This is a genomic window from Paraburkholderia sp. C35 (assembly GCF_003121405.1).
Taxonomy (GTDB): Bacteria; Pseudomonadota; Gammaproteobacteria; order Burkholderiales; family Burkholderiaceae; genus Paraburkholderia.
Genome location: NZ_QBUY01000057.1, coordinates 1 through 51,252 on the forward strand (window position 1 = coordinate 1; position 51,252 = coordinate 51,252).

Below are 51,252 nucleotides of genomic sequence, written 5' to 3' on the forward strand. Positions count from 1 at the left end.
CCGCCACCGAGACCCTCATGGCAGACACGGACAACGACCTCCCGCAGCACCGCGCGGCAGCAAACCCGGCAGCAAACCCGCCAGCAGGCAAAACCGCAATCGCACCGCAACAATTCTCCCTCGACGTCCTGCAGGAAAAATACGCCAAAGGCAACGAAACAACCGCCGACGACGTCTATCGCCGCGTAGCCAAAGGCGTCGCCATGGCAGAGCCAGAAGCGTTACGCCCCGCAATCGAAGCCCGCTTCGTCGAGAACCTGCAAAACGGCGCACTCGGCGCCGGCCGCATCATGAGCGCCGCCGGCGCAGGCATCGCCGCCACGCTCATCAACTGCTTCGTGCAGCCCGTCGGCGACAGCATCCAGGACACCGACGATCAAGGCCTGCCCGGTATCTATGTGGCATTGCTGCAAGCCGCCGAAACCATGCGTCGCGGCGGCGGCGTCGGCTACAACTTCTCCGCCATCCGGCCCCGCGGCGCACGCGTCAAAACCACCAGTTCGTCAGCGTCCGGACCCTGCAGCTATATCGACGTGTTCGATGCCTCATGCCGCACGGTCGAAAGCGCCGGCTCGCGGCGCGGCGCGCAGATGGCCGTGCTCGATTGCACGCACCCCGATCTGCTCGAGTTCATCGAAGCCAAACACTCGAAAGGCCGCTGGAACAATTTCAACGTGTCCGTTGCCGTCAGCGATGAATTCATGCGCGCGGTCGAAAACGATGACATGTGGCAACTCGTGCATCGCGCCGAGCCGACACCCGCCCTGCGCGCAGCCAATGACATCCACCAGCGCGAAGACGGCATGTGGGTCTACAGCGAACGGCGCGCAAAAGACATCTTCGATCGCATCATGCGCTCGACCTACGATATTGCCGAACCCGGCGTCGTGTTCATCTCGCGCATGAACGACGACAACAATCTGCGCGCCGTCGAAACGATCCGCGCGACTAACCCGTGCGGCGAGCAGCCGCTGCCGCCCTACGGCTGCTGTAATCTCGGCCCGCTGAACCTCACGCGCTTCGTGATCGATCCGTTTGCGCAACGGCATGGCGGCACGCCATCGTTCGATTGGGACGCGCTCGCGCAGCGCACCCGTACCCACGTCCGCTTTCTCGACGACGTGCTCGACGTCACGCTCTGGCCGCTGTCGCAGCAGTACGACGAATCGCGCGCGAAGCGCCGCATCGGCGTCGGCTTCACGGGCCTCGGCGACACGCTCGTCATGATGGGGTTGCGCTACAACTCGCAGGAAGGCCGCGATTTCGCCGTGCGCATCGCGCGCCTGATGCGCGACGAAGCGTATCGCGCATCCGTCGAACTCGCCCGCGAGCGCGGCGCGTTCACGCTCTTCAACGCGAAGCACTACCTCGAAGACGGCACCTTCGCGTCGCGTCTGCCCGACGACATCAAGGACTCCATTCGCAAACACGGCATCCGCAACAGCCATCTGCTCTCGATTGCGCCGACAGGCACGGTCAGCCTCGCCTTCGCCGACAACGCGTCGAACGGCATCGAACCGGCCTTCTCGTGGACCTATACGCGCATGAAAGTGATGGCTGACGGCAGCCGCGAACAGTTTGCCGTCGAAGATCATGCGTATCGCCTGTATCGAGAGCTCGGCGGCGATGTCACGCATTTGCCCGATTACTTCGTCAGCGCGCTGGAAATGTCGGCCCGCGATCATCTCGACATGATGGCCGCGGTGCAGCCGTACGTCGACACGTCGATCTCGAAGACGGTCAACGTGCCCGCCGATTATCCATTCGAGGCCTTTGAAAGCCTCTATTTCGATGCGTGGAAAGGCGGCCTCAAAGGGCTCGCGACCTATCGGCCGAACGAAACGCTCGGCGCGGTGCTGAGCGTCACGCCCGAACCTGCCGCCACAGCCGACGATGCGCTCGCGGAAACGGGCATCGATCCGCTGCGCATTGCCATCGATCACCGGCCCAAAGGCGAATTGCCCGCGATCATCGAGAAGGTCGAGTACCTGACGGCAGCGGGCAAGAAATCGCTGTATCTGGCGGTATCGTTTATCGAGGTGACGGGGCGTGTGGGTGGAGAAGAAGTGACCATCGAGCGGCCTATCGAGTTCTTCATTCCCGCAGGTCAGCGCGACGAGTCGCAGCAATGGATTACGGCGACGATGCGCTCGCTATCGCTCGCAGCGCGCGGCGGATTCGTCGCGCGCAATCTTCAGGATCTGCGCAAGGTGTCGTGGGATCGGGGACAGGTGCGGCTCGGCGAAGTGCAGCGGACAGACGGACATCGCTCGCCGCGCTGGCACGACTCGGAAGTCGCTGCGCTCGCGTATGCATTGCAGCAGATCCTGCATCGGCGCGGCTTCCTCGACGCGGAAGGCAATCAGGTGCCGTCGCGGCTGCTCGCCAGCCTGCCGCGTGGTCAGGCCAATCCCAATGCGTCCACCGCAGATCAAGCGCTGTCTGCAGTCGACGATATCGGGGAGGAACAACGCGGCGCTCAGGAACTGCGCACGATGCATGGCCGCAAGTGCGGCAATTGCGGCGCTAACGCCGTCATCCGGAAGGATGGATGCGATTTTTGCACCGCGTGTGGTGACATCGGTGCGTGCGGATGATCAGTCCGTGAAGCGAGGGATGTGCTTAGCGGAACGGACGGCGATGCGATTCGGCGACGATTTCGCACACTTCCAGATGCACGCGCCATGCGTCAGCGAAGAATGCGCGCACGCGAGCGAAGAAGCTGGGCTTGATAGTGGTCGACGTGGTGGCTGCGTAGCTCATTGCAAACTCCTTTAGGGTTGTCACCTAGGTATTAACCCTATAGTACACTTTTTATGCTGCGTTGCAAAATTAATTGCGTGTACTGGCACTGTTTCTATCAACCTGCCGCAAGCGCCCTGTCAGGCGCTGCCTTGCCCGCCCTTCAGTCTCACCGCCCTTCGGCCGGTTCGCCGCGCAACGTCATCACCGTGCTGGCAACGCTCGCGACGAGCTTGCCGTCTTCGCGCCGGATATCGCACTGGTAGTGGCTGAGCGTGCGTCCGCGATGCACCGACCAGCCATGCGCGCGCAGCCGGGCCTGCCACACGGGCCGCAGAAAGGTCGCCCGTAGATCGATGCTGGTGAATGTTTCGCCCGGTTCCGTCAGCGTCGAATGGGCCGTGCCGATGGCGGCGTCTGCGAGTTCGCACAGCATGCCGCCGTGTACGGTGCCTTGCTGGTTGCCGTGCACGCCGGCATCGGCATCGAACTCCAGAACCGCCGATGCAGCGCCGATTTCAACGAGGCGAAATCCCAGCAGGCTGGAAATCGCAGTCGGATAGCGCATATGGGTAGCGTCGTCGGCGGTCAGCCGTCCTTCGAGTTGACGTTGCAGATAATCCAGCACAGGCAAGTGGCGCGGCGAGTTGTCACGCATGTCGATTCCCTTCGCCGTTCGGACGCCCGAACGACGCATTGTTTCGGTGACGGCAGCGTAGTCCCGTACACTAGGACGATCAAACAATTGTCCTAGGTACAGTCGATGATCCTCTCCCCCGTAGCCGCGCTGACCGAAACGCTGGCTGCTGAAATCCGCAGCGGCAAGCTGGCGCCGGGCGCGGCACTGCCGACGCATCGGCAGCTTGCCGCGCGTCACGGTGTGGCGATCGCTTCCGCGAGCAAGGTCTACGCGCGGCTCAAGTCGATGGGACTGGTGATCGGCGAAACGGGACGCGGCACCTTCGTGCGCGACCGCCCGCAGCAACGCGAGTGGGACAGTGGCGACGAGGCGAGACTCAGCGCCAGCGCCATCGATCTGTCCTTCAACCATCCCACCTTGCCGGGTCAGGCGGGCATGCTGCGTGCGATGCTCCGCGAACTCGCGGCATCCGGCGATCTTGCCGCGTTGATGCATCAGCAGCCGCCCGGCGGCCGGATGCATGAACGGCGCATCGTTGCTGCGTATCTCGCGAAACAGCGCGGGGTGAAGGCCGAGGCCGAGCGCGTGTTCCTCGTCAACGGTGCGCAACAGGGACTCGACATCGCCACGCGCGCGTTGCTGGAACCACACGACGACGTTGCCGTCGATGCGTTGACCTATCCCGGCTTCAGGATGCTGGCCGACATCCAGCGGCTGACGTTGCGCCCGGTGGCCTGTCTCGACGACGGCCCGGACCTGCAGGCGCTCGACGCGCTGTGCCGCCGCCAGCGGATCCGCGCGATCTACACGATGCCGACGCTGCACAATCCGCTCGGCTGGGTGCTGACGTTGAGTCAACGCCGGCAACTCGTCGAAATCGCGCGGCGCCACGATTGCCTGCTGATCGAAGACGCGGCCTATGCATACCTGGCCCCGAAAGCACCGCCCGCACTGGCCGCCCTCGCGCCCGAGCGCACCATTCATGTGTCCAGTCTCTCCAAGAGCCTCGCAAGCGGATTGCGCTTCGGCTACGTGGTCGTACCCGAGCAGTACGCGGGAAAGATCAAGGCCGCAATTCGTGCGAGCTACTGGAGCCTGCCCGGCGTGATGACGGCGATGGCAACGCGCTGGATCGAATGCGGCGCCGTGGCGCGGCAGGAAACGCTGCTGCGACGCGAGGCGCGCGCCCGCCAGGCCATCGCGCGCGAAGCCTTCGAAGGCATGCAACTGGTTGCGCATCCCGGCTCGATGTTTCTCTGGTTGCCGTTGCCTGATGACCTGCGCATGGATGCGATCGCGACCGCGCTGGCGCAGCGAGGCATTGCGGTATCGAAAGCCGAAGCCTATGCGGCGACCCGGCACGTCCCGCATGCGTTACGCCTTGGACTGAGTTCGGTGCCGGTCGCGCAACTCAGATCCGTGCTGCTGCAGGTGCGGGAAACGATCGAGCGCTATCCCATCTGACGCGGTACATCACGCAATCAGGCCCCCGGACAGGGCGGGAACACGGCTTGCGCGCCCTCACTACGCGTTTGCACTGCGTTGTATCAAACAGCAGAAGAACTAAAATGGCGAATTAATGCCTTAATCAATAGGGCTTTGATAAATCAGGGTGACTGGCAGGGTGACTGGATCGATCGTCGACTGGATAACGCTTTTGACGCGCCGCAAGCCGCTTATGTGGATTGCCGGTGCGATATTGCTTCTGGCAAGCACCGCATCGTTTGCTAACGATCACCTGCACGTCACTTCAGAAAAGAATTCCCCTTTTATTCTTTTCTATTCCTACCCCATTGGTACGCCATCGACATACGCGCCACAAAGGCGTGTACACCGCTTTGTCGTGAAAGATCCTGGCGCAATCAGCAATGCCGCTTTCAACCCTTCGGAGAACGAGAATATTGCGCACGGCAAGCGTAAATTCCGCGTGGGCAATGCACCGGGTAATCCCTATCTCGCGCCACTCGATGGCGTGCAGTCCAGTCAGTCGCCAACCCTGCCCTTGTATGGCTTCGGGCTTCCATCCGATCCGCAAGGCCTGCCGCCCACTGCCGCCAGCGATGACGACTGGAGTTTCAGGGCCAATCCGCTATACAACATGAATCACGCACACGAGCGCGGCGCGACGTTTTCGATTCGACACGATTTCTAGTCGCATCAACCAGCAAAAAATGCTGCGTTCCTCGCTAAAGGAAACACAGCATCGTCCAGCACGCGTCACAGGATCAGGGCAAGCGCCGAAGCACGGACCCTGATCGACGTGACGTGGAAGCAGACAAGGAGACTTCGACCTGCTACCTGCCCATTGCGAGCCAGCCCGATACGGGCCGCCCAGCCCGCATCACGCAGCCTTCAGCAATCCATGCGGATCGAGCACGAATTTGCGCGGCGCGCCGCCATCGAACTGGCGATAACCTTCCGGCGCGTTATCCAGCGAAATTACCGTGACGTTGACGATATCCGCGATCGGCAGACGGTCCCACAAAATTGCCTGCATCAGATTGCGGTTGTACTTCATCACGGGCGTCTGGCCCGTGTGGAATGAATGCGACTTGGCCCAGCCGAGACCGAAGCGGATCGACAGACTACCCTTGCGCGCCGCTGCATCGGCAGCGCCCGGATCGTCCGTCACATACAGACCGGGAATGCCGATCGCGCCTGCGACCTTCGTGATGTCCATCAACGAATTGAGCACCGTAGCGGGTGCTTCTTCGCGCGAGCCGCTGCTGCCGTGCCCGTGCGCTTCAAAGCCCACGCAATCCACTGCGCAGTCCACTTCGGGCTTGCCGAGAATCTGCGCGATCTGCTCGCCGAGCGTCGCGTCTTTCGACAGATTGACGGTTTCGAAACCGACCGCACGTGCATGCGCGAGACGCTCTTCATTCATGTCACCGACGATCGTGCACGCCGCGCCCAGCAGCCGCGCCGATGCGGCAGCCGCCATGCCGACAGGCCCCGCGCCCGCGATATACACCGTCGAACCCGGCTTCACGCCCGCCATCACCGCACCGTGATAGCCCGTCGGCAAGATGTCGGACAGGCACGTGAGATCGCGGATCTTTTCCATCGCGCGGTCGCGGTCGGGGAAAGCCAGCAGGTTGAAGTCCGCGTACGGCACCATCACGTATTCGGCCTGGCCGCCGATCCAGCCGCCCATATCGACGTAGCCATACGCACCGCCTGCGCGCGACGGATTCACATTCAGGCACACGCCCGTATGCTGCTCCTTGCAGGTCTGGCAGCGCCCACACGCGACGTTGAACGGCACCGAGACCAGATCGCCTATCTTGAGCGTCTCGACATCGCGGCCCACTTCGATCACTTCACCCGTGATTTCGTGCCCTAAAACAAGGCCGACTTCAGCCGTCGTGCGGCCACGCACCATATGCTGGTCCGAGCCGCAGATATTGGTCGACACGACCTTCAGCACCACGCCATGACCGATCGCGCGCCCACGCGGATCGACCATCTTCGGGTAATCGATTGGCCGCACTTCGACCTTGCCTTGTCCCAGATACTCGACCCCGCGATTGCTGCTCATCGTCTCGTCTCCATGTTGGTCTGAATGCGCAAAAAGGCGCTGATTCGAGGTTAGTCCCTTTGCCCCGTGGGCCAATGTTCAAAACCCGACACGTGTTTTCCCCAAACCGACACAGCCCGTTTCGCCCGTTTTTGTTGATTGATCGTTCAATAAAAAAAGAATAGAGTGACGGCTTTCGGCAGCATTGCGAGCCAACATGCCCAAAGTCGGAATGCGCGAAGTGCGTCGCGCGCAACTCATCGACGCCACGCTGCTCACCATCGACCAGGCCGGTCTGTCGGGCACGACGCTGGCGTCGGTGGCGCAGCGGGCGAACATTTCCACCGGCATCGTCAGCCACTATTTCGGCGATAAAGACGGTCTGCTCGAAGCCACCATGCGCCATATCCTGCGCGATCTGTGGGCGGCCACGACGCGCCGCCGCATCGCAGCGAAGCCGCAGCCGCGTACGCGTTTGCGTGCGATCGTCGCGGCGAATTTCGATGTGTCGCAGGTCAGCGGTCCCGTCATGAAGACCTGGCTCGCGTTCTGGTCCGAGAGCATGCACGAGCCTGCGCTGCGCCGTCTGCAACGCGTCAACACGCGGCGGCTCTATTCGAATCTGTGCGCCGAGTTCGCGAAAGAACTGCCGCGCGCCCAGGCGCGGCGTGCCGCGAGCGGCCTTGCCGCGATGATCGACGGCCTGTGGCTGCGCGGTGCGCTATCCGGCGATCCGTTCGACACCAAAGCGGCCTTGCGCCTCGCCAACGACTACATCGACCTGCTGCTCGCGCAAGGCCGCGCGTAGCACGCTGCGTCAACACCATCTGCATTTCAAGGAGAAACCGTGATGCCCGCATACGGCCTGCAACGTCTTTACATCGGTGGCGAATATGTCGACGCCACCAGCGGCGTGAGCTTCGATACCTTCGATCCCGCCACGGGCGAACGGCTCGCCACCGTGCAGCAAGCGGGCGAAGCCGATATCGAACGCGCCGTGCAGTCCGCGCGCGAAGGCCAGCGCGCATGGGCCGCGCTCACGGCCATGCAGCGTTCGCGTATCCTGCGGCGCGCGGTCGAACTGCTGCGCGAGCGCAACGACGAACTCGCCGAACTCGAAATGCGCGATACGGGTAAACCGATTGCCGAAACGCGCGCCGTCGATATCGTGACGGGCGCAGATGTGATCGAGTACTACGCAGGCCTCGCGACTGCCATCGAAGGTCAGCAGATACCCCTGCGCGCCGAATCGTTCGTCTACACGCGTCGCGAGCCGCTGGGCGTCACGGCGGGCATCGGCGCGTGGAACTATCCGATCCAGATTGCGTGCTGGAAGTCGGCACCCGCGCTTGCCGCGGGCAACGCGATGATCTTCAAGCCCAGCGAAGTCACGCCGCTGTCCGCGTCGAAACTCGCGGAGATCTATCTTGAGGCAGGCGTGCCGCCTGGTGTGTTCAACGTCGTGCAAGGCGATGGCCGCGTCGGCGCAATGTTGAGTGCGCATCCCGGCATCGCGAAGATCTCCTTCACGGGCGGCGTGGAAACGGGCAAGAAAGTGATGTCGATGGCGGGCGGATCGTCGCTGAAAGAAGTGACGATGGAACTCGGCGGCAAGTCGCCTCTGATCGTGTTCGATGATGCCGATCTCGATCGCGCCGCCGATATCGCCGTCACCGCCAACTTCTTCAGTGCAGGCCAGGTGTGCACGAACGGCACGCGCGTATTCGTGCATCAATCGGTGCTGCAGGCCTTCGAAGCGCGCGTGATCGAGCGCGTGAAACGCATCCGTATCGGCAAACCTTCCGACCCGTCAACCAATTTCGGCCCGCTCGCCAGCGCCGCGCAACTGGATAAGGTGCTGGGCTACATCGAAAGCGGCAAGCAGCAAGGCGCGCGTCTGGCGCATGGCGGTGCGCGCATGACTGACGGCGACTACGCGCGCGGCCAATACGTGCTGCCCACCGTGTTCGCCGATTGCCGCGACGACATGAAGATCGTGCGCGAAGAAATCTTCGGCCCGGTGATGAGCATCCTGAGTTTCAACGACGAAGACGAAGTCATCGCACGCGCCAACGACACGATTTACGGCCTCGCCGCTGGTGTCGTCACAGAGAACCTGTCGCGCGCGCATCGCGTGATTCACCGGCTCGAAGCCGGTATCTGCTGGATCAACACGTGGGGCGAATCGCCCGCAGAAATGCCCGTGGGCGGCTACAAACAGTCGGGCGTGGGCCGCGAGAACGGCATCACGACACTCGAACACTACACGCGCATCAAATCCATCCAGGTCGAACTGGGCCAATATCAGCCCGTGTTTTGAGGGAGCGCAGCATGGCAGCGAAAGAGTACGACTACATCATCATCGGTGCGGGATCGGCAGGCAATGTGCTCGCCACGCGCCTGACGGAAGACCGTGACGCGACCGTGCTGCTGCTCGAAGCGGGCGGTCCCGACTACCGTTTCGATTTCCGCACGCAGATGCCTGCCGCCCTCGCCTATCCGCTGCAAGGGCGCCGCTATAACTGGGCCTATGAAACGGACCCGGAACCGTTCATGAACAACCGTCGCATGGAATGCGGGCGCGGCAAAGGTCTTGGCGGTTCGTCGCTGATCAACGGCATGTGCTATATCCGTGGCAACGCGCTCGACTACGACGGTTGGGCCGAACGAAAAGGCCTTGAAAACTGGGCTTATCTGGATTGTCTGCCCTATTTCCGCAAGGCCGAGACGCGCGACATCGGCGCGAACGATTATCACGGCGGCGACGGCCCGGTGCATGTGACGACCAGCAAGCCCGGTGTGAATCCCCTCTTCGAAGCGATGGTCGAAGCAGGCGTGCAGGCAGGCTATCCGCGCACCGATGACCTCAACGGCTATCAGCAGGAAGGCTTCGGGCCGATGGACCGCACCGTGACGGCGAACGGACGTCGCGCGAGCACGGCGCGCGGCTATCTGGATCAGGCGAAGCCGCGCCCCAATCTCACGATCGTCACGCACGCGACCACCGACCGCATTCTGTTTAGTGGCAAACGCGCGCAAGGTGTCGTGTATCTGGACGGCGACGCGCGCATCACCGTGCATGCGCGCCGCGAAGTGCTGCTATGCAGCGGCGCGATTGCCTCGCCGCAGATCCTGCAGCGCTCGGGTGTCGGGCCTGGCGCATGGCTGCGCGAACTCGACATTCCCGTCGTGCTCGATCTGCCGGGTGTCGGCCAGAACCTGCAGGATCATCTCGAGATGTACATGCAGTACGAGTGCAAGGAACCCGTGTCGCTCTACCCTGCACTGCTGCTGCGCAATCAGCCCGCCATCGGCATCGAATGGATGCTGAAGGGCACGGGCATCGGCGCGAGCAATCATTTCGAAGCGGGCGGCTTTATCCGCACACGCGACGACGATCCGTGGCCAAACATCCAGTATCACTTCCTGCCCGTCGCGATCAATTACAACGGCACCAACGCGATCAGGATGCACGGCTTTCAGGCGCACGTCGGCTCGATGCGTTCGCCGAGCCGTGGCCGCGTGAAGCTGCGTTCGCGCGACCCGCGCGAGCATCCGTCGATTCTCTTCAACTACATGTCCGAAGCACTCGACTGGCGCGAGTTCCGCGACGCGATCCGCATTACGCGCGAGATCATTGCGCAACCGGCACTCGACCACTTCCGTGGGCGCGAGCTGAGCCCCGGCGCCGAACTGCAAAGCGACGCACAGATCGACGCCTTCGTGCGTGCACGTGCGGAAACGGCCTACCATCCGTCGTGCTCGTGTGCGATGGGCTACGACGATATGGCCGTCGTCGATGTCGAAGGCCGCGTGCATGGTCTCGAAGGACTGCGCGTAGTCGACGCATCGATCATGCCGCGCATCACCACAGGCAATCTGAACGCGCCGACCATCATGCTGGCGGAGAAAATCGCCGACCGCATTCGCGGGCGCGCGCCGCTCGCGCGTTCTACTGCGCCCTACTATGTGGCGAACGGCGCACCGGCACGCGGCACGAAGGAAGTTGCGCGCGCACCTTCGCAGAGCATGACCGCTCACACGCATTGAGCGGCAGTGTGCGCCATCATGAATGGCGCACACGTTCCATCCCAATGCCGAATCTGTTCTATGTGATGGATTAATGGCGGCGTCTACTGGAACGAGCCGGGCTGCGAAGCACTCGACGCTTCGCGGACACAACCGGTCTCTTCCAACATCCATTCGAGGATGCCATGCCGACCACTGCTACGCCGTCTGCTTCTTCATCCGCCAAACGGCCCAGCGCCGCCGCGCGTCTCGAACGCCTGCCGTTTTCCGGGTATCACCGCACCATTTTCATCATCATCGCGATTGCGTTCTTCTTCGATTCCGTCGATCTCGGCACGATGACCTTCGTGCTCGGTTCGATCAAGACGGAGTTCGGTTTATCGAGCGCAACCACGGGACTCGTCGCGAGCGCGAGTTTCTTCGGCATGGTGCTCGGCGCAGCCGTCGCGGGTCTGTTCGCGGACCGCTTCGGACGTCGCCCCGTGTTTCAGTGGAGCATGGTGTTGTGGGGCGTCGCGTCGTACCTGTGCTCGACGGCGCAAAGCGTCGATGCGCTGATCGTGTATCGCGTGCTGCTCGGCATCGGCATGGGCATGGAGTTCCCCATCGCGCAAACGCTGTTGTCCGAATTCGTGCCGACGTCGTCGCGCGGCCGTCTCGTCGCGTTGATGGACGGCTTCTGGCCGCTCGGCTTCATCGCGGCGGGCGTCGTGTCGTTTGTCGTGCTGCCGCATTTCGGCTGGCGCACGGTGTTCGCGCTGCTCGCGATTCCCGCTGTGTTCGTGCTGATCGTACGCCGCATCGTGCCCGAATCGCCGCGCTGGCTCGAACATCGCGGACATCTGGCACAAGCCGATGCCGTGCTCGACCAGATCGAAGCGAAGGTGATGAAATCGAAAGGTCTGGGTTCGCTGCCCGCTCCGTCGCTGCTCATCGATCAGGCCGCGCCGTCGAAGCACAGCGCGTTCCGCGAGATCTGGAGCACGGCTTACCGGCAACGCACGTTCATGGTGTGGGCGTTGTGGTTCTTCGCGCTGCTCGGTTTCTATGGTCTGACATCGTGGCTCGGCGCCCTGATGCAACAGGCCGGCTTCGCCGTGACGAAATCGGTGCTCTACACCGTGCTGATCTCGCTTGGCGGCATCCCCGGCTTTCTGTGCGCGGCGTGGCTCGTCGAGCGCTGGGGACGCAAGCCGACCTGCATCGCCTCGCTGGTCGGCGGCGGTGTGATGGCGTACACGTACGGTCAGACTGCCTTGCACGCGGACAGTGTGACGCTCCTGATCTGCACGGGCCTCGCGATGCAGTTCTTCCTGTTCGGCATGTGGGCCGTGCTCTATACCTACACGCCGGAACTGTACGGCACGGGCGCACGCGCCACCGGGTCCGGCTTTGCCTCCGCGATTGGCCGCGTCGGCTCGCTGATCGGCCCGTATGCCGTCGGCGTGGTGCTGCCCATCTTCGGACAAGGCGGCGTGTTCACGCTCGGCGCGCTGTCGTTCGGCGTCGCCGCACTGGCCGTGTGGGTGATGGGCATCGAAACGAAAGGTCTGTCGCTCGAAACGCTGGTGTCACAGGTCGACGACGAAGCGCCCGCATGGCGCGTGGCCGCCGACGACGCACGCTGACACGTCACACGCAGCGCGTGCTTTCCAGAACCTGTAACGGGCTTACCCAGGCGTAAGCCTGTTACTGGCAATGCGCTGGACTGATCCGCTCCGATCCACGCTTGCCGCGCGCGCACCGCGTGCGCAGGCGCCTTTCACCACTGTCAAACCTGTAACCGCGTAACGTGGTGAAACACTCCCGTAGTCAAACTGTCGTGCCGTCCGTTTAGCATGTCCGGACTGCTCGCTCACTTGTCCACGGAGGTGTGCCGATGTTGAGCCCTCACGAACTGGCGACGCTCATGCTGTTGAATGGCAGTGAACGCCGTATCGAATCGCTCGACCCTGATGTACTCGCATTGCGCCGTTACGAACTCGTCGAAGTACAGGAGTTACGTGGCGGCATGGCAGCCCTGCAGATCAGCGCACGTGGGCGCGCACTGCTTAAACGGCTGGGAAGGGAAACGGCCGGCTGAACCTGAATACCTGAATGTCAGCGCGTGCCGCCTGCAATTATCGCCGGCGCGTGCCTACGCTCTCCGCGACGGGCTGCCGGTCGCTCACGATGTTGTACAGACTCATGCGCACCGTGATGTGCATGCCGTTCGACGCAAACGACGACAACGGCTCCGGCCTGGGTTTCGATTCGGTGGCAAGACGCGGGTTTTCACTCGCCTCTTCTTTCGTGACGACGGGATTGTCTACGGCAGCAGGCAACTCTGCCAATGCCACGTCGCTTTCGCTGACAGGTGCGTCGGCATGCGCGACACCGTGCGTCGCAGCGGGCATTTCCGCGTCCGCCAGACTGTCGGTCACCAGTGTATCGGTCATCAGCGGCACATCGTCATGCAACGCGCTGGCTGCCATTGCCGGTTCGCGCCACGCGGGTTCCGCTGCCGTGTCGACACGCGGCGACAGATCGATCCATTTCGCCAGATCCGCGAGATCCATCAGCGTGAGCTTTCCGCCATAGACGGCACCCGTATCGATGTTGATCACGTTGTCCTTCGCCGTGACCACGGACACCGGCGTATGCCCGACGATCACCGCCGTGATGTTCTCGATCCGCCCGACTGCATGCGTTTGCGCGCCCACACTGTGGCGCGCCTTGTCGAGCAGGCTGCGCAACGTGTTGCGCGACGGCGCGGGATGCGGCTGATAGGTCTTCCAGCGCGTGCGTGCCCAGATGGCCTTGCGGCGCGTCTTGCCGTCCGGCCGCTCGCGTTCGATATCGGTAACCAGCCGGTTCCAGTCGGACACGGGCGAATCCGCGTGCACGATGCCAACCAGACCATGCTCCGTTTCGATCTCGATCAGATACGGCAGCGACGCCATGTACCTGACGATATCGCTCACCCATTGCCGGTCGTCGGCTCTGTCGAGCAGCCAGTCGCCGCCATTGCCCAGCAGCGACATAGCCTGCTCTTCGCCCGCGTGCCAGCGCACGATGACATCTTCGTGATTACCCTTCACTGATTTAATGCCGTATTGCTCGACGGCGTCCAGCACGGAGTCCGATTGCGGGCCGCGATCGACGAGATCGCCGACGGCGAATAGCCGGTCGCGCTGCGGATCGAAATGGCGCGCTTCCAGTTCCGCACGCAATTGCGCAAAGCAACCGTGCAGGTCGCCCACGACGAAATCACGTCCCGAGTCATTACGCGGATAGCGGTGAACAGCGCGATAAGGCTCTTTCATAGTTGGGGCGATACAAAAAACGGCATTGGACGGAAAAAAATAATCCGCAAAATAATTGCAAATAAATCAGTGAAAAATAAGGGCGGAGTCGGCTGAAAAGCGCGCCGCATCAATGACGGCAAGCATAGCGCGCAGAAATGTGACAAGGTGCTACACAAAAAAGGATTGTGTAACTGTTCGTGAAGCGCATTGCTTTTCAGGTATTGCTACTTGCTAACGGTCGTCTTTTTTCGCGCCTACGCGGAATCCATCCGTAGCGTGCCTGGCGCCGCGCACGGCCTTCTTGCGTCGGATGCCAGCATCCGGGCGAGCAATACCCTGGAGATATGCAGTTCAATGGCGGCCGCGTCGAGCCGCCCGTGATTGCGCGCAACGGCAAGCTCGACAGCCTGCCATTCAGGAATGTCGCCGGTTTCGTCGGACGCGCTCATCAGCGGGATGCTCGCGACAGGATCGAAGCCGAGATCGAGCGCCGTGATCAACGGTCCGTTGCCGGCGACGATGGCATGCCGGATACGATTGATCATCTCCGTCACGTTGCCGGGCCAGGTGTGCGCGTCGAAGGCTTCCCATGCGCAGACGGAAAAACCTTGCACGTCGTGACGCGAGTCGGATCGAAAACTTTTCAGCAGATGCGCGGCCAGCAGACGAATGTCGGGGCCGCGCTCGCGCAGTGCGGGAATCGCAATGCAATCGGGCGCAAGCCAGGCAAAAAGGCGCGCATGCAGACGATGCTCGTCTGCTGCGCGTTGCAAGTCGATATGTGTCGAGCAGATGATGCGCACATTGCGCGCTCCGTTATCGAGCATCTCCGCCAGACGCCGCTGGGTGCCCAGCGGCAATTCGCAGATGCCATCGATATAGAGCGAGCCGCCTTCCGCCATGTCGAGGCGTGGGCGCTGAATGCTCACGTTACCGTCTTCGACTTTGGTCTCCTCGTCGCCAGATTCGCCAAATAGTGCTGCTTCCACACGCTCGGGCGCGTACGCCGCGCAATCGATCGATACGAACGGGCCTTCGCGGCGCGCCGATGCAAGATGGACGGATGACGCCGCCTGCGTCTTGCCGCTGCCCGACTCACCCACGAAGGTCACGGGACGTTCATGTTCCGCTGCGTGGCGTATCGCCGCGCGCACCTCGCCCATTGCCGGACATGCGCCGATCATCGCGAGCGCGCCTGCGTTTGCACTCCGGTGCTCGCCCGGTTCTTCCGCCGACGCCGCATACGCACGATCGAGTGCTTGCGCGACCATCTCGGCAGCAGCAGGCAACCGGATAAAGCTCACGCAGCGCGTGCGCACGATGCGACCGATCTCGGGATCATCCAGATGCGCAGCCGTGACAACAGCCACCCAGCTGATCGCAGGACTCGCGCGCGTCAGCTGATCGACTTCGTTCAGATCGGCGGGAATGCTCAACGACGGAAACTCAATCAGACCTGCCGCGCGATCGTTGGACAATAGCGCTGCGCCTTGCCGCTCACGAATATCGATGCACCGCACGCGCCATTGCAATGAGGGAAGATTGCCATCCAGACACGCGCGCTCAGGATTGCACACGTGATAGAGCCGTTTCAGGTTGAGGTTCATGATGTGATCGGTTGACCCGCCTCGAATAATCGAACAAGGACCGACTGCTTCACGCCCCCGTGAAACGTCCGCGATCGGTATTCCGAAAAGTAGCGGAATCGCGCTCGCATCAATATGAAGGGTTGTTACCGTTTGAAAACGTCTACACGCGATTGCGCATTGGAGTGTTCACACGCCTGACGATGCACGTGATCGCGCGAGCCGCGCTGTGCATCACGATGGAAGCATGGCATACCGCAAGTAAAAGCCTGGCCTGACGTTACGCGAGTAACGTTCCTTTACATTCGATGTGGATGACTGTGGCTAACACAACACATCGGTAAATCGTGGCCATTTGAGGCAGAAGATGTTCCCCATTAGCCGACTATATAACGAGGAAAGTACTGCATGCAGTGGTAGTTGAACGCAATGAGGCGGTAATTCCGATTCGCAACCCTGCTGCATGGAAGGGCTTACCGTATGGCGTGAGTCGTGGGCGTGCATGATAACTCGCCATGCTTAAGCGATGCTGATGGAATCGACGCCGCACGCTATTGCCCCGCAAAACCCAGTCAAACTTGCTACACAGACATGATGAACGGGAAGCAAACAGCAAGAAAGGTATAGCGGGAATATTTGAAAGAGTCAGGTTCCGGTATTGATCACACGCGCGCCTTAACTAGTGGACACGCCTTTGGCCACTCGCCAGGCGAGCCCGGCAAGCGCCCCTACCGCCAGAACGAGCGATCCCCACAAAACATACTTTCGCGACGTACCAGCATCGCTGTCGGCCCGCGCGGCAAATGCATCCTCTGCTGAGACAGGCAAGCCGCCACCAACCGTTGCAGCGCCAACTACAACATCATCACCGACAATCAACTCGCTGCGGCTCAAGCCAGCAGACCGCAACGAAGCATTCCCGACAGCAAGCACGAACGGCGGCGTCCCGCGGGCGACAAACGTCAGCACAGCCGGTCGCCAGCCCACAGCAATACCAGGCTGACCATCTCCCCACCCACCGTTACGCATATCGACGGCAATCCGCCACTCATGATCCGTATCGACCGGCAAGTCGAACGGCGTATTGATCTGCTCGCCCGAAGACCCGCGCAATCGAAATAGCGTGCCCTCATCGACAACCCGCCACGGCGCCTGCGCATTAGCGCGCGAAAATATCGTTGCGCGCGCCACGGTATTGGGTTGCGGCAATTCGAATCGCAAACGATCGACTGGATAGGCGCCGTCTGTCTCGAACAGATACTCCCCTGCCACGCGGCCCGCGCGCACATGGATCGCATCGCGCCATTGCCGCGCGGCATTGGCGCGTTCCGTCGCGCGTGGATCAGTGGCACGTATCTCGACGTCAGCCGATGCGATCTGCGGCGCATTGTCCAGCCAGTCGAGCCGCACATAACGTTCGCGCAGTCCGTCGCGCTCGATGCGCTCCTGCGAAATCGTATTGCCGTCGTGACTCACCTTTAGCAACTGCGTCGCCGTCACAGGCCGCCAGACACGCAGATCGTCGCTCGCCTCGACGCGCACGCGCCCCTGGTAGGCGGCGTTGTCAAGATGAACCAGCAGCGCGTCAGCGTATCCGTCGATGCGGCCCATATCCACGAGATCGCCACTGCGTTCTGCCCGCGCGGGCGCTCCCGTTGTTGCGCGCAATGACCCGTCTGAAGCAATCGACACACCGAGCGGAACGTCGTGCGTCCCTGTATCCGCAACGGGCAGCGCGAACCACTGCACCGCGCGCCGTTGCGGCGGCGGTGGCGCAACTGCCTTTGGCATATCCAGCGAATAAGGAACCGGCTCGCCTGCGCCGTTGTAGACGCGCACGTCGCCGAGATCGCGGCGCAGACTGGCCGCATACACGGCCTGTGGCACGCTGGCCGCGTAGTACGCAGCGTTACCGTTCAGATCGAGTGCAAAACGCTGCGCGAAGTGATCGGCGCTGAAAGCACCGAACGACAGCGCGCTCAATGCGAAACCCGCGAAAAGACGCTTCATCGGCTGCCTTCCATCAGAGCCTGCTCCTTCGGTGGCAACGGCGAGAAATAGCCGATCAGCAGCAACATCACACCAATGCCAATGAACGAAACAATACGTTCGATACCCTGCAGATGCGACAGATCGAACACGAACAGCTTGACCACCGTCACAGCCAGCAGCGCAGCACCAACGAACCAGTAAGGCCGCTTGACGCGCCGCGTTGCCCAGATCATCAGCGCCAGCGCGCAGAGTGTCCAGAACACTGATACCGATGCCTGCACGAGCGTCGAATGCGCCATGTCGTCGAACGTATAGGCAACGCCTGTCCAGTGGTGCAGCGTGCGCAGCAGCATGGCGTTGAGCCAGATAAATGCCGTCGCGCCCACGGCAACCTGCAACATCACGGGGAAATCCGCCACGGGCAAGCCGAGTTCTCGCAGCCGCTGCCACCAGATGAAAACAGCGACGACGATCAGCAATTGCGCGACATCGAGCGGATTCAGGATGGGCAGCCAGAACAACGGCGACGCGTCGCCGTCGCTCTGCACGCTCACGATGCTCCATGCCCACAGCAGCGCAACAAGCGGCGTCGCGCCCCACACCAGATATGCACGCGCAAACCGCGCGACGGGCCAGCGCACGCGCATGCCAACGCCGGACAGCGCAAGCAGGATCAGCCCGAAACCGTATGCCCATGCGCTCCAGCTCCACGCGCCTTCGGGCACGTAGCCGCGCAGGCGCCAGTAGCCTTCGAGCGCGGCGAGGCCGCACAGATTCCAGAAGCTCAGCGTATGCAGCGGCGCAAGCCATCGCTCGTCGATGTCGCGCTGCTGACGCCACAGCAGCAGATAGCCGCCTACAGCAGCCACGGGCCACGCGACGATGCCGAGACCTGTCGACGGTGCCGCCAACAGCCCGAACATCGCAAGCGCAAGCAACGACAGCGCGGGTGCCAGTGCAAGCGCTGCGTGATCGGCGAGGCGCCAGGCGAGCTTGCGGCCCGCAGCATGCGCGAGCCATGCCGTCGCTACGGCGAACAGCACCAGCGCATTGTCGGTGAAACGCGATATCGGCTCGCTCACATGCTGCACCGCATAAGCATGGATCTCGTTGACGCCACCACCGATCCACCACGCCAGTCCCCATGCCGAGGCGGCAAGACCGGCTTCCGGCATCCATGCATGCCACTCACGCGCCTCGTTCCGGCCATGCAGCCACCAGCCGGAGAACAGCCCGGCCAGCGCGATCAGCAAGGTCGCGATGTAGATGCTATTGAGCACGGGAAGCGCATCGCGCACGGGATGCACGACCACGCCGACGCTGAACGCGACGGCCGCCGCGCCCTGCATCAGCACACCGAATGCAAACGGCACGAGACGGCGCTGGCGAACGCTCATCCATACGAGCGCGGCGCCTTCGATCGCCCATGCCGCGCTGGTGGTCGGCCCGCTGAACGCAAGCGGCACGGCAAGCGTCGCGAAGATCACGGCGAGCGCGAGCATCGCTTCGAACATCAGACGCAAACGGTCGCGGCGGCGCGCGAGCCACGCTGCGATCGCGAGATAAAAGCCGGACAGTGCCACCGCGCTCCATGCAAGGCCGAACGGAATGTCGCGCATGAGTGCGGCCTGCAGCCCGATAGCGACGATCGGCGTGCCGAACACGAGCGTCCCGTCCACGTAATGCTTCAATTCAAGTTCGCGATGCACGGCATACAGCAGAGCAATACCGACATACATCAGGAAGAACAGCACGAGAAACGGCTCAGTGCTTTGCAACAGTTCCGGACGATAGGCCGTCACGCCCCATACCGTGCCGATCGTGAAGGTGAACACGAAACCGAGCAGATTGAGCGGCCGCCATGCCTTGAACCATGCGATGGCGAAAATGCCTGCGTTGAGTAACGCGTAGTAGCTGAACAGCACGACATGGCTGCCGCCGCCTGTCGCGAGCAGCACGGGCGCGAGAAAGCCGCCAGCACTGCCCATGAACGCGAGTGGCGATGCATTCTGCCGCACCGCGAGAAAAGCGCTCAGCAGGCAGGTGATCACCATCAGAGGAAACGCAGCGCCCACGGGCAGCAGGTGATAAAGCCGCGTGGCAGCGAACACGGTCAGGTACAGCACGCCGATACCGCCACCCTGCAGCACGAGACCATAGACGCCACGCCGCTGGCCGATACGCCAGCCGAGTGCGATCAGCCCTGTCGCGCCCAACGCCACACCGGCGAGGCGGAACTCGATGGGCATCATGCTGTTGTCGGCGGCATATTTGAGCAGAAACGCGACGCCGAAAAACAGCACGATCATCCCGACCCGCACCACCGTATTGCCACCCAGCAGCCAGTTGCGTGCCGCTTGCCACGCGCGGCTTGCCATGCCCGGCTCACGTGAGACGGCAGGTGTCGGCACTGCGCGCACATCGTGCAGTTGCGCCGGCGCCAAATCCTCGTCGAGGATCAATTCGGGCGGCATCCCGGCCGGAATCGCGATGACGGGCGGTACGGGCGGCGCTGCGGGTTCAGTTGGCGTCACCGTTTCGGAATGCGGAGGTGGCACGGCCGGCGTCGGCGAAACACCTGCCGCCGTCTGTCCGATCCCGCGCGCGAGTTCCGACCTCAGCGTCTGGACTTCCGCTTCCAGACGCTCGACACGTTCGGCCAGTGTGACAGGTGTGCCCAAGGCACCCGAAGGCGATTGCGCAGCATGCGGCGGCGTTTTCGCGGGGGTATCTCGCGGCATCAATCGTCCGATCAGAAAGCCGGCAAATGCGCCGAGCAGCGCACCATTGCTGACCGAGACATCGAACATCAATCCGAAGATACCGCCGAACACAAAACCCGCAGCAACAAGAATCCATGTCCTCACAGTCATGCCCCTCGCCATCGTGATCGTCCGATCAACGAGACATCATTGTTCGCTTCGTTTTATTCGTTCTGGATTCGCGTGAGCGACTCCGGCGTATGGCTATGCAGCGCCGGCGCGAATTGCCCGTCGACGGCCGCTATGAGTGTATGCTCAACCCGGCTGCAAACGTGTTTAGGAAACCTTCTAATCACGGACGTTATGTGGGCTTGCATGCCATGAGTGTGCGCGAACGAACGCATTCGCCGCTCGCACTATAGTAGATACCCGAATGGCTGACGGTCTTCACCGGGTACTTCCTCAACTACGCCCGCACGGATTACGATTACGCCGCCCGCTAACGCGACCGCGCTGCGAAGTACGTTTCAACCCCTGCGGACCAGCGCCCGTCACCCGTTGCGCGTGCGAGCATGTTGGCGCCGACGATGGCGGCAAAGGCCGCCGTCATCTCATCTTCGGACAGTGTCGAAGATGGGTCCGCAAGGGCAACCTGCCTGAACGTCGCGAACAGTTGCTCTACGCCCTCGCGGAACGCGTCGTGTAACGCAGGGCTTGCGTGATGTCGGGCCGCGTCCTGTCCGAGCGCGACTATCAGGCAACTCTGCTCGACCGGCTTCTTCGCGAGGTAGTACGCGACGCGCCGCTTCAGCGCGCCCACTACCGGTTGTCGCTTCGATTGCGCCCTGGCTTTCCAGTTGCGCACGGAACGCGCAAATCCGGACGAGCACGCTTCCGCGATCAACGCATCTTTCGATTCGAAGTGATTGTAGAAGCCACCCTGCGTCATGCCCGCCCGCGCCATGATGTCGGAAATGCTCACGGCTGCGACACCACCGCCGCGCACGGCAGCATCGGCCTGATCGACGATCCGCTGCCGGTTCATGTCAGCCTGCTCGCGATTCGAACGTCCCACGAAATACTCCTGCGACGATAACGGTAAAGAACCTTCCCGCCATTTGCGGCTGGGTCAGACGCTGCGCCTGAAGGTGAGAAGACGGGCAACCGACCGCTGACATAGATCGCCATGCTGGTTTACCGTATCGCTTTGCACTGTGACCATGCCGCGATCCGATCTGGAACGGGACGGCGTGATTTCCATGATCGTGCTCACAACGTGCAGCACGTCGTCAGGACGCGTCGCGCGCGGCCACGTGACTTCGCTGCCCGCGCCTATCACGCCGCCCGCCAGCGGCAGGCTCTCCACAAGCAGTCTCATCGTAATGGCAGCCGTATGCCAGCCGCTTGCCGCCAGTCCGGCAAAGAACGTGTCTTTGGCTGCCTCTTCGCTCAGATGAAATGGCTGCGGATCGAATCGTTGCGCGAATTCGCGTATCTGCCCCGCGTCGAGCGGGTATTCCGAACTCGTGAAAACCATTCCGACCGTGAGATCTTCCAGATAAACAGCTTCTGACTGGCTGCGACTGCTCTCGCTCATGTCTCCTCCTTTCAACGCTTCGATCAGTTTTAGACCTTGCCAGGCGCGCCGGTGCGAACGTAGAATAAATTACGCTCAACATTTATTTTTGGCAAGTGGAGCGAAGCTACGGAATGAAGTACTGAGTACGGTTAAGCCCGCTGGCGAAGCGCCAGCTTCGATATCCAGTTCGAGGAAATCATCATGCCACTCGTACGCATTGATCTCGCCGAAGGCCAGTCCGCCGACTATCGCAGCGCCGTCGCCGATGAAGTCTACAAAGCGATGACCACGACGATGAACGTACCCATCGACGATCGCTTTATGCTGATCAACGAGCACAAGCCAGGTAACTTCTCGCCGATCCGAATTATCTCGGCATCCAGCGGTCGCCTCAGTGCATCATCGTGCAACTCACGTTGAATGCGGGCCGGGACATCACACTCAAAAAAGCCTTCTACAAGGCACTCAGCGAAGGATTGCATGCTCGCGTCGGGTTGCGACGCGAGGATCTGTTCATCAGCCTCGTCGAGGTGCCGAAAGAGAACTGGTCGTTCGGTAACGGTGAGGCACAGTACGCGCAATAAGCCCGCGTTCGGTATGCGCCGCTCTCGCGGCGCACTTCAAAGGGCGACAGGTCTCAGCGTCCGCCCGCATGCCATGCAGTCTTGACTAGCCCCTTCCCTTTCGCATAGGCGACTCGCGTGGGATCAGGATAGTCGTCATTCAGCGTTGCAAGAAAAGCCGCTACGTCGTCGATTTCCTGCTCGCTCCATGCAGGCTGCTCACCCTGCTTGCGCGTCAGTGGTTCATCGATCGTGTCGACATTGACGCGATAGTCGACAGGCAGATCGTCGAACTTGACGACCTTATGGTGCGCGCCTTTCGAGTACCACTTCGCCGGGTCGGTGTCGCGCTGCACATAAAACCGCAGCGCATCCTTTAGCGTGTGGAAACGCCCGTTGTGGAAGAACACGCGGCGCGTGGCGGTATTGCGCAAGGACGGTGTCTTGAAGAGACCGCAGTTTGCCTTTTCCGCAGACTGATCCGTGCGCAATGGACCGCATAAGCCCATATCGTAGTAGCGCGGATCGGCATTCGCTTTCAGTTCGCGATTGCGCGGCACGCCGAGCGCTTCGAAGGTGTAATCCGTAAAGAGAGGATGTGCTCCGTTCACGCCAGGCTGGTCAATATGGCAAGACGCGCAGTTGCCGCGTGCCGGATCGTCGAATAGCTGCTTGCCGCGCATCTCCTGCGCCGTCAGCTTGACCTTGCCGTCGAGGTAGTAGTCGAACTTGCTGTTGTACGGATGAAATGCGGGATCTTCCAGCTGATAGCGTTCGACGGCATACATCGCCTGCGCAAAAGCCTTCCGTGGGTCGACAAAGATGGTGTCGCCGAACACCTGCCTGAAACGTGCAGCGTAGGGCGTGCGTTGCAGTTTCGCGAGCACGTCGGCAGGATCGCGGTTGGCCATCTCGTTCGGATTGAACAGCGGGAACGTCGCCTGATCGTGCAGGGAATTGAAGCGACCATCCCAGCCGAATCCGCCCATCGGCGCGTTGTCGGTTTCGGTCAGACGTTCGGACAGACTCGCGGCCTGTGGATGCGACCAGATCGGCGTCCTGTTCAGCACGTAACGCAAACTCGGCACGGCGCGCGTGCCCTGCGTTTTCATATCGGCGCCACCGAGTTGTGCTGCGAGTCCGTTGGGCGGCCCATACGCATGCGATGGGCTATGGCAGGTCGCGCACGACATCTTGCCGGAGGCCGACAGCGACCGGTCGAAGAAGATCAGCTTGCCGAGCGCGGCCGCGTCGCTGTAAGTGGATGTCGTCGTGTCGGCTAACGCCGCCGGCGTCACACTGAATCCGGCGGCCGCAGCCAGCGCGGTGAACACCGCGCGTCGAGCGTTGAAAAAGGACATCGGCTTAGAGATTCGTGAAGATGTCGTTGCCGAAACCCGTCAATCCCGTCTGCGCGGCATAGCCGAGATGCGAGAGGCCGAAGATGTCCTCGATGCTCTTGAGCATCGAATAATGGTTGTACGCCACCGTCGACACCGTGCCCGGCTTGATGAACTTCGAGATCATCACCGCGCCCGTCTGGTCGCCACCGAAGCTCTGCTTGGTCAGATTGATCGTCATGCCCTTGTAGGTCAGCGACGAGGTCTGCGGGAACGGTGCGAGATTCGGCCCCGGCTGCTGGCTGCAGCAGGTCGTGCCCGCGAAGATAAGATCTTCTTCTGTCGCCGACGGCGTCGAAACGGTTGCGTACCTGCTCTCGTCGAAGTTGATGATGAGCAGGCCGTCCTTCTGGAATGCAGGCGACGCCGTGATCACAGGCACCCACTACTGCAGGAACTGATCGGCACTCGTCAGGCCACCCGGCTGACCATTGACGCACGGTGCATCGTGGCCATCGTCACAGGTGTTCGGCGTGATGAGGTTGAAGTTCGCGGTGGTGTCGATCGACTTCAGATCGTTGGTCAGATTGTTCAGGTTGACGACGTTCTGCGCGCAATCCGGTGAGTCGATGATCGAATGGAAATAGACGAACGGATCGTGGCGTGTCGCGTACTGATCGCCCAGCGGCACGGCGGCGCTCGGTGCTTCCTGTGTGTTGGTCAGGTCGGTTGTGTCCAATGTCGGATGGCCGCAGGTCGCCGCTTCGCGCGCGGGATCGTTGCCCATGTCGCCTTCATAGCCCTTCCACGTGAAACCCGCTGCCTTCAACTGGTCGGGCAAAGTCTTGATGCTCGCCGGATACACGCAGCCGGTGCCGATTGCCTGTCCATCGGCAGTCGTGCCTGTCAGCTTGAAGTCGGAATAGGTCGTGCAGTCGTTGTCGGTATCGACGGTAGGCGCCTGGCCGCTGATCATCGAGATGTAGTTGTCGAGACTCACGTGGCCCGTGCCGTAGTACTGCTGCACAAGTGCGCCCTGCTTCGGAAGTGTTTGCGCGAGATACGGTGCCTTGGTATTCGCGCCGAAAGTTGTCGCGTAGTTCTCGTTCTCGAGCGTGATGATGAATACGTGGCGAATCTGCTGCTGGCCGCTCGCATGCATCGATGAAGAACCACATGCGGCGATGATCACTGCGATGAGCGATGCGAGCACAGCTGCCACTGCAGCGCGCACCCTGTTACTGAAAGACATGGACTTCCCCTGTTGTCGTGCTGCTTTTTGGAAGTCGCAGATATTATTTTTGCTTCGTGTCTCTCATGTGAAACAGTATGCTGGTGCGCGTATTGTCCATATATGTTGAATCAGGCCTCAGTTTATGCAGCCCGGATCAGGTTGCGTGCGCAACCTTGGTCCTCGTGCTCATCGAGACATGATCCACAGCAACTCAGAACGAAGGACGCACCACCGACAACGAGTAGCGGCCCATGTTCATGCCGGTAATCTGATGCGGCAACAACCCCGCACGCTTCGTATCGTTGATAGAGGCTTGCGTCTGGTCGGTCGCGTCGGCATAGGGGTAAGCCGTTTTCTGCTGGGCGAGTTGTGCGCGGATGTCCTCATTGACTGAGGGCGGCGTCGATTGCGCGAAAGCGGACACAGCGGGAATTGCATTAGCGGCGGCGACGATCAACTGAACGATTTTCATGACTTTTCTCCAGAACGTGTTCGGCGCGCGATCCTCTGCGGCTGTGATGACCGGAGTGTAGACCTGCACCTGCGGCGCAGTGAGTAGCGTCAGAGCAATTCATTGTTGTCGGCTTGTGCAACGAAGCACAGACACGATGCCGTGCCGTCAGCGTGGAGCGAACTGCGTGCGGAGCGCTTATCGCGAGTGAAAGTTTAAAAACGTCTGCGCATAGCAAAAGCGGTCCGTCCACCCGACTCACGTCTGGCGAACGGACCGCACAGAGGAACGACGCAGCATCGTGCTTTACTACGCCGAGCGCATTCGAAGCGCCTGGCGGTTTTGCGCGCAGCTGCGTCGGCTCAATCAGGTTGTCGTTACTTGACTGGCGAAGCCGTGCTCGGCCTTGCCAGCGTATTGTTGACGCCGTATGCGCTGGTATCAGCGGGCGCCGCACTATTGCCCGTGCCTTGCGCGCCTGAGTTTGGCGAGCTCTTGGCCATGCCACTATCCGAGTTCGTTCCGCCCGGTGTGCCGTAGTCGCTCGTCGCCGGCTTCGCGGCGGCAGGCGAGACGACGCTCGGCGTCGCAAGCGTGTTGTTCTGCGCATACGCACCGGCCGACACCACGAGTGCGGCAACCGCTGCGAGCAATGTGCTGGTTGTCTTCTTCATCATCTGTCCCTCCTGATTGGACTGAAAATTAGACGCAAAAGGTCTGTTTGTATTTCTTCGTGGCGCTCTCGTTGCATGCCATGGCTGACGGCGACCGCGCGCGAGATCAAGCGTCAACGCTTTCGCAAATGAAAGGCACTTCATTTAGCTGCGCCGTTCCATGCATGCATCAATCACTTCATGCGCCAGGCAAGAAGCCTTCTCGGGTTAATACACTGCGTCGCGGACATTTATTCCCTACGCGCAGCGCGAGATAAAACCCTTGGCAGCCGATATGAAGTTTAAGAACACCGTCGCTGATAATTAAGTGCATTATTCGCAAGGATGAATTTCGATTTTCGAAGCGACGGGCAACGGCCGCGCGTAGGCGTTGCGCCTGTCGATTGGCGTGACATGCATGCAGAAGGCTTAAAAAAGCCCTGCAGTCTGGAGGGAATTAATCCGTGCGCAGTGTCGCGGGCTTTGAAGAATTCAATAGGAACTGGCAGCGTGGCGATTAAAGCGGTCACCGGTTCAGCGCCAGATACTGATGCAACGACTGAACGGCAGCCGCGCCCTCCCCGACAGCGGCAGCAACCCGCTTCACCGAGCCGCTGCGCACATCGCCCACGGCGAAGATACCGGGCCGGCTCGTCTCCAGATAATGCGGCGGACGCTCCGACGACCAATGCGGAATCGCATCGGGACCCGTGAGCACGAAGCCATGTTTGTCGAGCGCGACGCAATCTCCCAGCCAGCCCGTGCTCGGCTGTGCGCCGAGAAACAGGAATACATGGCGAATCGGTTTCTGCTCGATTGAACCCTGACTATCCCACCTGATCGATTCGAGATGCGCTTCGCCGTCGAGTTCGACAATCTGCGTACGCGCATGAACACTGATATTCGCCGCTGCGTCGATCCGCCTGATCAGATAGTTCGACATGCTCGCGCTGAGCGCGTCGCCACGAATCACGATATGAACGTGACGCGCAAATCCCGACAGAAACACTGCAGCCTGCCCCGCGGAATTTCCGCCGCCCACGATAACCAGTTCCTGACTCGTGCAGAAAGCCGCTTCCATGTATGTCGCGCTGTAGTAAACGCCACTGCCTTCAAACTCTTCCAGACGCGGCAGCATCGGCTTCCGATAACGCGCACCCGTCGCAACGACGATCGCTTTTGCAAACACGTGTTCATCATGATTCAGACGCAGGTGGAAGCTGTCCTCTGCCTCGCAGTCGATGCCCAGCACTTCAATAGGCACACCCACTTCCGCACCGAATTTACGGCACTGGGACAGCCCACGGCCCGCGAGTGCCTGCCCGGAGATACCCGTCGGAAAGCCAAAGTAGTTTTCGATCTTCGAGCTTGTGCCCGCCTGGCCGCCTGGCGCTTTGGTATCGAGCACCGCGACACGCAGTCCTTCCGATGCCGCGTACACGGCGGCCGCCAGTCCGCCCGGCCCTGCGCCGACCACCACCACGTCGAAGTGCTCGCCGTTCAGCCGGTCGGGACTCAGGCCGACTGCATCGGCAATGGCTCGGTTGGTTGGTTGCTTGAGGACCGTCCCCTGCTGCGTGATGATCACGGGAATGTCGGCTTCCGTTGCATCGTAGCGATCCAGCAGCGCCTTCGCTTCTTCGTGCTCGGCGATGTCGAAGTAGGCGAACGGCTGCGCATTGCGACTCAGAAAATGGCGGACCACCAGCGTGTTCCACGAAGCCGAGCTGCCGACCACGATCAGACCGCCGTGCAGATCCTGCATGAACGCAACGCGCCGCAGGATAAAAGCGCGCATGATGATTTCGCTCAACGCCGCTTCAGCCACGACGAGTGCGCGCAACGATTCCTCATCGATCACGATGACTTCGCAATCGCTGGTGGCACGCAATGTCGCCACTGCGCCGCGCCCGGCGAGCGTTCCCACTTCGCCCGTGAACACGCCGGGACCGTGTTCGCCCAGCACGTGGTGTTTGGCTCCCAGGCCTCGCGATGCCTCGATCGTGCCCGTCACAATCGTGAACATCGGCACGTGCCGCTCGCCTTCCGAAAACAGAATGTCGCCTGCTTTCAGCCGGCGCCGTTCGCCATATCGTTCCAGCACCGCAAACTGCTTTTCGTTGAGCCGTGGAAAAATCTGATGATGGCGGCTCCCGCCTGCCACCAGGTCTTCGAGACTGGTCGACGATTTATTGCCCATGGTGCATTCCAGGTGAAGGGACACATGCGGTCCGGCGGCCGGGGTGTCTGCGTACGTTGTGCCTGACAGAAAGGCTATCCGTAGAGTAGCCGATGTCCGTCGCTCACGACAGCGAAACGGGCGGCGCTCATAGAATCAGGCAAGAACGAAATACTTCCAGGCTAACGTCATGGATTGGAAAATTGCGGATGAAGCTATGCGCGAGATGGGATCGCACCGCAGTCAGTGCGACGAAACATACAGCGAGTCATTGAACGGTGCCGGGATCGCAAAGCTTTCGCGCATGCGGCGCGCCTCTGCTGCCGGCGTCAGGCCAAAGAGCCGCTTGAACTCCCGGCTGAACTGCGATGCGCTCCAGTAACCCACTGCGTGGCTCGCCGCTTCCGCCGTCAGATCCTGGCGCACCATCAACAGGCGAGCCTGATGCAGGCGCGTCGATTTCACGTACTGCATCGGCGACACCTGTGTGATGGCTCTGAAGTGGCTGTGAAAGCTTGGAACACTCATGCCGGCTTCGTCGGCGAGTTGCGTGACGTCGAGTGGTTCTGCGTAGCTTGCGTGGATCAGCCGCAGCGATCGGCCAATCCTCCCGAATTGACCGCGCATCGCCAGCGCTTCGCGCATCGCGCTTCCCTGCGCGCCGGTCAGCACGCGGAAATACAGCTCTCGTAGCAGACTCGGGCCTAACACAGCCGCTTCGAGCGGCCGATGCAACGCTTCGAGAAAACGCAACACGGACGCCTGCATGGCGTCGTCCATCGGCGTCGACATCATGCTTTGCGGCGCCTGTACGCGCTCCGCTGCGCCTTCGCGGTCGATTTGTTCCGCCAGTTCGGCGGCCACCGTGAAATCGAGGTGCAGATAAAGGGCAAGCAGCGGACGCTCTTCGGTGGCATCGGTCTCCATGCTGAACGGCACGGGCACGGACACGGCCAGATAGTGCCGCTCGTCGTAGAGATAAAGCTGTTCGCCGAAATACCCCCGCTTGCGGCCCTGACAGACGATCACGATGCCGGGGTCGTACAGCACGGGAGTACGCGACAACGCCCGATTCGAACGCAGGATGCGCACGCTGGGCAATGCCGTCAGGTTGTAGCCTTCCTCGGGCGCCAATGCGTGCAGCAGCGAAATCATGCGCTTCTGGGTACGTGAGTGCGGCTCGGGAGAATGCTTCGTGCGCATAGTTTTAGGCAATATCTCGGGTAACAGCCAGCTTACCCTGAAATGCCCAGACACATTCCGCAAGAAGACATGTCGCCCCGACGCACCCGTGTCACACCACTCGATGGACTGCCTGCTCAGCGAGCCTCTGCAGCCCACGCTTGCGCATCGGCGCCCGCCGGGATACGCATGGGGGACGACGCATCCGTCGCAGCGCGCCACACAGCCTCGGCGACATCCTGTGCGTGCGTGACCGGCGAAGACGTGTCCATCATTCCGGACACCACTTTCGCAGCCAGATCGGCGTAGGCCGCGTGATCGAAGCCCTGCATGCGGCTGCGCGCATTGTCTCCAAAACGTGTGTCGGGCGCGCGGCCCGGCAACACCAGCCGCGCTCGCACGCCAAACTGTTCGAGCTCCAGTGCCATCGATTCGGTAAATGCATTGACCGCCGCCTTGCTCGCGCGGTAAGCCGCGATCAGCGGAATCGCCCGCAACGTGACGCTCGACGTGACGTTGACGACCACGCCGCTCCGGCGCTCGCGGAACTGGGGCAACACCGCCTGCGTCACGGCAATCGTGCCGAAGGTATTGGTCTCGAACAGTTCGCGCACAGTCGCGAGCGAGACGATCTCGGCCGGCGACGCCGCGCCGAATCCTGCGTTGTTCACCAGCACGTCGATCGGACCAGCGGCTTCGACAGCCTTGCGGATGCTGTCGGGGTCGGTGACGTCGAGCGCCAGCACGCGCAGATGCGGTGACGGTGGCAGAACGTCGGCGCGTGGCGTGCGCATCGTGGCGACGACTTGCCAGTCGCGCGCCAAAAAGTAGCGGGCGGTCTCAAGACCGAATCCGGACGAACATCCTGTGATCAGCACGGTTTTCATGGGAGGAACCTTGTATGAGGTGGTTTGCACAGGCCATACGATAGACCCGGCGAACCATACTCTCTACAATCAAAGATCCGAATTTCATTTGCCAGAGTCCGGATATGATCGATCCACTCGCTGAAGTCGTGACACTGCTGCAGCCGGGCGCCCGCTTCTCGAAACTGGTGCTGGGCGCCAGCCCATGGCGCGTCAGCCGCTCCGATACCGGCCAGCCGTTTTATTGCGTCATTCTGGAAGGCGCCTGCCGTCTCATGATCGATGGACGCGAGCCCATCGACCTCGCGTCGGGAGATTTCGTGCTGATTCCCGCGGCCTACGGCGTGACGATGACCAGCTTCGTGCCGCCACCGCCCGATGTTCAGACACCAGCGCCGAGTGCGCTTGGCAACAATGAATTCAGGCTCGGCGAGCCGAACAACCCCGTCGATTCCCGCATGATGATCGGCCACTGCAGCTTCGGTTCACCCGATGCCACGCTGCTGCTCTCGTTGCTGCCGGAACTGGTGCACGTGCGCGGCGAAGCGCGGCTCGCGACCCTCGTGCAACTGGTTCGCGATGAATCACGCGAGCAGCGGCCAGCGCGCGAGGTCGTGCTGTCGCGATTGCTCGAAGTGTTGCTGATCGAAGCGCTACGGTCCGCGGCGGAAACGACGGCATCGCCGGGACTGGTGCGCGGCTTGTCCGATTCCCGCCTCGCAGCCGCGATCCGCGGCATGCACGAACATCCCACGCGCGCATGGACGGTCGCCGATCTCGCGAAGGAATCCGCGCTGTCGCGCTCCACCTTTTTCGAACGCTTCAACCGTGCGCTCGGCCAGGCACCGATGGAATATCTGCTCACGTGGCGCATGGCGCTTGCGAAGGACCTGCTGCGGCGTAACGAGGGCCGCGTCGCCGAAGTGGCACAGCGAGTCGGCTACAGTTCGGCCAGCACGTTCAGCGTGGCGTTCACGCGGCATGTCGGACGGCCGCCTTCGCAGTACGCGCGCGAGCATGCAGTCCACGCCTTTGCAGAGGCGGCGTTCGGCGACATCGAGCCTACGCCGACGACAAATCGAACATAGCGCCGCCGCTTCAGCCACATGCACGTCAACATCACTCTTCCATCAGCTGTCGCACGCGCGCAGCGAACGCTTCCAGCGCGAACGGCTTGGTCATCACCTGCATGCCAGGTTCCAGGCGAGCGTTGCCGATTACGGAATTCTCCGCGTACCCCGTGATGAACAGCACCTTCAGATCGGGCCGGACCTGCCGGCCGGCATCGGCCATCTGACGTCCGTTCATCCCGCCAGGAAGACCCACGTCGCTGACCAGCAGATCGATTCTGACGTTCGACTGCAGGAGCTTCAGCCCTGCACCGCTGTCGGCTGCCTCGATCACGGTGTAGCCGATCTCTTCCAGCACATCGGTGATCAGCATGCGCACGCTCGGCTCGTCGTCGACCACGAGAACGGTTTCGCCCGCATCCGTGCCCGACATCGATCCATCACCCTGATCTGCCGCCTCACCATCTACGTTGCCGTAATAGCGCGGCAAATAGATGCACACCGTCGTGCCCTGCCCGACCTCCGAATAGATCCGCACCTGTCCGCCGGACTGCCGCGCGAAACCATAGATCATCGACAGCCCGAGCCCCGTGCCCATGCCGATCGGCTTGGTGGTGAAGAACGGATCGAATGCCTTGGCGATGATGTCGGGCGTCATGCCCGTTCCCGTGTCGGTCACGCACAACGACAGAAACTGGCCTTCAGGCATGTCGTGACTCAATGCGGCGCGATGATCGATCCACTTGTTCGCCGTTTCGATGGTGATTCTTCCGCCGTTGGGCATCGCATCCCTGGCGTTGATGCAGAGGTTGAGAAGCGCGTTTTCGAGCTGGCCGGCATCGACCAGCGCAGGCCAGAGACCGGTCGCGCCGACGGCCTCCACGGAGATGCCCGGCCCGACCGTGCGCTGGATCATGTCCGTCATGCCGTTCACGAGCGTATTGACGTCGGTCGGACGCGGATCGAGCGTCTGCCGGCGGGAGAACGCCAGCAGCCTGTGCGTCAGCGCCGCAGCGCGACGCACCGCGCCCTGCGCCGCAACGACGTATTTGTCGACGTCGGCAAGCCGTCCCTGGCTCAGCCGGATGCCGAGCAATTGCAGCGAGCCGGAAATCCCTGCCAGCAGATTGTTGAAGTCGTGCGCGAGGCCGCCCGTCAGCTGACCGACGGCTTCCATCTTCTGCGACTGCCGGAGTTGTTCCTCAGCTCGCATCAGTTCCGCGCTGCGCTCGGCCACCCGTTGCTCCAGCGTCGCCGTCAGCGCGCGCAGCGACGTGGCGGCGCGGTCGCGTTCCTCTTCGACCGCACGCCGCTTGTCGATGTCGAGCAGCACGCCGGGGAAGCTCAGCGGTGTGCCGTCCGGCGCGTGGACCACGCGCCCGTTCGCCTCGATCCAGTAATAGCGCCCATCGGCGCGCCGCACCCGGTATTGATGCGCGTATGGACCACCGTCCTTGACGACCCGCTCGATCGCGGCGGCCAGACCTCGTCGGTCATCGGGATGCACGGTCGCCACCACCTGCGTGAGACTCAGCCCGTCCCGGCCGAGTGCAGGGTCCAGCCCGAAGGAAGACGCGAACGCTTCATCGACGGTGAAGCGGTCATTCGGGAGATCCCAGAACCAGGTGCCGATGATCGCCCCTGCGGCGAGGGCCAGTTGCACGCGCTCGATATTCTGCCGCGCGACCGCTTCACTGGCGCGCAGCGCCTCTTCGGCCTGCTTGCGGGCTTCGATGTCGCGAAACAGCACCGACACACGGCGCAGGCTTTGCGGCTCGACCCGCGCAGCCGAGACTTCGATGTGGCGGCCAGCCGTCAGAAAATAGCGTTCGAAGCGGGCCGGTATGCCCGTGCGCAGCACTTCGCCGTAGAGTTCGAGCCATCGGTCGGCCTCGGTGGGATCGATGTCCCGCAGCGTCTTGCCGACGACGTTCGCAATGCCCGTGTGCCGTTCATAGCCTGAATTGGCCTCGACGTGAACATAATCGCTGAGCGGTCCATGCGGGCCGTCGAAGAACTCGATGATGCAGAAGCCATCGTCGATTGCATTGAAGAGCGCCCGGTAGCGCGCCCCTTCGATCTCCTCTGCCTTCGCGGCGCGGCGCTTGTCCAGCTCCGTCATGACCTGACGCGCGAGCACCCGTAGCGCCTGCTCCTGGACTTCATCGAGTTGCCGCGGCTGGTCATCGAGCACGCACAACACGCCGATCGGCAGGCCTTCCTCTGTTTTCAGCGCTGCGCCAGCGTAGAACCGCAGAGGCCGCTCGCCGCCGGCATTCGACATGCCGCTCAAGCGATCGTCCCTATCTGCATCGCGGATCTGGACGGAATCACCCTGCTCCAGCGTCTTCGCAAAGAACGCGGCGTCAGGCAGCCACTCCGCCGCATCGAGTCCCACCAGCGACTTCACGAACAGCTGGCTGCTCCCGATAAAGCTCACCATTGCAACGGGCGTCCCGCACAGCGCCGCCGCAAGCTTCGTCAGTTCGTCGAATGCCGCGTCGCGGGTCGCGTCGAGCAACGCGTAGCGCTCGAGCGCAGTAACGCGCCGGTTTTCGAAATCAGGACCATGGTTCATGTGATGCGTTTCGCGTCCGTCTGGCTGTGGCGGGAATGTTTCACATCATAGCTGGCGTTGTGCAGCGCACGCGTGCGTCCGATCACGCGGCTGCCGTCTGGCCGCGCCGCTTCGACGCGTGAAGCCGGTTGCACGGCGGATCACACATATTTGCCCTGGTTGCTTCGTGATGGGGTTCTGTGCCGAAATGCGCATGGGAAACGTCGCGAATGGTCAAGACCGGGCGAAATTGAACACCTATAGTCACCCCCAAGGTTAGCCCGGTGATCACTTCAGCGTTACCCGTTCGGAGCGGTCGATTTACCCCATGTCTATCGAGGAGAAAAGATCCGACGCCATAGATGCGCCACATAAACCGCGGACCTGCTGCTGCCCAGACGCGCGAAGCGCGAAAACCGGACAAGCCAGCGGGCATACGCGTCACAGCAGTGACCTCACGCTTGCCGACAAAGGAAAACCTATGCGCTTTGCAAAGCCTCTTACCCTTATCGCAGTTGCATCTGGCGCACTTTTCGCTGTTGTACCGTGCGCCTCTCGCGCGGATACCGTCGTGAAGATCGGTTTCGCGGCCCCGCTGACGGGACCGAATGCCAATTACGGCAAAGACCTGGAGAACGGCGTCAAGATGGCGCTCGACGACGCCAAGGCACAAGGCGTCAAGATCAACGGCCAGCCGGTGTCGTTCGAACTCGACGCGCAAGACGATCAGGCCGACCCGCGCGTCGGCGTGCAAGTCGCGCAGAAGCTGATCGACGAAGGCGTGTCGGTGGTGGTCGGCCACTTCAACTCGGGCACGACTATCCCCGCTTCCGATCTGTACGAAAAAGCGGGCCTGCCCGACATCGATCCCGCCGCCACGAACCCGATCATCAGCAGCCGTGGCTTCAAGAACATGTTCATGGTGATTTCGAGCGACGCGCAAAACGCGGGCACGGCAGGCGCCTACGCCGTCACCACGACCAAGGCCAAGCGCATCGCCGTGATCGACGACCGCACGGCCTTCGGCCAGGGCGAAGCCGACGAATTCGTCAAGGCAGTCAAGGCGCACGGCGGCGACATCATCGACCGTGAGTACACGACGAATCAGGCCACCGACTTCAAGACGCAGCTCACCAATCTCAAGTCGAAGAACCCCGATCTGATTTTCGTCGGCGCGCTCAATCCGCAGGCAGCCGGCATCATGAAGCAGATGAACCAGCTCGGCATCAAGGCGCAGTTCGTGGGCGGCGGCGGCGTGAAGGACATCGACTTCATCAAGCTCGCAGGCGACGTGGCCGAAGGTGCGATGGCATGGGAATACGGCCGTCCGCTCGACAGCACGCCGGTGGGCGCCAAGTTCGCCGAGCGCTTCAAGCAGAAGTTCGGCGAGGACGTGCTCTCGTATGCGCCGTTCGGCTATGACGCGGCGTGGACGGCCATCAAGGCGATGCAGGCCGCCAATTCGACCAAGCCCGACGACTATCGCGCGAAGCTGCAGAGCATCAGCTTCGACGGCATCACGGGTCATATCGAGTTCAATGCGAACGGTTCGCTGAAGAACGGCTCGTCCACTGTCTATCAGGTGAAGAACGGCCAGTGGGTGACGGTCAAGACGGTCAGCGGCCTCTGATGGTCCGCGTCAGCCCGGGGTTTCCGGGCTGGCTATCGAGTTGAGTATCGGCGCGGCGCCACCCGGGGCGCCGCGCTTTACTGAAGCTTGCTCGCACGCACGACACGAGCGCCGCCACACCTTCGTCCCGCACATCTCGCCCGTTGATAAGCCATATCAACACTTTGAATTGGCTTTCGCGAGGGCAGTCTTTCACACTTCCCTTCGACCTCCGAGTCGCTGCGTTCCGCCGGAATGCGCTGCCGCTACCTCATGCCCACGGCTGCTGTCGTGCGGTCAAGGCCGGCCGGCAAGCGCCAGTACGGCGGACGCAAGCTAAAACCTGAGAGCCAGTAGCGAAAAATACAAAGACCTGATAGTTCTTCCCCGCGCGACGGATCCAACCTGGCTCCGATTCGCGGGGAAGAACGTCTTTTCGGTGTTTACCCCAAATAGCACCGTTTCACTGATCCAGTCCACAGACGTTTTCCATCCTCGTGCCCGTCGGCGCTCGCGTTCCTTCGCCTTTCGCCGTCTGTACAGACGTTGAAAGAAATCCCGACGCTGGCGCGGATTCCATACCGACCTCCTGACCGACACATGGCTGTGCCATGCTCGCATTCCCTTGCCGGAGCGGGACAGGGCTCCCATCGAACTCAGCTAGAATACGATGCATTCCGAATGCACGAATTCACGGGGTAGCGCGTTAGCGCCTCGTCAGAGATGTTGTCAATGGGTTACGTTTCAATGAGTTACGCTTACGAGCGCGCCGGTCACGCCACGCAAATTCATTTGGCTCCCGTGAATTCAAAATGAATTTGATCCAGCACAATTGGATGACTTTGACTGCGCTCATCCGATTGGCGTAAAGGAGATTCCGTTGCGACAGCCAGACTTCGATCTCGACCAGATAAGGGCATTTCTTGCCGTCTGGGAAACACGGAGCTTCACGCAAGCCGCGGCCCGCCAGCATCGCACGCAGTCCGCGATCAGCATGAAGATCCGGCGGCTCGAGGAGCAGGTCGGCGAGCGTCTGTTCGAGCGCGACACCATGACCGTCACGCCGACGTCGATCGGCGAACGTTTCGCCGGTATTGCCCGGCGGCTCATCGAGGCGCACGAGGACGCCTTCTTCGCGCTCAATCAGGCACTGGCCGCCGGAAAGCTGACGCTGGCCACGTCGGAGACGTACGCGTCGTGTCTGCTGCCGCCCATTCTGTTCGAAGTGAGCCAGACGTTTCCGAACATCGAAATGGAAATCCGCTGCGGTCACAGCTGGAAAATGCTGGAGTCGATGGATACCGACAACATCGATCTCGTGATCGCGACCAAATACCCCGGCCGGCAGGACGGCCAGCCGCTCGGCCGCGAGCGCCTGAAATGGGTATGTCAACGCGATAGCGACGTGTTCCGCGCGGACCCGTTGCCGCTGGCGGTGTTTCCTGACGGATGCCTGTACCGGCGCGCCGCCATCGCCGCGCTGGATACGCAAAAACGCCGCTGGCGCATCGGCTACACCAGCCAGAATCACGAAGGCTTGCTCGCAGCCGTGGATTCGGGCAGCGCCGTATCGATCGTGATCGAGAGCGCCGTGAACGAACGTCACCGGGTGCTGTTGCCGACGGAAGGGTTCCCGGAATTGCCCGCAGCGGACATCGAACTGTACGCGCGCACGTCCGGCGTCTCACCCGTTGCTCGCCATGTGTCCGAGACGATCCGCGAGCACTTCAACCGGCGTCGATACGAACGCGAACTGAAGTCGTTCAATGCGATCGTGGCTGCCACCGCCATCGCCTGATTAGTGGCAAACGCGGCAAACCGCGCGTGCCCTTAACTCTCAGGCTGAGGCGTCGGGTTCCGCGGGCGGCAACACGTTCAGGACGGCCCATATTCGCGCAATATCCTTGACGGTACGCGTGAACTCGGCAAATTCGATGGGCTTGACGACGTACGCGTTCACGCCGTGCTCATAGGCACGGGCCAGGTCGCGCTCGTGCCGCGAGGCAGTCAGCACGACGACGGGAATGTGATGCAGGAGGGCTGAATCGCGGATGCCCTTCAGCACGTCCAGGCCATCCACCCTCGGCATTTTCAGATCGAGGATCACGAACGCGGGCGGCACGGGCTCCCTGTCCGCCCAGCGCCCCTTGCAACGAAGGAAATCGAGCGCATCCTGCCCATCCCGCGCCACCACCACGGGATTCCTGACTCCGTTCATCTCGAGCGCGGCGAGCATCAGTTCGACATCGGCGTCGCTGTCTTCGGCGAGCAGTATCGGACGCACCGCTGGAAAGCATTCGATATCCATCATGCCTTTGTTCGAAGCACGCTACAGAAGCAAGCGCTGATTCTGCGCAACAACATTAGCATCATCGCGCCTTTCACTTGCCCGCTCAATCGAGGCGTGGCGCGAAGCTCCAACTCCCTTCCACGTCGATCACCGTCTTCACTGAATTGGCCAGAAAACAGGCATCGTGCGCGAGGTGATGCAGGTGGGCGAACGCTTCATCGTCGGGTGCTTTCTCGCCGGTGAATGCAACCGCCGGCTTCAGCACGACGCGCGTGACCACTTCCTTGCCAGCGTCGTTCTTCGCCATCGTGCCTTCCGCTTCATCGCGATACGCACTCACGGCATAACCGTGCTCCGCCGCAATCGACAGAAACCACAGCATATGGCAACTCGAAAGCGCCGCGACGTAGGCCTCTTCCGGGTCGACACCCGCCGGATCGGAGAACGGTTCGCGCACGACATGCGGCGAACTCGATGCCGGCACCACTGCGCCGCCGTCGAATGTCCATCGATGCGCGCGGCTATAGCGGTTGTCCGTGAACTTGCTGCCGTTGCCATTCCATTCGATGAGCGCCGTATGCTTTGCCATGCCAGACAAGTCCTCGTGGTGATGTGCGGTTAAATGGGCGTCAACACTTCTTCGCCTGCGAAGTGACGCGTCGCATTGGCGATGAAGTTATCGACAGAAGCCGTGATCGCTTCCGGCGACGTGCCCGCCACATGCGGCGTGAGCACGACGTTCTTCAGATGCAGCAGCGACTGCGGCGGTTGCGGCTCGCTTTCGTACACGTCGAGGCCCGCGCCGGCGATGGTGCCGTTTTCGAGCGCACGCGCGAGCGCCGCCGTATCGACGACACTGCCTCGCGATACGTTCACGAGAAAGCCCTTCGGTCCCAACGCTTCGAGCACGGCCTGATCGATCAGATGCTGCGTGCCGGGTCCGCCCGGCGTGGCCACGACGAGATAGTCGCTCCATCGCGCGAGATCGTGCAGCGTGCCGAAGTAGCGCAATGCGACGCCATCGCGTGGCTTGCGGTTGTGATACGCAGACTCGATATCGAAGCCGGCCGCGCGTCGCGCCACCTTCTGCCCGATATTGCCGAGGCCCACCACACCGAGCCGCTTGCCCGACACGGAAGGACGCATCGGCAGTACGTCGCGCCAGATGCCTTCGCGGGTGGCGCGGTCGCGCTGCGGCACGTCGCGCACGACTGCCAGCAGCAAGGCCATCGCGTGATCGGCGACGCAATCGTCATTGGTACCGGCGCCGTTCGCGAGCACGATGCCGCGTGCTTTCGCATGCGACATCGCAATGTTTTCGTAACCTGCGCCGAGCGCGCTGACGAATTCGAGTTGCGGCATCGCATCCATTTCAGCGGCCGCGAGACCTGTCGTGCCATTGGTCAGCACGGCGCGAATCGCGGCGCCTTGTGTCGCGATGAATTGAACGCGTGCTTCGTGGGTGGGTGCGTAGTGAATGTCGAACGATGCGGCAATGTGTGCACGACTGTCGTCGTTGAGCGGAATCAGGATGAGCAGGGAAGGTTTCATGACATCGACGCAAGCGGAGATAGAAGAGGCTGCAACGAAGTAGCGGGCAACGGGGAGTTTAGCAACAAGCCCGTTTCGCCGCAGCGCCTTGCGTGATGATGGGTCGAGGCATCCACTTGCCTTCGATGCTGCTGCATCCACAGCGCAAACATCGCGGCGGCGAGGGTGCGTGACCCTCGCCGCTGCTCGCATCAGTGCGTGCCGCTCTTTTCGCTGTCGAGATGCGCCATCTGCGCCGCCGCATAGCGTTCGCCCGCCGCCGAGCCCTTCGGCACCGCCTGCTCGATTGCGGCAAGCTCGCTCGCATCGAGCGTCACGTCGAGCGCGCCGAGCGCTTCCGTCAGCCGCTCGCGCCGCCGTGCGCCGATTAGCGGCACGATGTCGTCGCCTTGCGCGGCAACCCACGCAATCGCAATCTGCGCCACCGACACACCCTTGCTGTCCGCGACCTTGCGCAAGGCTTCGACCAGCGCGAGATTGCGCTCGACGTTATCGCCCTGAAAGCGCGGACTCATGCCGCGAAAATCGCCCTTGCCTGCCGAATCCTTCTGCCAGTGTCCGCTGATCAGCCCACGCGACAGCACGCCGTAAGCTGTCACGCCGATGCCAAGCTCGCGCAGCGTCGGCAGGATCTCGTCTTCGATACCGCGCGAGATCAGCGAGTATTCGATCTGCAGATCGCAGATCGGCGTGACGGCTGCCGCCTTGCGGATCGTCGCCGCGCCGACTTCGGACAGACCGACGTGCCGCACGTAGCCCGCTTTCACCATCTCCGCGATGGCGCCGACCGTGTCTTCGATGGGCACGTTCGGATCGAGCCGCGCCGGACGATAGATGTCGATGTGCTCGACACCCAGCCGCTGCAGCGAATACGCCAGAAAATTCTTCACGGCTGCGGGCCGAGCGTCGTAGCCCAACCAGCCGCCCGCCGCATCACGCATCGCGCCGAATTTGACGCTCACCAGCGCATTGTCGCGGCGCGACGCGGGCGCGCTCCTGAGCGCTTCGCCAAGCAGCATCTCGTTGTGCCCCATGCCGTAGAAGTCGCCCGTGTCGAATAGCGTGATGCCCGCCTCCAGCGCCGCGTGAATCGTCGCGATTCCCTCGGCGCGATCCGACGGCCCGTACATGCCCGACATGCCCATGCAGCCAAGGCCGAGTGCCGACATCGCCGGGCCGGTCTTGCCGAGTTGCAATTGCTTCATCTGAGTGCTCTCCGTGGATTCGTTTAGCCGTTAGTTCCACCGCGCCTTCGCCTTGATGAAGGCGTCGCGCGACGCTTGATCCGAAGTATCCGCGCAAAGCGACCGTGCGATAATCCCTGTCAATCCGAATGCCCTGTGCGGAATGCCGAACAATGAACGAACCCGACCTGGCCGATCTGAAAGCCTTCGTGGCCGTCACCGCAGCGCGTGGCTTCCGCAACGCGGCGGCGACGGGTGGGTTGTCCGCGTCGTCGCTGAGCGAAGCCATCAGGCGTCTCGAACAGCAACTGGGCGTGCGGCTGCTCAACCGCACCACGCGCAGCGTCACGCCGACAGAAGCCGGCCAGCGCCTGTTCGAGCGGCTCGCGCCCGCGTTTGGCGAACTCGCCACGGCGCTCGACGCGATCAACGTGTTCCGCGACAGCCCGACGGGCACGCTACGGCTAAACGTGCCGTCTATCGCCGCACGCGAAGTCCTGCCCGCGCTGATGTCGCGCTTCCTCGCGGCGCATCCGGGCATCACGGTCGAGGTCGAGTCGAACGACACCTTCATCGACATCCTCGCCGCCGGTTTCGACGCGGGCATCCGCTACGATGAGCGGCTCGAACGCGACATGATCGCCATTCCCATTGGCCCGCCGATGCAGCATTTCGTCGCCGCCGCGTCGCCCGCGTATCTGAAGCGGCACGGCATGCCGTCGCACCCCGATGAACTGGTGCGGCACGCGTGCATCGGCCATCGCTTCGCGAGCGGCGTGCTGGCCGTGTGGGAGTTCACGCGCGGCAACGAGACCGTGCGCATCGTGCCGAACGGGCCGCTGATCGGATCGGTGGTCGATATGCAGCGGCGTGCGGCCATCGACGGACTGGGCATCGCCTATTCGTTCGACGAGTTTCTGCGCCCCGCGCTGGACGACGGCACGCTCGTGCCGATCCTGCGCGACTGGTGGCAGTCATTCACCGGTCCGCGCCTGTACTACGCGAGCCGCGAGCATATGCCCGCGCCGCTGCGTGCTTTTGTCGATTTCGTGCTGCGCGAGAACAGCAGCGGCGTCTCGGCCTGACGCCGGCAGGCGCGTTGTTCAACGCCGCTTGCCGTACTTCTTCCAGTACCCGAACGCCTCTTCGTGGCATTCGATATCGAGTTCCGACACACGCGCATACAGGCGTTCCTGCGCGTCCTGCACGGCGAGGTTATAGATCACCGGGCCGATTTCCTCGACGAAGAAGCTGAGCAGCGCGCCCGCCTGGATATTGCCGATCGGCTCGTCCATGTTCTCCGCGAAATAGCGCTGCAGTGTCGCGATCGCTTCGCTGCGCACATCCTTGTCCAGTTCGATTGCCATGCGTGTTCATCCCTGCGTGAACTGCATCGGACGATGCAGCATGGCGCGATGAAACAACAAAGCGGCGCGGCCCGCAAGGGCACGCGCCGCTCTCATGACAACGTGGCGGTGTCAGCTGTTGATGAACGCGAGCAGATCGGCGTTGACCTTGTCGGCTTCCGTCACACACATGCCGTGCGCGCCGCCTTCGTAGATCTTGAGCGTGGCGTTCTTGACGATCTTCGCCGACAGCTTGCCCGCTGCGTCGATCGGCACGATCTGGTCGTCGTCGCCGTGCAGGATCAGCGTGGGCACGTCGATCTTCTTCAGGTCTTCGGTGTAATCGACTTCGGAGAATTCACGGATGCACTCATAGTGACCGTGAATGCCGCCCGTCATGCCCTGCGCCCAGAACACGTCGATCGTGCCCTGCGAGACCTTCGCGCCCGACCGGTTGAAGCCGAAGAACGGCACGGCCAGATCCTTGTAGAACTGCGAGCGGTTGTCCGCGACACCCTTGCGGATCCCGTCGAACACGTCGATAGGCAGGCCGCCCGGATTCGCTTCCGTCTTCAGCATGATGGGCGGCACGGCGCCGATCAGCACAGCCTTGGCGACACGCTTCGTGCCATGCCGGCCAATGTAATGCGCGACTTCGCCGCCGCCCGTCGAATGGCCGACGAGCGTGGCGCCCTGGATATCGAGCGCATCGAGCAGCGCGGCGAGATCGTCGGCGTAGGTGTCCATGTCGTTGCCGTTCGACGGCTGGTCCGAACGGCCGTGTCCACGGCGATCATGGGCGATCACGCGAAAGCCGTTGTGCAGCAGGAACAGCATCTGTGCGTCCCACGCGTCCGCGTTGAGCGGCCAGCCGTGCGAGAAGACAACCGGACGGCCCGTGCCCCAGTCCTTGTAGTAAATCTGCGTGCCGTCCTTCGTGGTGATCGTGCTCATTCAGTTGCGCTCCTTGGGTGATGACACATGAAGCCGCCCATGCGGCGGCCCGATTGATGGACGGCGGCTGGGGAACGATGCGCGCAGGCATCCATGCCGTCCTTTCGATGATCGGCACCGATGGTACAGCGCGCCAGAACATCCTTCAGATGAGGGGCGCCTGCATGGGTCTGCGCGGGTTCGTGCAGGCTTCAGTGGGCTTCGCGCGGCTGCGCACTGGCGCCGGACAGATCCTGCGCGACGAGGGTTGGCGTGGTGGCGGCGTCGCCTGTTTCCATATCGTTATGATGCGAAATCACGGCCTTCACACCGGATTCGGCGGCCGGCGTTGCAACATAAGGCATGAATGCGGAAATGGCGACGACGATGAGATAGGTGAACATGACGCTTCTCTGTTTCAGGACGTGAAGTGGCACGCCGGCATGGCGGCGCGCAGCCGACTGATCGTCGCCCGCTTCACGGCGAAGCGCGTCGAATCGCTTCGCCGATAAACACGTCTTCCTCGTATGGCGTGCCGCCCGCGTGCCGTTTTGTAGCGTGCCGCTTGGCGTGCCTGTGTTGCCACTCCGCGAATTGCGTGTACCCTCCGAACAGCATTCAGTGACTTGTATGAAGCTTTGCACCGATATAACCGACGACCGGTTAATTCGATTCGTAGGGCATAGAAATGCGAAAGTCAACTCGCCTTGCATACAGTGCGCGGCGCCCGCTAGGTGATGGCGGATTGCATCGATGAACATGCATCGATTACCTGTCGTGCTGTTCGGCGCATTCGACCGGCACAACTTCGGCGACATGCTGTTCGCGCATGTGGCCGCACGCATGCTCGAGGATCGCGGCATGCGCGTCGCCGGGTTTGCCGGACTCGCGGCACGCGACCTGCGCGCGCATGGCGGGCATCGTGTCCAGGCGCTGCGGGCGTTCAACGGACAGGCGTTCGACCTGCTGCATGTCGGCGGCGAGATTCTGTCCTGCGATGCATGGGAAGCCGCCGTCATGCTGCAATCCAGCGAGGACGCCCAGCGCATCATCGCAGCACACCGGCATGATCGATACGAATGGGCGCGTGACACGCTCGGCACGGGCAAACTTGCGCCGTATGTCGCATCGAAGGATGCATGGCCGTGGGCCAGACGGATTCTGTTCAATGCGGTGGGCGGCGTCGCGCTCGATGGGCGCGACGGGCGCCTGCGCGCTGAAGTGCTCGCCAGCCTCGCCCGCGCCGACGCGATCAGCGTGCGCGATCTGCACACGCAGCGGCTGCTTGCGAAATCGGGCATCGACGCGCCGCTCGCACCCGATTGCGCCGTGATGGTCGCGCGGCTGTTCGGTGACACGATCCACGCGCACGCGTCCCAGCAAGCCGTCGCGCGCATCCGCCATGCGGCACCGCACGGCTATCTCGCCGTCCAGTTCAGCGCAGACTTCGGCGACGACGCGACGCTTGCCACCATTGCCGCGCAACTCGATCAGGCCGCTCACGTGCACGGGCTAGCGATCGTGTTGTTCCGCGCGGGCGCCGCGCCGTGGCACGACGCGTTGTCCTGCTTCGAGCGCACGGCAGCGCGCATGCGCACAAAGTCCGTTTATCTGTTCGACTCGCTGAATATCTGGGACATCTACGCGTTGCTGGCGCATAGTCGCGGCTATATCGGCAGCAGCCTGCATGGCCGGATCGTCGCGATGGCGCATGCGCTGCCCCGCATCAATCTGCTGCACGACGGCGATTTCACGACGCCCTGCAAGCAGATTGCGTTCGCGCAAACGTGGGAAGACGCAGGGGTGCCCGTTGCCGTGCGCGTGCATGAGATCGCTGCGGGCATCGAGCGCGCCCTCGCCGTGGATCCGGCATACATGAAAGAGACAGCAGCCCGGCTCGCGGCACAATGCGAAGCATCGTTTCAAACAACTGTTTCAGCATCGGGCTGACGCGCCGACTCAACGGGATGCCTGCAGAATGGCGGCGATTTGCCGTTATATCGGATGCGGCCACGACCAGGCAGCATCTAGGCCCCACCCCGGCCACAACGCGCGCCGCAGAGGTGCCCAAGGCCCGAATTTTCTCGGGACCGACTGGCACCGTAGAATAGCGAGACATTCGCCTCTGGACCCGTCATGCCCAATCACCCTCGCCCGCGCACCACAGCCGACGACGACTCGGAAATGTTCGATCTCGCGCCCGTCGCGCTGTGGCTCGAAGACTTCAGCGGCGTGAAGGCGCTGTTCGAAGACTGGCGCGCGCAAGGCGTGACCGATCTGCGCGCGCATATTGGCGAGGACATCCAGCGCGTGGCCGAATGCGCGAGCCGTATCCGCGTGATCAAGGTCAACCAGAAGACGCTCACGGTTTTCGAAGCCGCCGATTTCAGCGCGCTGACGGACAACCTGTCGACCGTCTTCCGCGACGACATGCTCAAGACGCACCTCGAAGAGCTGTGCCAGCTGTGGTCCGGCCAGTCGCACTTCACCAGCCAGACCGTGAATTACACGCTGGGCGGCCGGCGTCTGGACGTGCTGCTCAAAGGCAAGGTGCTGCCGGGCCATGAAGAGCGCTGGGACCGCGTGCTGGTATCGACGGAAGACATCACGGAACTGGAAGGCGCGCGCCATCGCGTGACGGCTGCCGAGCAGTACGTGCGCGGGCTGTTCGAGTATTCGCCCGTGTCGCTGTGGGTCGAGGATTTCAGCGCCGTCAAGCGCCTGCTCGACGACGCGCGTGCCGCGGGCATCTCCGATTTCCGCACCTTCACCGATGTCCACCCTGAGTTCGTCGAACGCTGTATGGCCGAGATTCATGTGCTCGACGTGAATCAGCACACGCTCGACATGTTCGCCGCGCCGGACAAGAAGACACTGCTGTCGCGCCTGCCCGAAGTGTTCCGCGACGACATGCGCCCGCATTTCCGCGAGCAACTGATCGACCTGTGGGACGGCAAGCTGTTCCAGCAGCGCGAAGTGCTCAACTATTCGCTCGAAGCCAACGAAGTGCACGTGCATCTGCAGTTCTCCGTGCTGCCCGGCCACGAGCATTCGTGGGATCTCGTACTGGTCGCGCTCACCGACATCACCGCGCGCAAGAAGGCCGAGGCGTATCTGGAGTTTCTCGGCAAGCACGACGTGCTGACCAAGCTGCGCAACCGTTCGTTCTATGTCGACGAACTGAACCGGCTCGAACGCAAGGGGCCGTTCCCCGTGACGGTCATCATGGCCGACCTCAACGGCCTGAAGCGCGTCAACGACCAACTCGGCCACGCCGCCGGCGACGCGCTGCTGCGCCGCGCCGGCGAAGTGCTCGCGAAAGCAATGGAGACGCCGTTCAACTCGGCGCGTATCGGCGGCGACGAGTTCGCGATCCTGCTGCCCGGCACCGACGAACGCGGCGGCGCGACGATGATGGAGACGATCCGTCAACTGGTCGATCTGAACAACCAGTTCTATCCCGGCTCACCTATCAGCTTTTCGATGGGTATGGCGACGGTGCAGCGCGGCGAGCGGATCGAAGCCGGCGTACAGCGCGCAGACCTGCTGATGTATGAAGAAAAGCGCGCACACTACACGACGCAGGAAGCGAACGGCGCGCAGAAATAAGCGTGCCGTGCACGGTGCTCAGTTTTTGACGGGCACGCCATACGTGCTGACGATACGGCGATCCTGTTCTGCCGTGGAAAACAGTTCCCATTCGAGGCCGTTTACGTCGACGTTGCTCGAATACCCGTCGACGCTATCGTCCTCGAAGCCGACATGACGCAATTGCCCTGCTTTTTCGGGCTTTTCGTTGATCGAGAAGTTCAGCAGATCGGTGCGCCACATCGCGTACTGACCGGGCACGACAGCCGAAGGCGGCTGCCCCAGACGCCGGCTGTAGTCGTCGATCGATGCATCGAGATTCGCAACTGCCAGCGCGATGTGAAAACGCTTCATGATGATGGGCTCCGTGAATGTTGTTGGCGTGGTTGGCGTTGTTCGAGCAGACGGCGATGTCATCGTAACCACGGCACGCGAGCGTAGCCAGATCAGCAATCATGCTGGTATCGGCGTTACCTGCTTCGCGGGATTTCACTCTGCAAGGAGCCGCTTTCGATGCTTTCCCACGTATTTATCGGCGTCAACGATTTCGAGCGGGCGTTTGATTTCTATTCGGCGGTACTCGCCGAACTCGGCCTCGCGCTGAAGTTTCGCGAGGACGACAGGCCGTGGGCAGGTTGGATGAAGCCGGGTGTCGCACGACCACTGTTCCTTGTCGGCAAGCCATTTGACGGCGCGGCTGCCGAAGCGGGCAACGGGCACATGATCGCGCTGCTGGCAGCGGACCGGCCAGCCGTGGATCGCGCGCATGCGGCAGCGCTCGCGCACGGCGCCACATGCGACGGGCCGCCTGGACTGCGGCCCGAATATCACTCGCATTACTACGGCGCGTACTTCCGCGACCCTGACGGCAACAAGCTGTGCGTGTGCTGCCACGAGCCGGCGTGAGCCGCTGCGTCAGTTGGTCGTCACGTACTTGCGCGCGCTCGCGGCAGGCCGTTGCTGCTGCGGCAGCACCACGGGATCGAAGGTGCCGCGCATGCGCTTCACTTCGTCGACGGGACTCAAGCCGAACAGGCGCTTGAATTCGCGGCTGAACTGCGATGCGCTTTCGTAGCCGACACGCGCCGCCGCCGCGCTTGCGTTCAGCCCATCCTGCACCATCAACAAACGCGCGTGATGCAGACGCGTCGTCTTCACGTACTGCATGGGCGAAGTCGATGTGACGCTCTTGAACTGCGCATGAAACACAGCGAGGCTCATGCCGGATTCGCGCGCCAACGTCTCGACATCGAGATCGCCGTCGTACTCGGTGTGGATACGGCGCAACGCCTTTGCGATGCGCCCGAAGTGATGCTGATGCGTAAGCGCCGCGCGGATCGCGTCGCCCTGCACGCCCGTCAGCACGCGGTAGCAGATTTCGCGCACGATGGACGGCGCCAGAATGCGCGCGTCGACGGGCGATACCAGCGCTTCGAGCAGACGCAGCACGGCGTCGGAGAGCGGCTGGTCGAGCGGCGTCGAATAGATGCCGCGCGGCTCGCTATCGACGGCGCCGTGCGTATCGTTGAGCAGCATCAACAGCTCGGCAATCATCGTCAGATCGACGCGCACTGAAATGCCCAGAAAAGGCTCGTCGATGCTCGCCTCGGTTTCACACTCGAACGGCAGCGGCACCGACAACACCAGATACTGCTGCGCGTCATAGATGTACGCGTGATTGCCGAGATAACCACGCTTGCGCCCCTGACAGACGATCACGATGCTCGGCTCGTACATCACGGGGCGGCGCGGCATCGGATGATTGGCGCGCAGGAACTTCACGCCATCGAGCGGCGCGTCCGTCATGCCTTCGGCGGGCGCCAGCGTGCGCAGCAATTCGACCATGCGCTGTTGCGGTGTGCGCTCCGCGAGCGGCGCGACAGATGAAAGTTTTGTGTCGGACATGATGAAATCCAGTCGGCGGAAACATGCATCGCCAGAGAATATGGCTTGAAATCTAGCATTAAATGGCCTATAGCGGACGCCGCCAGGAGAATTAGGCAAGCCTTCAAGACCTTCAGGTATTCCCTGGGGGACGCCCGCTGCCTAACATGGGAACCCTGTCGCAAAGCCCGCTTCCTGTCCGCGACACACCGTCCACCGCCTCGCACGAGACCTGCGAATCACGCGAAGCCGCTTGCAAGCGGCTTTCACGCTTCCCGGACGGACCACACGACGGACACGCCGCGCGCCACGGCGCACGACAGAATCATTCGCCGCGCAAGCTGAGCGCGCGGCGCCTCGCGCAATTGCATCTACAAGCTGGAGCACCCATGTCCACGACCTACGCCTATGCCGCAACCGACGCGCAATCGAAACTCGCGCCGTTCGAATTTCAGCGTCGCGAACTGCGCGAACACGACGTACAGATGGAAGTCCTGTTTTGCGGAGTCTGTCACTCGGACCTGCATCAGGCACGCAACGAATGGAAGAACACGATTTACCCGGTCGTTCCTGGCCATGAAATTGTCGGCCGTGTGACGAAGGTTGGGCGGGATGTGACGAAGTACAAGGTCGGCGATGTGGGGGGTGTCGGCTGCCTGGTCGATTCGTGCCGCACTTGCGCGAGCTGCGAGGAAGGCCTCGAACAGTATTGCGAGAACGGCTGGGTTGGAACCTATAACGGCACCGACAGGCAGACGGGCGCCATCACGTATGGCGGCTACTCGACGCAGCTCGTGGTCGACGAAGAATTCGTGCTGCGTGTGCCGGAGAACCTCGATCCCGCAGGCGTTGCGCCGCTGCTGTGTGCAGGCATCACGCTGTATTCGCCGCTGCGCACGTGGGGTGCAGGGCCGGGCAAGAAGGTCGGCATCGTGGGCCTGGGCGGTCTGGGTCACATGGGCGTGAAGCTCGCGCATGCGATGGGCGCGCATGTCGTGCTGTTCACGACGTCGGCGTCGAAGATCGAAGACGCGAAGCGCCTCGGCGCCGATGAAGTCGTGATCTCGAAGAATCCGGCGGAGATGGAAGCGCATCTGAACAGCTTCGATCTGATCGTCAACACGGTTGCTGCGCAGCACGATCTGAATCCGTTCATCAACCTGCTCAAGCGTGACGGCACGCTGACGCTGGTGGGTGCGCCGGAGCACGATCACCCGTCGCCGCAAGTGTTCAACCTGATCATGAAGCGTCGCCGTCTGGCGGGTTCGCTGATTGGCGGAATCGCTGAAACGCAGGAAATGCTGGACTTCTGCGGCAAGCATGGCATCACCTCGGACATCGAGATGATCCAGATGCAGCAGATCAATGAAGCATATGAGCGCATGTTGAAGAGCGATGTGAAGTACCGCTTCGTCATCGATATCAACTCGCTCCGGAAGTAACGGGCAGCAGGACCTAAACCGCTTTACCCCTTCCAACCAGGCCGCGCAGGACGGCGGCCTGTCCCTGCTCCCCGCCTCGCATCATTCGCTGTTTCTGCCTGACTGGCGCGCCTTCCTAACGGGACGAGGTGTGCCGGGGTGTTGTCTGCTGGTTCATTTTCTTCTGGAATGTCCCGTCTTTTGGAGAGTTCCGTGATCGATCGTATCCAGGCGATGCGCACGTTCATGCGTATCGTCGATACCAATAGCTTTACTCGCGCTGCCGAATCGCTCGAGATTCCGCGTGCGACTGCAACGACGATTGTTCAGAATCTTGAAGCGTTGCTTGCTACCACGTTACTTGTGCGCACGACGCGGCGTTTGAGCCTTACGCCGGAGGGTGCAGCTTATTACGAGCGCTGTGCGCAGATCCTGGCTGACATCGATGAGATGGAAGCGAGCCTGCGGCAGACGATTGATAATCCGAGCGGGCGTTTGCGGGTGGAAATGCCTGGGGCGGTGGCGACTTCTATCGTGCTGCCTGCACTCGATGATTTTCATGAGCGGTATCCGGGGATTGATCTTGCGATCGGCGTAAGCCATCGGAATGTCGATCTGGTCGGCGAGGCTGTGGATTGCAGTATTCAGCTGGGTGAGTTGCCGGATTCTGGTTTGGCTGCCAAACGGCTGGGGACTTTGGAGCATGTGACTTGCGCTAGCCCTGCTTATCTGGAGCGGTATGGGATGCCTGAGAGTCTCGATGATCTTTCTGGCCATGTTGCGGTGAATTGCATGTCTGCGTTGACTGGGCGTGCTGTCGATTTTGATTTCGATGTTGGGGGGAGTTCTTTGACCGTTAAGGTCGATGGCTTTATCAAGGTCAGCGATGAACATGCTTATTTGACTTGCGGGTTGCAGGGGTTGGGTTTGATTCAGCCGGCTCGTATTGCTGCGCAGGCTTTGTTGGATCAGGGTCTTTTGCGGGAAGTGCTGCCGCAGTGGAAGCCTGTGCCTATGCCTGTTTCTGTCGCTTACGTGAAGGGGCGTCGTGTGTCGCCTAGAGTCAGGGCGTTTGTTGACTGGCTTTCTGAGCTGTTTGAGCATCAGGGGCATGTGCAGGCAGATATGTCGCGGGTAAGGGGGTTGATGCGCGGGGAGCTGCATGCGGCTTGAGTCTCGGCGGTCGCGGGTTTGTTGGCTGGCATCCGCTTTTTGTTAGTGGTCTGCTAGGGTTGCCCCTGTGCGGGGCGGCACTTACTTTCTTTGCCGCCGCA

Annotated in this window: 42 protein-coding genes and 2 pseudogenes; 19 read left to right on the forward strand and 25 right to left on the reverse strand. The window is 62.0% G+C overall.

Annotation, left to right across the window (positions count from 1 at the left end):
• Positions 1 to 17 precede the first annotated feature (17 nt).
• Complete coding sequence (locus DK391_RS27190) at positions 18 to 2,597, forward strand: adenosylcobalamin-dependent ribonucleoside-diphosphate reductase (protein WP_109481107.1); 2,580 nt, start codon at positions 18 to 20, stop codon at positions 2,595 to 2,597.
• 25 nt (positions 2,598 to 2,622) lie between these two features.
• On the opposite strand, the gene DK391_RS44430 is transcribed toward DK391_RS27190, so the two are convergent.
• Both DK391_RS44430 and DK391_RS27195 read right to left on the reverse strand, forming a co-directional pair.
• Positions 2,623 to 2,763, reverse strand: a complete 141-nt coding sequence (locus tag DK391_RS44430) for a hypothetical protein (protein ID WP_162600915.1) — start codon at positions 2,761 to 2,763, stop codon at positions 2,623 to 2,625.
• Between the two features lie 148 nt (positions 2,764 to 2,911).
• The gene (locus DK391_RS27195; protein ID WP_109481145.1) at positions 2,912 to 3,400 is read right to left on the reverse strand and encodes a PaaI family thioesterase; all 489 of its coding nucleotides are present in this window, start codon (positions 3,398 to 3,400) and stop codon (positions 2,912 to 2,914) included.
• Between the two features lie 105 nt (positions 3,401 to 3,505).
• Here DK391_RS27195 and DK391_RS27200 point away from each other — a divergent pair, with 105 nt between their 5' ends.
• Entirely contained in the window at positions 3,506 to 4,846 is a 1,341-nt protein-coding gene (locus DK391_RS27200; RefSeq protein ID WP_109481108.1) for a PLP-dependent aminotransferase family protein, read from the forward strand.
• Between the two features lie 160 nt (positions 4,847 to 5,006).
• Positions 5,007 to 5,534 carry a hypothetical protein gene (locus tag DK391_RS27205; RefSeq protein WP_109481109.1) on the forward strand — a complete coding sequence of 176 codons (528 nt, stop codon included), beginning with the start codon at positions 5,007 to 5,009 and terminating at the stop codon, positions 5,532 to 5,534.
• Between the two features lie 189 nt (positions 5,535 to 5,723).
• On the opposite strand, the gene fdhA is transcribed toward DK391_RS27205, so the two are convergent.
• Positions 5,724 to 6,923 carry a formaldehyde dehydrogenase, glutathione-independent gene (gene fdhA, locus DK391_RS27210; protein ID WP_109481110.1) on the reverse strand — a complete coding sequence of 400 codons (1,200 nt, stop codon included), beginning with the start codon at positions 6,921 to 6,923 and terminating at the stop codon, positions 5,724 to 5,726.
• 196 nt (positions 6,924 to 7,119) lie between these two features.
• On the opposite strand from fdhA, the gene betI reads away from it, so the two are divergent.
• The 5 genes from betI to DK391_RS27235 all read left to right on the forward strand — a co-directional run bounded on the left by betI (position 7,120) and on the right by DK391_RS27235 (position 13,014).
• Positions 7,120 to 7,710: a transcriptional regulator BetI gene (betI, locus tag DK391_RS27215; RefSeq protein WP_109481111.1), complete on the forward strand. Its 591-nt coding sequence runs from the start codon at positions 7,120 to 7,122 to the stop codon at positions 7,708 to 7,710.
• 42 nt (positions 7,711 to 7,752) lie between these two features.
• The gene (betB, locus tag DK391_RS27220) at positions 7,753 to 9,222 is read left to right on the forward strand and encodes a betaine-aldehyde dehydrogenase (protein WP_109481112.1); all 1,470 of its coding nucleotides are present in this window, start codon (positions 7,753 to 7,755) and stop codon (positions 9,220 to 9,222) included.
• Between the two features lie 11 nt (positions 9,223 to 9,233).
• Positions 9,234 to 10,952: a choline dehydrogenase gene (gene betA, locus DK391_RS27225; protein ID WP_109481113.1), complete on the forward strand. Its 1,719-nt coding sequence runs from the start codon at positions 9,234 to 9,236 to the stop codon at positions 10,950 to 10,952.
• Positions 10,953 to 11,116: 164 nt separating this feature from the next.
• Positions 11,117 to 12,559, forward strand: coding sequence for an MFS transporter (locus DK391_RS27230; protein WP_109481114.1), 1,443 nt, complete (start codon positions 11,117 to 11,119; stop codon positions 12,557 to 12,559).
• A gap of 251 nt (positions 12,560 to 12,810) precedes the next feature.
• Entirely contained in the window at positions 12,811 to 13,014 is a 204-nt protein-coding gene (locus DK391_RS27235) for a hypothetical protein (RefSeq protein ID WP_109481115.1), read from the forward strand.
• 37 nt (positions 13,015 to 13,051) lie between these two features.
• On the opposite strand, the gene DK391_RS27240 is transcribed toward DK391_RS27235, so the two are convergent.
• From DK391_RS27240 to DK391_RS27265, 6 genes are all read right to left on the reverse strand, one after another.
• Entirely contained in the window at positions 13,052 to 14,236 is a 1,185-nt protein-coding gene (locus DK391_RS27240) for a metallophosphoesterase (protein ID WP_109481116.1), read from the reverse strand.
• 236 nt (positions 14,237 to 14,472) lie between these two features.
• A complete protein-coding gene (locus tag DK391_RS27245) occupies positions 14,473 to 15,825 on the reverse strand; it encodes a sigma 54-interacting transcriptional regulator (protein WP_109481117.1) in 1,353 nt (450 codons plus the stop codon).
• Positions 15,826 to 16,479: 654 nt separating this feature from the next.
• Positions 16,480 to 17,814, reverse strand: a complete 1,335-nt coding sequence (locus tag DK391_RS27250; protein ID WP_109481118.1) for a DUF3999 domain-containing protein — start codon at positions 17,812 to 17,814, stop codon at positions 16,480 to 16,482.
• Positions 17,811 to 20,669 carry a DUF2339 domain-containing protein gene (locus tag DK391_RS27255; protein ID WP_109481119.1) on the reverse strand — a complete coding sequence of 953 codons (2,859 nt, stop codon included), beginning with the start codon at positions 20,667 to 20,669 and terminating at the stop codon, positions 17,811 to 17,813. The genes DK391_RS27250 and DK391_RS27255 overlap by 4 nt, the downstream gene beginning before the upstream one ends.
• A 328-nt stretch (positions 20,670 to 20,997) precedes the next feature.
• Positions 20,998 to 21,573: a TetR/AcrR family transcriptional regulator gene (locus DK391_RS27260; protein ID WP_109481120.1), complete on the reverse strand. Its 576-nt coding sequence runs from the start codon at positions 21,571 to 21,573 to the stop codon at positions 20,998 to 21,000.
• A gap of 54 nt (positions 21,574 to 21,627) precedes the next feature.
• Positions 21,628 to 22,095 carry a MaoC family dehydratase gene (locus DK391_RS27265; protein ID WP_109481121.1) on the reverse strand — a complete coding sequence of 156 codons (468 nt, stop codon included), beginning with the start codon at positions 22,093 to 22,095 and terminating at the stop codon, positions 21,628 to 21,630.
• A gap of 183 nt (positions 22,096 to 22,278) precedes the next feature.
• Between DK391_RS27265 and DK391_RS27270 the strand changes: the two are divergent.
• A pseudogene (locus tag DK391_RS27270) lies at positions 22,279 to 22,661 on the forward strand (tautomerase family protein).
• 53 nt (positions 22,662 to 22,714) lie between these two features.
• Here DK391_RS27270 and DK391_RS27275 read toward each other — a convergent pair.
• The 7 genes and pseudogenes from DK391_RS27275 to DK391_RS27305 all read right to left on the reverse strand — a co-directional run bounded on the left by DK391_RS27275 (position 22,715) and on the right by DK391_RS27305 (position 30,566).
• Entirely contained in the window at positions 22,715 to 24,001 is a 1,287-nt protein-coding gene (locus DK391_RS27275) for a cytochrome c peroxidase (protein WP_109481122.1), read from the reverse strand.
• A 4-nt stretch (positions 24,002 to 24,005) separates the two neighbouring features.
• Positions 24,006 to 25,232 (reverse strand): annotated as a pseudogene (locus DK391_RS27280) (alkaline phosphatase family protein).
• Between the two features lie 193 nt (positions 25,233 to 25,425).
• Entirely contained in the window at positions 25,426 to 25,686 is a 261-nt protein-coding gene (locus DK391_RS27285; RefSeq protein ID WP_109481123.1) for a hypothetical protein, read from the reverse strand.
• A 356-nt stretch (positions 25,687 to 26,042) separates the two neighbouring features.
• Complete coding sequence (locus DK391_RS27290) at positions 26,043 to 26,339, reverse strand: hypothetical protein (RefSeq protein ID WP_109481146.1); 297 nt, start codon at positions 26,337 to 26,339, stop codon at positions 26,043 to 26,045.
• A 505-nt stretch (positions 26,340 to 26,844) separates the two neighbouring features.
• Positions 26,845 to 28,518 carry a cyclic nucleotide-binding domain-containing thioredoxin-disulfide reductase gene (locus tag DK391_RS27295; RefSeq protein ID WP_109481124.1) on the reverse strand — a complete coding sequence of 558 codons (1,674 nt, stop codon included), beginning with the start codon at positions 28,516 to 28,518 and terminating at the stop codon, positions 26,845 to 26,847.
• A gap of 222 nt (positions 28,519 to 28,740) precedes the next feature.
• Complete coding sequence (locus DK391_RS27300; RefSeq protein WP_109481125.1) at positions 28,741 to 29,652, reverse strand: AraC family transcriptional regulator; 912 nt, start codon at positions 29,650 to 29,652, stop codon at positions 28,741 to 28,743.
• A 164-nt stretch (positions 29,653 to 29,816) separates the two neighbouring features.
• Positions 29,817 to 30,566: an SDR family oxidoreductase gene (locus tag DK391_RS27305; RefSeq protein WP_109481126.1), complete on the reverse strand. Its 750-nt coding sequence runs from the start codon at positions 30,564 to 30,566 to the stop codon at positions 29,817 to 29,819.
• Positions 30,567 to 30,670: 104 nt separating this feature from the next.
• On the opposite strand from DK391_RS27305, the gene DK391_RS27310 reads away from it, so the two are divergent.
• Entirely contained in the window at positions 30,671 to 31,633 is a 963-nt protein-coding gene (locus tag DK391_RS27310) for an AraC family transcriptional regulator (protein ID WP_109481127.1), read from the forward strand.
• Positions 31,634 to 31,664: 31 nt separating this feature from the next.
• Here DK391_RS27310 and DK391_RS27315 read toward each other — a convergent pair whose 3' ends face one another.
• Positions 31,665 to 34,193 (reverse strand): ATP-binding protein, encoded by a 2,529-nt coding sequence (locus DK391_RS27315; protein WP_109481128.1) that lies wholly within the window; start codon positions 34,191 to 34,193, stop codon positions 31,665 to 31,667.
• A 460-nt stretch (positions 34,194 to 34,653) separates the two neighbouring features.
• Here DK391_RS27315 and DK391_RS27320 point away from each other — a divergent pair, with 460 nt between their 5' ends.
• Positions 34,654 to 35,802 carry a branched-chain amino acid ABC transporter substrate-binding protein gene (locus tag DK391_RS27320; protein WP_109481129.1) on the forward strand — a complete coding sequence of 383 codons (1,149 nt, stop codon included), beginning with the start codon at positions 34,654 to 34,656 and terminating at the stop codon, positions 35,800 to 35,802.
• Positions 35,803 to 36,661: 859 nt separating this feature from the next.
• The gene (locus DK391_RS27325; RefSeq protein ID WP_162600916.1) at positions 36,662 to 37,579 is read left to right on the forward strand and encodes a LysR family transcriptional regulator; all 918 of its coding nucleotides are present in this window, start codon (positions 36,662 to 36,664) and stop codon (positions 37,577 to 37,579) included.
• Between the two features lie 39 nt (positions 37,580 to 37,618).
• Here DK391_RS27325 and DK391_RS27330 read toward each other — a convergent pair whose 3' ends face one another.
• From DK391_RS27330 to DK391_RS27345, 4 genes are all read right to left on the reverse strand, one after another.
• Positions 37,619 to 38,092: a response regulator gene (locus DK391_RS27330; RefSeq protein WP_239482966.1), complete on the reverse strand. Its 474-nt coding sequence runs from the start codon at positions 38,090 to 38,092 to the stop codon at positions 37,619 to 37,621.
• A gap of 82 nt (positions 38,093 to 38,174) precedes the next feature.
• Positions 38,175 to 38,660 carry an OsmC family protein gene (locus DK391_RS27335; RefSeq protein WP_109481131.1) on the reverse strand — a complete coding sequence of 162 codons (486 nt, stop codon included), beginning with the start codon at positions 38,658 to 38,660 and terminating at the stop codon, positions 38,175 to 38,177.
• 29 nt (positions 38,661 to 38,689) lie between these two features.
• The gene (locus tag DK391_RS27340) at positions 38,690 to 39,622 is read right to left on the reverse strand and encodes a 2-hydroxyacid dehydrogenase (RefSeq protein WP_109481132.1); all 933 of its coding nucleotides are present in this window, start codon (positions 39,620 to 39,622) and stop codon (positions 38,690 to 38,692) included.
• Between the two features lie 191 nt (positions 39,623 to 39,813).
• A complete protein-coding gene (locus DK391_RS27345) occupies positions 39,814 to 40,827 on the reverse strand; it encodes an aldo/keto reductase (RefSeq protein WP_109481133.1) in 1,014 nt (337 codons plus the stop codon).
• A 152-nt stretch (positions 40,828 to 40,979) separates the two neighbouring features.
• On the opposite strand from DK391_RS27345, the gene DK391_RS27350 reads away from it, so the two are divergent.
• Positions 40,980 to 41,891, forward strand: a complete 912-nt coding sequence (locus DK391_RS27350) for a LysR family transcriptional regulator (RefSeq protein ID WP_109481134.1) — start codon at positions 40,980 to 40,982, stop codon at positions 41,889 to 41,891.
• A gap of 18 nt (positions 41,892 to 41,909) precedes the next feature.
• Here DK391_RS27350 and DK391_RS27355 read toward each other — a convergent pair whose 3' ends face one another.
• The gene (locus DK391_RS27355) at positions 41,910 to 42,173 is read right to left on the reverse strand and encodes a DUF2164 domain-containing protein (protein ID WP_109481135.1); all 264 of its coding nucleotides are present in this window, start codon (positions 42,171 to 42,173) and stop codon (positions 41,910 to 41,912) included.
• A gap of 111 nt (positions 42,174 to 42,284) precedes the next feature.
• Positions 42,285 to 43,106: an alpha/beta hydrolase gene (locus tag DK391_RS27360; RefSeq protein WP_109481136.1), complete on the reverse strand. Its 822-nt coding sequence runs from the start codon at positions 43,104 to 43,106 to the stop codon at positions 42,285 to 42,287.
• A 17-nt stretch (positions 43,107 to 43,123) separates the two neighbouring features.
• Between DK391_RS27360 and DK391_RS27365 the strand changes: the two genes are divergently transcribed.
• The 3 genes from DK391_RS27365 to DK391_RS27375 all read left to right on the forward strand — a co-directional run bounded on the left by DK391_RS27365 (position 43,124) and on the right by DK391_RS27375 (position 46,694).
• Complete coding sequence (locus DK391_RS27365; RefSeq protein WP_162600917.1) at positions 43,124 to 43,597, forward strand: hypothetical protein; 474 nt, start codon at positions 43,124 to 43,126, stop codon at positions 43,595 to 43,597.
• Positions 43,598 to 43,838: 241 nt separating this feature from the next.
• Entirely contained in the window at positions 43,839 to 45,035 is a 1,197-nt protein-coding gene (locus tag DK391_RS27370; protein WP_109481138.1) for a polysaccharide pyruvyl transferase family protein, read from the forward strand.
• Between the two features lie 186 nt (positions 45,036 to 45,221).
• Complete coding sequence (locus DK391_RS27375; protein ID WP_109481139.1) at positions 45,222 to 46,694, forward strand: sensor domain-containing diguanylate cyclase; 1,473 nt, start codon at positions 45,222 to 45,224, stop codon at positions 46,692 to 46,694.
• Between the two features lie 18 nt (positions 46,695 to 46,712).
• Here DK391_RS27375 and DK391_RS27380 read toward each other — a convergent pair whose 3' ends face one another.
• Positions 46,713 to 47,027: a hypothetical protein gene (locus DK391_RS27380; RefSeq protein WP_109481140.1), complete on the reverse strand. Its 315-nt coding sequence runs from the start codon at positions 47,025 to 47,027 to the stop codon at positions 46,713 to 46,715.
• Positions 47,028 to 47,186: 159 nt separating this feature from the next.
• Here DK391_RS27380 and DK391_RS27385 point away from each other — a divergent pair, with 159 nt between their 5' ends.
• Entirely contained in the window at positions 47,187 to 47,579 is a 393-nt protein-coding gene (locus DK391_RS27385) for a VOC family protein (RefSeq protein WP_109481141.1), read from the forward strand.
• Between the two features lie 9 nt (positions 47,580 to 47,588).
• On the opposite strand, the gene DK391_RS27390 is transcribed toward DK391_RS27385, so the two are convergent.
• Positions 47,589 to 48,578 (reverse strand): AraC family transcriptional regulator, encoded by a 990-nt coding sequence (locus DK391_RS27390; protein ID WP_109481142.1) that lies wholly within the window; start codon positions 48,576 to 48,578, stop codon positions 47,589 to 47,591.
• A 368-nt stretch (positions 48,579 to 48,946) separates the two neighbouring features.
• Between DK391_RS27390 and DK391_RS27395 the strand changes: the two genes are divergently transcribed.
• Together DK391_RS27395 and DK391_RS27400 are read left to right on the forward strand one after the other, a co-directional pair.
• A complete protein-coding gene (locus tag DK391_RS27395; RefSeq protein WP_109481143.1) occupies positions 48,947 to 49,999 on the forward strand; it encodes an NAD(P)-dependent alcohol dehydrogenase in 1,053 nt (350 codons plus the stop codon).
• A 192-nt stretch (positions 50,000 to 50,191) separates the two neighbouring features.
• Positions 50,192 to 51,151: a LysR family transcriptional regulator gene (locus tag DK391_RS27400; protein WP_109481144.1), complete on the forward strand. Its 960-nt coding sequence runs from the start codon at positions 50,192 to 50,194 to the stop codon at positions 51,149 to 51,151.
• Positions 51,152 to 51,252 lie beyond the last annotated feature (101 nt).

Bases quoted from the DNA above. Each gene is read 5' to 3' on its own strand.
- DK391_RS27190 (WP_109481107.1), top strand. From the start codon at position 18: ATGGCAGACACGGACAACGACCTCCCGCAGCACCGCGCGGCAGCAAAC.
- DK391_RS44430 (WP_162600915.1), bottom strand. From the start codon at position 2,763: ATGAGCTACGCAGCCACCACGTCGACCACTATCAAGCCCAGCTTCTTC.
- DK391_RS27195 (WP_109481145.1), bottom strand. From the start codon at position 3,400: ATGCGTGACAACTCGCCGCGCCACTTGCCTGTGCTGGATTATCTGCAA.
- DK391_RS27200 (WP_109481108.1), top strand. From the start codon at position 3,506: ATGATCCTCTCCCCCGTAGCCGCGCTGACCGAAACGCTGGCTGCTGAA.
- fdhA (WP_109481110.1), bottom strand. From the start codon at position 6,923: ATGAGCAGCAATCGCGGGGTCGAGTATCTGGGACAAGGCAAGGTCGAA.
- betI (WP_109481111.1), top strand. From the start codon at position 7,120: ATGCCCAAAGTCGGAATGCGCGAAGTGCGTCGCGCGCAACTCATCGAC.
- betB (WP_109481112.1), top strand. From the start codon at position 7,753: ATGCCCGCATACGGCCTGCAACGTCTTTACATCGGTGGCGAATATGTC.
- betA (WP_109481113.1), top strand. From the start codon at position 9,234: ATGGCAGCGAAAGAGTACGACTACATCATCATCGGTGCGGGATCGGCA.
- DK391_RS27230 (WP_109481114.1), top strand. From the start codon at position 11,117: ATGCCGACCACTGCTACGCCGTCTGCTTCTTCATCCGCCAAACGGCCC.
- DK391_RS27235 (WP_109481115.1), top strand. From the start codon at position 12,811: ATGTTGAGCCCTCACGAACTGGCGACGCTCATGCTGTTGAATGGCAGT.
- DK391_RS27240 (WP_109481116.1), bottom strand. From the start codon at position 14,236: ATGAAAGAGCCTTATCGCGCTGTTCACCGCTATCCGCGTAATGACTCG.
- DK391_RS27245 (WP_109481117.1), bottom strand. From the start codon at position 15,825: ATGAACCTCAACCTGAAACGGCTCTATCACGTGTGCAATCCTGAGCGC.
- DK391_RS27250 (WP_109481118.1), bottom strand. From the start codon at position 17,814: ATGAAGCGTCTTTTCGCGGGTTTCGCATTGAGCGCGCTGTCGTTCGGT.
- DK391_RS27255 (WP_109481119.1), bottom strand. From the start codon at position 20,669: ATGACTGTGAGGACATGGATTCTTGTTGCTGCGGGTTTTGTGTTCGGC.
- DK391_RS27265 (WP_109481121.1), bottom strand. From the start codon at position 22,095: ATGAGCGAGAGCAGTCGCAGCCAGTCAGAAGCTGTTTATCTGGAAGAT.
- DK391_RS27275 (WP_109481122.1), bottom strand. From the start codon at position 24,001: ATGTCCTTTTTCAACGCTCGACGCGCGGTGTTCACCGCGCTGGCTGCG.
- DK391_RS27285 (WP_109481123.1), bottom strand. From the start codon at position 25,686: ATGAAAATCGTTCAGTTGATCGTCGCCGCCGCTAATGCAATTCCCGCT.
- DK391_RS27290 (WP_109481146.1), bottom strand. From the start codon at position 26,339: ATGAAGAAGACAACCAGCACATTGCTCGCAGCGGTTGCCGCACTCGTG.
- DK391_RS27295 (WP_109481124.1), bottom strand. From the start codon at position 28,518: ATGGGCAATAAATCGTCGACCAGTCTCGAAGACCTGGTGGCAGGCGGG.
- DK391_RS27300 (WP_109481125.1), bottom strand. From the start codon at position 29,652: ATGATTTCGCTGCTGCACGCATTGGCGCCCGAGGAAGGCTACAACCTG.
- DK391_RS27305 (WP_109481126.1), bottom strand. From the start codon at position 30,566: ATGAAAACCGTGCTGATCACAGGATGTTCGTCCGGATTCGGTCTTGAG.
- DK391_RS27310 (WP_109481127.1), top strand. From the start codon at position 30,671: ATGATCGATCCACTCGCTGAAGTCGTGACACTGCTGCAGCCGGGCGCC.
- DK391_RS27315 (WP_109481128.1), bottom strand. From the start codon at position 34,193: ATGAACCATGGTCCTGATTTCGAAAACCGGCGCGTTACTGCGCTCGAG.
- DK391_RS27320 (WP_109481129.1), top strand. From the start codon at position 34,654: ATGCGCTTTGCAAAGCCTCTTACCCTTATCGCAGTTGCATCTGGCGCA.
- DK391_RS27330 (WP_239482966.1), bottom strand. From the start codon at position 38,092: ATGATGGATATCGAATGCTTTCCAGCGGTGCGTCCGATACTGCTCGCC.
- DK391_RS27335 (WP_109481131.1), bottom strand. From the start codon at position 38,660: ATGGCAAAGCATACGGCGCTCATCGAATGGAATGGCAACGGCAGCAAG.
- DK391_RS27340 (WP_109481132.1), bottom strand. From the start codon at position 39,622: ATGAAACCTTCCCTGCTCATCCTGATTCCGCTCAACGACGACAGTCGT.
- DK391_RS27345 (WP_109481133.1), bottom strand. From the start codon at position 40,827: ATGAAGCAATTGCAACTCGGCAAGACCGGCCCGGCGATGTCGGCACTC.
- DK391_RS27350 (WP_109481134.1), top strand. From the start codon at position 40,980: ATGAACGAACCCGACCTGGCCGATCTGAAAGCCTTCGTGGCCGTCACC.
- DK391_RS27355 (WP_109481135.1), bottom strand. From the start codon at position 42,173: ATGGCAATCGAACTGGACAAGGATGTGCGCAGCGAAGCGATCGCGACA.
- DK391_RS27360 (WP_109481136.1), bottom strand. From the start codon at position 43,106: ATGAGCACGATCACCACGAAGGACGGCACGCAGATTTACTACAAGGAC.
- DK391_RS27370 (WP_109481138.1), top strand. From the start codon at position 43,839: ATGAACATGCATCGATTACCTGTCGTGCTGTTCGGCGCATTCGACCGG.
- DK391_RS27375 (WP_109481139.1), top strand. From the start codon at position 45,222: ATGCCCAATCACCCTCGCCCGCGCACCACAGCCGACGACGACTCGGAA.
- DK391_RS27380 (WP_109481140.1), bottom strand. From the start codon at position 47,027: ATGAAGCGTTTTCACATCGCGCTGGCAGTTGCGAATCTCGATGCATCG.
- DK391_RS27385 (WP_109481141.1), top strand. From the start codon at position 47,187: ATGCTTTCCCACGTATTTATCGGCGTCAACGATTTCGAGCGGGCGTTT.
- DK391_RS27390 (WP_109481142.1), bottom strand. From the start codon at position 48,578: ATGTCCGACACAAAACTTTCATCTGTCGCGCCGCTCGCGGAGCGCACA.
- DK391_RS27395 (WP_109481143.1), top strand. From the start codon at position 48,947: ATGTCCACGACCTACGCCTATGCCGCAACCGACGCGCAATCGAAACTC.